The sequence below is a fragment of the Alkalimonas cellulosilytica genome (assembly GCF_036325985.1).
In the GTDB taxonomy this organism is placed as follows: Bacteria; Pseudomonadota; Gammaproteobacteria; order Enterobacterales; family Alteromonadaceae; genus Alkalimonas; species Alkalimonas cellulosilytica.
Map to the genome: position 1 here is coordinate 115,344 of NZ_JAUHLI010000005.1, position 56,525 is coordinate 171,868.

Consider the following 56,525-nt stretch of genomic DNA (forward strand, 5'->3'; position numbering starts at 1 on the left):
CTGCTCTGGACGGAAGGTCCGCAGTACCCAAATAAAGAAGGCGATGATGATGAAAGCACTTGGCGCCAACAACAACATACCCATTGGCTGGTACCAGCCTCCTTCGCTTACCAGTGGCAGGATTTCAACACCAAATACGGAACCCGCACCACCCAGCTCACGGATAAAGGCAACGACCAACAAGACCAGGCTATAACCCATCGCATTGCCCAAGCCATCCAGGAAACTCATCCCTGGTGTACTTTTCATCGCATAAGCTTCTGCGCGACCCATTACGATGCAGTTGGTAATAATCAGGCCAACAAACACCGACAGCTCTTTGGATACTTCATAGGCAAAGGCTTTCAGGATTTGGTCAACGATAATTACCAAGGATGCAATGATGGTCATCTGCACAATGATCCGCACACTGGAAGGAATGTGATTGCGAATAATGGAGATAAACAAGTTCGACAACGTTAGTACAAAGGTCAGTGCGAAGCACATAACCAGGGCTGTTGCCATTTGCGTGGTAACCGCCAGTGCAGAACACACACCCAGTACTTGCAAAGCAATGGGGTTGTTTGCAAAGACCGGCCCAAAGAGTACGGTTTTAATTTCTTTTGCACTAGCCATTGTTCAGGACTCCTTGATGAACCTTGCTCAGGAAAGGCCCAAAGCCTTTATCACCCATCCAGAAGGTAAAGGTATTCTGCACACCATTTGCCGTCAGGGTTGCACCGGATAAACCATCAATTTCATGATTCGGATCAGAAGCATTACCAGGACGCACGATGCTTAAAGCCAGATTGCCCTGATCATCGAACAGCTTTTTGCCTTCAAACTGACCGATCCAACGCGGATTCTCGATTTCACCACCCAAACCAGGAGTTTCGCCCTGCTCGTAGTAGTTCATACCAATGATGGTGTTACCATCGGTTTCCAGTGCGATAAAGGCATGCATGGTGGACCAAAGACCATAACCATGGATTGGCAACACAATGGATTTCAGCTCACCAGCCTCATCACGCACCAGGTAAACCGGAGCATAGTGAGGGGCCCGACGAATCGAAGCCACATCCTGCTGCTTGCTGAGCTGAGTGCTGAGCTCAGGATCGCGCCAGGAAGCACGGTAATCGAACTGCATTGGATCTTTATCGGTAAATTCACCTGTGGTCAGGTTAATAATGCGCTCTTCGACAAATTGCTCGAACAACTCACGCACCTTAGCCGCCGGTGCGGCACCATCCAGCACACGGGCGCTGCGCAGAATATTGGTCTGCGCATCCAGCAACATATTGGCTTGCTGCAACGGGCGCAGCTGTACGGCCGCTGTGGAAACCACAAAGGCACACACCAGACACAGGGAAATGACAACGATCAGCGTTTTACTGATGGTATCGTTTTTACTAGACATTGCGTGCCAGCCTCCGTTTGATATTGGCCTGAGCCACGAAGAAATCAAATAATGGCGCGAACAGGTTCGCAAACAGGATTGCCAGCATCATGCCTTCCGGATAAGCCGGGTTCACCACACGAATCATCACCACCATAAAGCCAATCAGAATACCGTAAGCCCATTTGCCTTCATTGGTGAATGAGGCTGAAACCGGATCTGTTGCCATAAAGAACATGCCAATCGCAAAACCACCGATCACCAGGTGCCAATGCCAAGGCATAGCAAACAAGTGATTGGTCTCTGAACCAATGGCATTGAATAACAGCGCAGTTAACACCATACCGACCATCACACCCAACACAATGCGCCAGGAAGCAATACGGAAATAAATCAGTGCTAAACCACCAATCAACAACGCCAGGGTTGAGGTTTCACCGACAGAGCCTGGAATAAAGCCAAGGAAGGAGTCCCACCACAGCTGCATATCGCTGTAATCCAGAGTCGCATTTTGCCCCTGGCTCAGCAAGGTTGCACCTGAATAACCATCGGCTACTGTCCAGACTGCATCGCCGGAAATTTCTGCCGGGTAAGCAAAGAACAGGAAAGCACGGCCCGCCAGTGCAGGGTTTAAGAAGTTACGCCCTGTACCACCAAACACTTCTTTGGCAACCACCACACCAAAGGTAATACCCAGGGCAGCTTGCCACAGCGGAATGGTCGCGGGCAGGATCAGCGCAAACAAGATAGAAGTAACGAAGAAGCCTTCGTTGACTTCGTGCTTACGGACCGAAGCAAACAGCACTTCCCAGAAGCCACCCACCACAAAGACAGTGGCGTAAATCGGCAGGAACCAGCAAGCACCATAGAGCATTTTCATGCCCCAGCCAGAGCTTTCTGTCAGACTACCGCCAAGCAAATGGAAGAGACCGACCTGCCAGGTATCTGGCGTACCAAAACCTTCCGCCAGGGCCGCAACAGCCTGGTGACCGACATTAAACATGCCGAAGAACAAAGCCGGAAACAAAGCCAACCATACAAAGATCATAATTCGCTTCAAATCAATACTATCGCGAACATGGGTCTTGTTCTTAGTGACGTAGCCTGGCGTATAAAGGACAGTGGCGATGGCTTCGTACAGCGCGTACCACTTTTCATACTTACCGCCTTTCTCAAACTGCGGTTCAATGCGTTCTAAATAATGCTTTAAACTCATGATTAGCCTTCCTTCTGGATCGTCGTCAGGCAGCTACGCAGAATGGAGCCATAATCGTACTTGCCTGGGCACACGAAGGTACACAAGGCCAAGTCTTCTTCGTCCAGTTCAAGGCAGCCGAGCGCCTGGGCACTGTCGGTATCACCGGAGCACAGATCACGCAACAACAAAGTGGGCAGAATATCCAGGGGCATGACCCGCTCGTAATTTCCGATCGGTACCATGGCACGGGCCGAGCCGTTGGTAGTGGTAGTCAAGTTAAACAGCTTTTTAGGGCTCAGATGTCCCAAATAAGCACGGGTAACGGAAAACTTCTCGCTACCAGGGGCAATCCAACCCAAAAAGTGTTTCTCGCTGCCATCAGCTAATACCGACAGCTGATTATGGAAACGACCTAAATAACCATGCACGCCATGCGCTGTGGTTCCAGCCAGTACCGATCCCGAAATAATACGGTGCTCGCCATCGGCAAGTTCACCAGCGGTCAGTTCTTCGACGGAAGCACCCAACACAGTTTTCAACAAACGTGGTGATTTCACTACAGGACCGGCCAAAGACACCACACGTTCCACCGGCAATTCACCACTGGTGAATAACTGGCCAATCGCAATGACGTCCTGATAACCGATGTGCCATACCACTTTTTGGATGGAAGCACCTTCCAGGAAGTGAATATGGGTACCTGGTAAGCCAGCCGGATGCGGCCCGGCAAACTCAGCAACCTCTACCCCGGTGACCGACGGCACATCAGCTCCGGCCTTTTTACTCAGGTAGACTTTGCCATCGGTCAAATGCCGCAGCACGGTCAGGCCATGCTGAAAGGCGCTGGCCTGAGCCTTGATCACCACAGCCGGGTCTGCAGCCAGCGGATGGGTATCCATCGCGGTCACAAAAATAGCTTTGGCGGTACTGTCAATGGCTGGCGTCTGGCTAAATGGCCGGGTACGAAATGCCACCCATAAACCTGACTCGACCAGGTTTTTGCGAACCTGCTCTGAGCTGAGGCTAAGCAGTTGCTCTGCAGTGTACTTATCGAATTGCACAGCATCACTGCCCTGCACTTCAATCACGACAGACTGCAATACCCGCTTAGCACCACGGTTGATTTCAACCACCTTGCCAGCTGCTGGCGCAGTAAAAATAACACCAGGGGTTTTCTTGTCTTCAAACAAGCCCTGGCCTTTTTTTACTGTATCGCCAACTTCGACCAACATGGTCGGACGCATACCATGAAACTCTTCGCCGAGTACGGCGACGCGCTTGATAGCAGGCCCGTCGGTTATCTCTTGTTTAGGACTGCCCGCGAGGGGAATGTCCAAGCCTTTTTTGAGTTTTATCATACGTACTTGCACTACTAGTTTGGGAAGAAACAGGTCCAGTTTTTCAGCTGCTAACCTCGCAGCGCACCCGATGACGATGGAACTTTCACCTACTTTGCGGTTCCAAAATCGGATACACGTATTAAAGGCGCGGATTTTACCATCAAACGCGGCCGCTATCCATGCGATCATGAAAATTTATCACGGTCGCACCGGTTGCATTTTAGTCTAGCCAATTTGCGCAAATTTTCAGCAAATTGTGCTATTTTACTTGCTGTTGCCAGTAGCCGCCATGCCAACTTTGGTAGTACTCACCCTGCGCTGGGTTCAATCCGGCACGAAAAAGCCACCCGCGGGTGGCTTGTACAAACGCTTAATCCAGCAGTTGCTGCAAAGGAACTTCGGGGTTAACATCGGCCTCGTAGTCAACACCCTCGATACCAAAACCAAACAGCTGCAGAAAATCCTGATGGTAACCGGCATAGTCGGTCAGCGTATCAATGTTATCGGTTTCAACCTGCTGCCACAGAGCTTTCACTTCTGCCTGCACATGCTCAGCCAGCTCCTTACCATCCTGACGCAAGCGGCCTGCTTCATCAAGCTGTGGGGCTGAAGCATATAGCCCTTCACGGAACAAACCATCGATTTGCTCAATGCAGCCTTCATGGCTGCCTTCGGCTTTCATCACCCGGTACAACAAAGAGATATAGAGTGGCATAATCGGAATGGCGGAACTGGCCTGAGTGACCACCGCTTTTAACGAAGCCACATAGGCTTTGCCTTTTTTATCCGCTAGCTTGCTGGTTAAAGCCGCTGCGGCCCTGTCCAGATCTTCTTTGGCTTTACCAATGGTGGCTTTGCCATAAATGGGCCAGGTTAACTCTTTACCGATGTAGGTATAAGCCACTGTCTGGCAGTTCTCAGCCAGCACACCGGCTGCATGCAATTGATCCAGCCAGCGCTCCCAGTCTTCACCACCCATGACTTTCACCGTATTGAAGATTTCCTCATCATTGGCCGGCTCCACGCTGACTTCTTCAATCACCCGCTTGCTGGTGTTTAAATTTTTCTCGGTATAAGCCTTACCAATAGGTTTGAGCACGGAGCTGTAAATTTCGCCAGACTCCGGATCTTTGCGCCGTGGTGCTGCCAGACTATAGACCACCAAGTCAATTTTTCCCATCTCCTGTTGAATCACTTCGATGGTTTTGGCTTTTAGTTCATCGGTGAAAGCATCACCATTGATGTGCTTACACCAAAGACCGGCTTTACTGGCCTCCTGCTCAAACGCAGCGGTGTTGTACCAACCTGCCGAAGCAGTTTTACTGGCCATTGGTTCCTTTTCAAAGAAAATTCCCAGCGTCTTTGCGCCAGAACCAAAGGCTGCGGCAATCCGCGAAGCCAGGCCATAGCCCGTTGATGCCCCTATCACCAGTACATTTTTAGGGCCATTGCTGATAGCACCGCGCTGTTGTACATAGTCAATTTGTTGCTTTACATGGGCAGCACAACCTGTTGGATGGGCATTGGTACAGATAAAACCACGGATTTTTGGTTGAATTACCATCATTCAGTCCTGTTCTTCAGTGAGGAAATTGCGACTAGTGTAAGACTTTAGCAGCCAAAGCTGGTCGGATCAGGGGATTTTAGCAGGCTTACAGCAGGGTAGCGAGTAAAGCATGGCCGCATCCGCTGCCTTTGAGCCAGATGTACTCACCTCTCAGCGATGCGGCCACAATGCTGCCAGGGTAAGGATAGATACTCAGACAAGGGCTTTTTTTTCACTGCCCAGTTTGTCACCGCCCAGGCATTTCGGTGATGCAGGAGGCTTTTCGGCATAGTACTCGTACCATTCGCCTGGGGTGTAGGTGTGTAAAGCCAGGGCATGAATATCTTGCGCCAACTCTTCAGCGACAATCGCATTGACCGCTCTGTGACGCTGCAATAAGCGCATGCCTTCAAACTGTGGGGTCACAATTACCACTTTAAAGTGCGACTCCGATCCAGCAGGAACATTGTGCATGTGGCTTTCATTGATTACTTCCAACACTACAGGATCAAATGCATCCAGTAATTTCTGCTCAATACGCGTGTGGATTAACATAGACTTCATCCTTTTTTTGGTCCCTCTGCTTTACTCTAGTTAACTCTACCGGACTTGCCAGTGGCTTAGTGCTGTCAAGTGTTTTGTTCGCAGCTAACCGGCTGGTGGCTCGTGAAAAAATAAATTGGTCTAAACAGCAGGCACAATATAACGAAACGTCAGATTGAGCCGTCCGGCCGTCAAGCGGCTCTGTTTAGGAACCCGATGCAACCAATGCTGCTGCGTAGTGCCCGACATCAGCAACAGATCGCCTGGCCCAAGCTCCAGCTGCAGTTGCCACGGCTGCTGACGATGCTTTAAATCAAAGCGCCTGGCCTGACCCAGGCTAAGCGAGGCAATACCAGGCTCCACCCCAAGCTCAGGTTCATTATCGGCATGCCAGCCCATGTGATCCAAACCGGAACGATACCAGTTCAGTAGCACTGAATTAAAAGGCTTTTCAAGCTGCTGCGATAATTGTTGCCGCCAACGGTCGACCAATGGGTGCCAGGGTTCAGGTGCAAACAGAGTGCCTGAATAACGGTAATGAGCATTCGTGTCTCCCATCCAAACCTGTCGCCTGGGGATCGGATGTTCTTTGCCAAACAAACGGATACTGGGTTGCTGCCATGTCAGCTGCTGCTGCAATTGCTGATAGCCGGCATCTGCTTCATTAACAGGCAACCATCCACGCCAAAGCTGTAAGTCAGCACCGGGTAACTGCCAGCACTCTGGCTTGAGCTGCCGATCCACACGTGTCAAAATAGCCGCCATTCTTATTAAACTGAATTTGCATGAATACGCATTTTACGTTGGCAGGGATCCATCTGCAATTAAAGCGCTGGCCAGCCAGGACAGACTTTGTCAATCTGCAGGCCTGGGATCTGGTGGATGAGTTGCTACTGACTGAGGCTTTTCGTCAGTTGGACGCTTTACCGGTTGATGAACGAAACGCTTTACCCGTGTTGTTGCTCAACGATCAGTTTGGCGCTTTGAGCTGCGCGCTTCTTGCCCGCTACCCCGAGCTAGCTTTAGTCCATAGCAGCGACTCTTACGTCAGCCAACTTGCCTGTCAGGCCAACATGCAGCTAAACCAACTGCCAGCAACACAGCTAACGTTTATGAATAGCCTGAGTCCACTGCCAGCTGCCGCCTTGATAGTGCTTAAGGTGCCACGGGATCATGGCTTTCTTGGTTATCAACTGCAGAAACTGGCACCACTTATGACCAGCAGCCAGCAATTCATTGTCGCGGCACGGGCACGGGATATCCACAAAAACCTGCTGCAACTGTTCAATCAGACTGTTGGGCCCACTACCGCTTCCTTAACCATCCGCAAGTGCCGTTACCTGCACTGTCAGCCAGCACCAGGCAGCACAAAGTTGGCGCTTTCGTGGCCAAAGATCTGGTCGCTGCCAGACAGCCACCTGCAGTTGGTGAATCATGCCAATGTTTTTAGTGGCGAGAAGCTTGATATAGGCGCTCGCTTTTTCTTACAGCACCTGCCTGCCACCAAAGCCGGTGAAACTTTGGTAGATTTAGGCTGTGGCAACGGTGTACTCGGCTTGTCTGCGCTGGCAGCAAACCCCGAACTCAAAGTCACCTTTACTGATGAGTCGGCTATGGCGGTCGCTTCCGCCCAACAAAGTGTGCAACTAAGCCTGCCACAGTCACTTGCTGATTGCACTTTTTTGCAGGACGATGGTCTGAGCCAGCTAGCGACTGGCAGTACCGACTGGGTCCTTTGCAACCCGCCATTCCACCAACAGGATACCATCACAACGCATCTGGCACGGCAAATGTTTCGCGATGCCTGGCGGGTGTTAAAGCCCGGTGGAAAATTACGCATCGTTGCTAACCGTCACCTGCCCTATGCACAGGAGCTTACCCGGCAGTTTGGCGGAGTAAGCTGCCTTGCCAGTCAGCAGAAATTTGTCATTTTGGAATCGGAGCGAAAAAGATGAAGTTGTCACTGCTGTGCCTGTTAACTGTGATACTCCTTTCAGGCTGTGCCAGCCCGCACAGGCCATTATTTGTGAATCCTGCCGTAGCTACTGAGCCGCAGTTACAGCTTAACAATACACGATTTAAGTGGCAGTTACAGGATAAACGAGCCAAGCCTGTCATGCTAAGCATTCAGACTGGTGATCAGTCGGTCAATTTACAAAATAAGCCCGATTGGCGCAGCAAACTGCAGGCCCAGCTGCAACAGCGATTTCAGCAAGCAGGCGCCCGGCTTGATCCTACGGCTACCACCAACGTACAGTTTAATGTTCTGACGCTCATCGCCAGAGCCAGACAACACCCGCTGGATCACGAAGTTCATTCTGAAGTCGTGATTGAAGTTGCGATTCACTCTACAGCCGGGCACTATCGCAAACGCTTTGCCGGCAACAGCAGCTATACAGCGCCCTTTAAAGTCGATCCTGCTTCGGTTGAGCGCGAGCTCAATCAGCTCGCTGAGCGGGTGCTGCACGATATTTTAAGCGATCAGCAATGGCAACAGTATTTGAGGAGACAAGCATGAAGCTTCTTATCACCGCAGCAGCCAGCATTTTACTCTGGTTCAGCTCAGCGCTCATGGCTGGCGAAAGTCTGCAGCCGGATAATCTCTTTCCGAAAGTGATCTTACACACCTCCTTGGGTGACATCACGGTAGAGCTGGATCGCAGCAGGGCTCCTATCACCGTCAATAATTTCTTAAGTTACGTCAAAACCCAGCGCTACAACGAGACTGTTTTCCACCGACTGATTAGCGACTTTGTGCTGCAAGGCGGTGGTTACAAGCAAGACTATGAGGCCATTACGACACTAGATGCCATTTTTAATGAGTCTGGTAATGGTTTGCGTAACGAAATTGGTACCATTGCCATGGCACGCACCAGCAATCCGCATAGCGCCACCAGTCAGTTCTACTTCAACTTGTCCGACAATGATAGCCTGAACCCGGGAGCCCGCTGGGGGTATACCGTTTTTGGCCGGGTGATGGAAGGCATGGATATTTTGCAACAAGTGAACGACTGGGAAACGGCTCAACATAAAGTCACAGGGTGGCCAGATGTCCCGGTTGAGCCCATAGTGCTGCATCGTGTCAGCTTGGTACCAGAGGGCTAAACACCAAAACTATTTTTCCAGCAACCATCCGCTGGCCGGCTATACTTGCAAGAACAGCAGCACATTTTGCTGGCATCACAAGTACAGAGGTCGGTGTATGCTGGAACAATTCATTGAACTTAAAACGCAGCAATTAATTTACTACGCCTCCCGCTATTTTCGCGGCAGGCTGCCTCACCGCGAGTTGCATCTCTTTATTTGGGACACGTTGGAAGAGTGGGCGCAATTTGGGATTCAGCTGAAAACCCCGCGCAATGAACAAGAACAGGTGTTCTGGCATCTGCTGCATCAGCTGGAGTGTTGGCCGGAGCAGCAACTGAAAAGTGATCCTATCTTGCAGCACAATATCCAAAGTTGTCTGAGCTATTTGCGGGGTAATGGTACCATTCCACTGGACTGTGTTGGGATCCGCCCTTAACGTATTTCCATGTAGATTATTTAGCGCCAACTATTTCCGAATCCCTCAGGCTTTGTTATGGTCTGAGCCATGCAGTTTCGAGAATGACCCATGTTATTTAAAGCCGAGAGCAAAGTGCAAAGCTGGCGACAAGCGATCGACAGCTATTCCGATATTCGTCTGTTGTATATTTTCCTGATGGGCTGCGCCTCAGGCTTTCCCTGGGTGTTGATTGGTTCCAATATGAGTGGCTGGTTGCAAGATGCTGGCCTATCTCGTGCCGCAATTGGTTATTTTGGTTCTATCTTTATTGTCTATGCATTGAATTTTCTCTGGGCCCCTTTGCTGGATCGGGTGCAATTACCGCTGCTTTACCGTTGGTTAGGCCAACGACGCAGTTGGATCCTGTTGATGCAAAGTCTGATCCTGACGGCTACCCTAACCATCGCGTTTACCAACCCAGGTTACAGCCTGCTTTGGACATCCTTACTCGCACTGTCCATCGCTGTTGCTTCAGCCACCCAGGATGTTGCCATAGATGCGTACCGTATCGATATCATCGCAGGCGAAAAGCTAAGGCTGCCACCAGCAGCAGCCATGGCGGTGATCGGTTGGTGGACCGGCTATTCATTACCAGGTGCCCTGGCGTTTTTTAATGCCGATACCTTTGGTTGGCCTGCTGTCTATCTGGGCATGGCCGGGGTACAACTTCTGCTCATGCTGGCGACACTTTATATACGTGAGCCAGGGAAAGAACGCGAACAGTTGCAACAAGATGCCAGCCTGCGTTACCAGCAACAACTTGGCAAAGGAGGGATCCGGGGTTATTTGGTCTGGCTCAGTGTGACCGTCATCGAGCCTTTCGCTGAGTTTTTCCGTCGCAATGGCTGGGGATTAGCACTGGCCATTTTACTTTTTGTATTCTTGTTTAAAATCGGTGAAGCCTTTCTTGGACGGATGTCGATTCCGTTTTATCGCGAAGTTGGGTTTAGCAATGAGCAAATCGCCGAATACTCTAAACTGATCGGCTGGGTTGCCATGATACTTTTCACCCTACTTGGCAGCGCCATCAATATTCGCTTTGGGATCTTGCGCGGCTTGTTTATTGGTGGTGTTGCTATGGCTGCCAGTAACCTGATGTTCTCTTGGATTGCCATGGTTGGCCCCAATACCAACTTATTCCTGGCCACCATTTTAGTCGATAATTTTACCAGTGCTTTTTCAACCGTCGCTTTCGTTTCCTTTTTGACCTTCCTGACCGGACGGGCATTTTCTGCAACGCAGTATGCCTTGTTAGCATCTCTTGGCAATCTTGGCAGGACTACCCTGGCATCCTTTAGTGGTGAGCTGGTCGATTTCCTGGATGGAAACTGGGCCTTGTTTTTCACCATTACCGCGTTGATGGTGATTCCATCGCTCTGCCTGCTGCTGTGGATTGGCAAGCGTTTCCGGCAACAAATGGCAGCGACAGCAAACCAGACTGATAGCTCCGCTTAATTAGAGAGCAATGCTACTGGAACAATAAAAAGCCAAATAAAAAGGGATACCAGCCAGGTATCCCTTTTTAACAGCAAGCGCTCTGTCAATTCAGAGCTTGCCTTAAACCTTCAGCCGGATCCACTTCCAGTGCCTGGCAGTAGCGAATAAATTCCACTACATCCAGCCGGCGCTCCTGATTCTCTACTTTGCCAATAAAGGAATGTGGCGTACCCAGTAGTTCCGATAAACTACGCATGGTATGCCCTTTTTCCTGACGCTGGCGTTTCAGCCAAATGCAAAGTCGTTTATTTTCCTCGGAGATAACACTTTTACCACCTTTCATTTATGATGTACTCCCAGCGTTTAAGACGCTTTTATTATGGAATTAACATTTTTTTGCCCACCTTCATAGCACTGGTAAGCCAGAGCGCTATGAAAACCCCTCCATTAAAACATAGGATGCGACAGGCGTACAGTTACAAGCGTTAAAAAACGGGTTATCTATTGACAGGTCGGACAGGAATGAACTATGTCTCAAAGTTAGGGACTTTACCGCATTGAATGGCAAAAGCTGGCTGAATGAATTCGTCAGCAACTATATTTTCTTCTATAATGACAGCAACTTAACTAACTAAGGGTAGACAGTTATGATCCGATTGATTTTTTTACTGCCCTTGTTGATGTTTGCTGCCTGGTTCTGGTTTTTGCAAAGTCAGGGGCTTAGCTTACAACAGGGTAAGAAAGGATTTATTTATATCGGTGTTTTTAATCTGGCGATCGGGGCTTTGTTAGCAGCTATCATCTGGCTAACGCAGCGGTAACCTGAACTCGTTACCGCTACGGATTTTTTTTGCGTTTTAAACCGAAAACGAGGAGCCACAACCACAGGTTGTTGTTGCATTGGGGTTGCTGACAATAAAGCGACTGCCTTGCAAACCTTCGGTGTAATCCACGGTACCGCCCATCAGGTACTGCAAGCTCATGGGATCCACCACCATGCTGACCCCCTGCTTTTCCAGGACAAAATCACCTTCGTTGACTTTTTCATCAAAGGTAAAGCCATACTGAAAGCCGGAGCAGCCGCCACCTGTGATGTACACGCGCAATTTCAGTGCCGGGTTTTCCTCTTCGGTCACCAGTGCCAGTACTTTATTCGCGGCAGCATCGGTAAATTCCAGTGGGACCTGAATCTCTGACATACATACTCCGAAGGTTAAATGCTAGCGTGAATTATCTAATACCTGACTGTTTTATTCAAGTATTGTCCTGCCCATCAACAGCAGGAAAAAATTTATGCTTTGACACCAGTCTGTTACACTATAAAAACTTTACATCGTTAGTAGGGCGCCATGAAATTCTGGTCTAAGGGCTGGCAATTGTTGCAACAATCGCTGCCTGGTCTGCGTAAGCAGTTGGCTTTTCCGCAAACCTCACTGCAGCTTTGTCTGCTCGGTGCTCTGGGCGGTTTACTGGCTGCCATCCTGATCATTCTGTTTCGACTCGCCATTATTGCGCTGCAAAGCTTTTATCTGGATAAATTCGATGACTTTTCCACCGCACCGCAGGAGATCCGCTGGTTGCTGCCTTTTGCCGGTGCTTTTTGTGTTGGGTTAATTGCCCTGCTCACCGGTTACAAGCACTACCGACTGGGCATTCCATTTGTTATTCACCGCATGAAAACTATGTACGGCCTGATGCCTTTTCGTAATACTTTCAATCAATTCTTTGGTGGTGTCGCCGCTCTGGCGAGCGGTTTCTCGGTAGGACGTGAAGGCCCATCGGTGCACCTTGGCGCTTATGGAGCCAGCTATGTCGGCAAGAAACTCAAATTACCTTTTAACAGCATCCGTACCCTGGTTGGCTGTGGCATCGCTGCCGGCATTGCCGCTTCTTTTAACACGCCGTTGGCGGCCGTGATCTTTGTGATGGAAGTCGTGCTACGCGAATACCGCATCCATATTTTTATTCCGGTGATGCTGTCCGCAGTGGTTGGCGCCCTGGTGACCCGGCTGGTATTCGGCATGGAGCGGGAGCTGGCCATTTTGCAAATCAGCACTCTGCCTGGCTGGCATTTCCCTTACCTGATTCTATGTGGTGTGCTGATTGGTATGGTCGCTTTTGTATTTAATACCAATATGATGCGTATTATCCGCTGGTTTAAAAACTGGCCGTTACCATTACGCTTACTGCTGGCAGCGGCCATCACCGCAGCTGTTGGCATGCTGATCCCACAAGCTATGGGGGCTGAAACCGGTGCCATTCAATACGCTGTGGAAGCCCCGACCGATGTGCAACTGTTACTGGCGCTCTTTGTCGGTAAAATGATTTTAACCATTTTTGCCCTTGGTCTTGGCGTTCCTGGCGGCGTAGTTGGTCCAATCTTCGGGATCGGTATCGTCTTCGGCACTTTGCTGGCGCTGCTTCCCGGCCTACTGCATGGCCACAGTGATCATGCTGGTACCTATGCAGTGCTTGGGATGGCTGGTTTGATGGCGGCCTGCCTGCATGCCCCACTGGCAGCTTTGGTGGCTGTGATGGAGCTGGCTTCCAATCCGGATATTATCTTGCCTGCCATGCTGGTGATTGCGACTGCTTATGTCACCGGGGTGCAGTTCTGTCATACCAAATCGCTGTTTTTGATGCAGTTGGATTTCCTGCAATTGCCTTATAAAGTAGCTCCTGCAGCCGATCTGTTGCAAAAAGTGGGGGTGCTTGCGCAACTGGATCACCGTTACCACCTGATGACTGAGGTCGATGAAACGAGTATTCGTCAACAACTGGATCGCTTAGCCGCCGATGAGTTGCTTTTACTCAAAACCACTGACGATGACGAACCGCAGTATCAATTGGCCAGTTACGATGTCAGTTTGTCACTGACAGGGCAGGATGCTATCCACTATCTGCCGGTACCGGTGGTTAGCCAGCAAGCGACCATGGCCGAAGTGCACCACTTGCTGGAAACAAGCCGTGAAGGGGCGGTTTGTGTTATCGATGATACCCAGCAGCAACCAGAGCCGATAGGCTTGGTGCGCTGGGATCAAGTTCAGAGCTTACTGGTAAAACAGAATAACCTACTATGACATTACTATTGATCTACAAAGCACTGCATCTGATTTTTATGGTGGCCTGGTTTGCCGGTATCTTTTACCTGCCGCGGCTTTTTGTCTACCATGCCGAAACCAACAACCCGGATATTCAGGCGCAATTCAAAGTGATGGAGCGTCGCTTACTGTTTTTTGTGACGCCCTTTGCCATCCTGACACTGTTGTTTGGCCTCTTACTGATACAGGCTTACGGCATGGACTGGTTTCGTGCCAGCCGCTGGCTGCATTACAAGTTGCTGCTGGTAGCCATACTCTATGGCTACCATGGCTATTGCTTTAAATTGCTGGCCGATTTTAAAGCCGATAAAAATAGCCGCAGCGGTCGTTTTTACCGCTGGTTTAATGAAATGCCGGTGCTAATTTTGTTTGCCACCATCTTACTGGCGGTGCTTAAGCCTTAAATCAGGGCTTTGTTGTGTACACGCTCTGTTCAGCTCAGTAACCATAGCAGCAGCACCACAGCCAGCAAGGTGCTGCTGCCAAGCGGTAACAACGCCTGTTGGCTGAGCCAGCGATTGACTCGACGCTCTTGCCGCCGCCACTTGGGCAGCTGCCACTCCCGCTGGCGACTACTTAGTGTTAGATAGCGGGACTTTAACCATAAGGACCAGCCCAGTGCCGGGCTGAGTGGATCCTGCCAACCTGTTGGAAGCGGCCGGCCTTGTTTTAGCCAGTACCCGTACAACAAAGCTGCCAATACGACTGGCCAAAGCGCAGCGAACAAAGCGCCAGGCTGTAGCGCCTGCCACCAGAGCGGCTGCAGCAGTGACAGCCACCAGGGCATGCTCAGCGAAGCCAGCGCCAGTACCAGCCAGCCAAGGCTGGCAGTTACCGGCAGTCTGGGGTTCGCTGACTGATGCTGCTGACGCAACAACGCCAATAAATGCCAGGCCAGTAAAGCCGTGCTGAGCGCCCCTAAGGTCAGTACGGCAGGCAGCAGCGGCCAATCCGCAAAACTGCTCTGCCCGAGCCCTTCCTTTAAACCATACTTGACCGCAGCACCGGAGCTCAGTGGTAACGCAGTCAGGCTGACTAACGGCCATAGCAGCGCCAGCCAGTGCCAGCCCTGCAACCGGTAGCTACTCACAGCCCCTGCAGCCAGGAATAACGCCGACTTGAGCAAAGCATGATGACAGGCATACCACACCAGCAACCAGACAGCCTGAGTCTGGTAATCGGCCGGGCTACTCCAGTACAACACCAATGCTAATAGCAAATAACCCATCTGACTGACCGAAGAATAGGCCAGTACTACCTTGGGTTTGCAATGCAGCAATGCCAGCCAGGCACCAAGCAGTGCCGAGCTAAAACACAGCAGCAGCAACCAGGGCAACCAGTGCATTAACAGCACATCACCAGCCGGAATAAACTGCCACAGCCCAAACAAACCGGCTTTGATCATGGCACCGGATAACACCGCACTGGCTGGTGCCGGTGCAGCTGGGTGCGCTTGCGGTAACCAGATATGCAGCGGGAAAAACCCGGCTTTCAAACCAAAACCCAGCAACAGCAGCGACAGAGCGAGCGGTGTTAATGCAGCGGAGCTTAAGTCCGCTATCGCCAAGGCCCCCCCGGCAGCATCCACTCGTAGCAACAAAGCTGCAAACAGCAACAACTCACCCAAGATAGCCAGCTGCAGGTACAGACGTCCGGCGCGCCTGGCTGCACTTTGACCACTGTGGATCACCAGGCCATAAGCCGACAGACTCATCAGGGCAAAGCCCAGGTAGAAACCCAACACATCCTGCGCCAGTAACAGCAGCAAGTTGCCCACCATGGCCAGACTAAAGCTGCTCCAGTACAGGGTTTTGCGCTTGCTGATGGTACTCAGGCTATACAGACCGGCACAGAGCCAAAGCAGCAAGGTAAAACCAAACCAGAGTGCAACAGGACCCTGTGGCACCGAAAAGTCGGCTCCCGGCCATAGCAAGGCTTGCAGTTCAGTCATAACTAAACTCCCGCTCCACAATCAATTTGCTCCAGCTGAGTGGGCTAATCTCAGTACCAGCAAGCAATCCCATCAGCACAATCAACAGTGCCGTGACCACAGGTGGCAACAGCAGCATCCAGTGCGTTTCAAAACGCTTTGACAGCTGCTTCGGAGCGGGAAAATTGCCGGCAGGAAGACACCAGATGCGATAAATCAGCGGCAGAAAATACATCGCATTGAGTGCACTGGAGGTCAGCAGCACCAACAGTACCAGCGGATAGCCCGCCTCCAGTGCCCCGCTGGCCAAATACCATTTGCTGATCATGCCGGCTGTAGCCGGCAGCCCTATCATACCGCAGGCCCCCAGCGTAAAAGCCATGCTGCTAAGCGGCATACGCCGTCCTACGCCGTTTAGCTCACGAATTTTATGAATGCCCAAAGTTTCGGCAAAGTTACCGGCACAGAAAAACAGCGTGATTTTCATCACGCCCTGATGCACCAAATGCACCAGCCCCCCCACAGCCGCCACCGGCCCGAGCATCGCCACCCCCAAAGTGACATAAGACACCTGACTGACGGTCGAGTAGGCCAACCGGCGTTTTAGGTCCTGCTGCTGCAAAGCGCGCCAGGAGCCATACAAAATGGTAGCAGAGGCCAGCAACACCAGTGGCCAGGTCAGATCCAGCTGCTGCATCACCTCGACGCCAAAGACATCGTACACCACCCGCACAATGCCAAAAGCACCGGCTTTGACCACAGCCACCGCATGCAATAACGCACTGACCGGTGCAGGTGCCACCATGGCCTCAGGCAGCCAGCCATGCAGTGGCAACAAGGCTGCTTTCACTCCAAGCCCGGTGATCAGCAACACAAAGGCCAGCATCAACAAGCCACTGTGCTCAGCCAGTAAAGGGCTTAAATAGCCCCCCGGCATAAACACCGGGCTGCCAGTCAGGCTATGCAATAATGCAGCGCCTAACATCAGCACCACGCCCCCACTGATGGTGTACGCCAGATAGCGCCTGCCAGCTCGAAGCGACTCTACCGTACCGCGATGCACCACCAACGGGAAGGTGGCCAACGTCAGTAGTTCGTAAAACAGCACAAAACTGATCAGATTGCCCGACAACGCCAATCCCACGGTAGCACTGACGCACAAACTAAAGTAACCAAAGAAACGCGAACGCAGTGGTGAGCCTTCCAGGTAACCAATGGCATACAAGGTCGTCACCAGCCAGAGCACCGAGGACAAGAGCACAAACTGCAGCGATAACGCATCGCCATGCAGGATAAAAGGGCCACCGGGTAAAAACGGTAATTCAAAGTAATAGTCTTCGCCGGCTTTGACCCCTTGCCACATCCAGGCCACTAGCAGCAGCTTCAGCAGGACACCGCCAAGGTTCAGCGCGGTGCGCAGTGCAAAGCGATGCTCCGCCAGGCTAAAAATCAACAAACCTGGCAACAACGAGCTCAGCACAATAAAAACAGGCAACCAGCTATTCCAGTCCATCTCAGCCTCCCAGCCAGCTCAGCAGTGTTCCACTGGCAAAAGCCAGCATCCAGACCAGCAAGGCAGGCAACAGTGCCAACCACTGCGGCAACAAGGCAGGGGCAAAATCAGGACTTACCGGCCTGGCGCGGTTAAAGGCCAGCACCACCAAACGAAAGATATAAGCTGCAGAAAGTAAGGTACCGGCCAGGATCACCGGCAACAGCCACCACAATTGGCTGTGGTGCCATAACGGCAGCAGCAAGTGCCATTTCGCCACAAAGCCACCACTTGGTGGCAGGCCAATCAGGCTACCGCCCGCCACCGCCACGGCAAACATGGCCAACGGCATGGTCTGGCTGGCACCGCGGAAGGTGCTGAGCCGTTTTCCACCCAGCCGCAGCTGCATTTCCCCCACAGCCAAGAAGGTGGATGTTTTGGCCAGGGCATGCGCCAGTACAAAGAGAAAGAGTGCCTGGGTAAAGGCCGGATCGTTAAGCTGCAGTATCAAGCCAAGTGCCAGCAAACCATAGCCCAACTGGGCCACGGTCGAATAAGCCACCATCACCTTGGCGTAAGGGGTCCGAAGCGCCGACCAACCACCTGCCAACAGCGCCATACTGCCAGTAAGCAAGAACAACCAGCTGCCAGTGACAGCCAGCTCAGGGCCGGCCAACTGACTCCAGATCATATAGAGCATAAAGAGCGGCCCTTTTACCACCAGCGCCGACAACAAAGCACTGACCGGAGCCGGTGCAGCCGCATGGGCAGCGGGCAGCCAGATATGCAGGGGCCACAGCGCTGCTTTGAGCATCAGGCCTGCCGTGAGCAACCAGAGCGCCAGCCGGTGATCGACCGGCTGCTCGCTGACAGCAACGGCAAGTTGCGGTACATCCAGCCAGCCATAGTGACCATAGAGCAGTGCGACACCCAGCAAATAGCACAAGGAGGCAGCCAGCGACAACATCAGATAGCGCATGGCGGCTTGCAACGCCTTTTTGCCACTGAGTAACACCAGAGCCACAGCTGCCAGACCAAGCAACTCCAGTGTGACATACCAGTTAAACAAATCAACCGACAAGAACAAGGACGATAACGCCGCCTGCAACAAGGCCGATAACGGCCAGAAATCTGACGATAAGCCAGCATCGCGCCACTGGCTCAAACTGTAACTGGTGACCAGGCTATGGATCAGCGCCGTCATCAGCAGCAACAAAGCGGAGAGCTCGTTGAGTTGCCAGCGAATGGCAAGGCCAGTCTGCCAGCCTCCCAACTGCATAGTAGCGGGCCCAGCAGTCACCACCTGCCACAAAGCCGCCAACGCCAGCAGCAGGCTGAACAAAGTACTCAGCCATACCAGCCAGGCGGCCTGACGGCGCCAGCACAAGGCCAGTACAGCAGCGAACAGTGGCACCAATACTGCCGCCAGAGCATAATTCATGCCGACTCCGACAACGTTCGGGCCACCAGGGCCAAAGCAAAAGCAGTGGCACTTACAGCCACCACCAGGCCAGTCAGAACCAGTGCATGCAAGACGCCATCGGCTGGTTCGGTGCGGGCAGCCAGCGTCACCATCACTAAGAAAACGGCTGCGCCCATCAGGTTCAGCGCAATGACCCGCCGTATCAGTTCAGGACCCAGGATCAGACCGTAGCAACCAATGCCCCATAAAGCCGCGGCTATCAGCAAATACCAATGCACCAGACTCATGCACTCAACTCCTTCCGTTCACCGACCACCAACAAGGTCAGAGTCAGGCCGATTGCCAGGGTGGCACAAAGCTCGATCAACAGAATCAGTCCTTTGGCGAGTGGCAGTGGCCAGCGCAGCCACTGCAATGCTTGCTCCGGCTGCCAATTCAGCCACACACTGAGCAAGCCAGCCAGCAAAAACGCCAGTACACCAGCTAAAATCAAGGCCCGCACCCACCACATATCGAAACGAAGCGCCGGCAGTTGACCATTCAGCCGCAGCACTACCAACGCAGCTGCCAGTAAAGCACCGGCCTGAAAAGCGCCACCCGGCGCCGTGGCGCCACGCCAGAGTACAAAAAAAGCCACCAGCACCAACACCGGCAACAGGCGTATACTCCACTGTCTGGCCAAAGGCCAGTGCTGTAAAGCGGCCGGCTCTGGCGCTGCCACCAAACGGGTGCCAAGCAATGCCAACAGCAACACCAGCAACTCCAGTAAGGTATCCCAGGCCCGAAAGTTCAGCAGCACCGCCGTAACCAGATGTTCGGTACCACTGCTACCCAACTGCTCCAACGCTGCCGGCAACTGACTGTGCGCTGGTTGCAGCGGCAGTTGCCACAGGGTCCAGCCAAGTACTGTGCTCATCGCTATGCACAGCATCAAAGCAGGGAGTCGTTCTACCCTACTAGCGCGTACCGGCGGTGTGATTGCTTTTGGCTGCCTCGCTAAGGCTGAAAACAACAAAGCACCGGTCAGGCCGGCCCCTATGGCCGCTTCTGCCAGCGCCAAATCGGCGGCTCCCAATCGGGCCCAGGCCAGAGCCAGCATCAAACCAAACACCACATAAAGCATTACCGCAGCGGCCACCTGCCGGGCCTGTATCGTTGCCAGCGCCAACACCAGCAGCAACACACCAAGCAAAGCATCGAACCAGAAGTCACCGCTCATTCTGCCGACTCCTCTTGGTCCGCTTGCTGGTCACGGCCATACTGGCCAAGCAACTGACAGGAAATGGTGCCCGATAGCATCACCAGCCCCCAGATCAGCAGCATCAGTATAAATCGTTGCCAATCTGGCTGCAGCACACCAAGACCCAGCACGATAAAACCAAGCCCCAGCGTGTCGGCCTTCGTCACCGCATGCAGCCGGCTGAATACGTCCGGGAAACGCAGTACCCCAAGGCTACCAGCTAAAAAAAACAGCAGGCCCAGGATCAGCAGCACACCACCCAGCCAGGCCATCATTTGCGCTGCTCCTGCTTTAACCGCTGCACAAAAGCTGCAGGCACCACAGCAGCCAGTAACGCAATGATCAAAGCTACCTCCAGCAAGGCAGGCTGTGCCAACGCCTGAGATAACAACAGTAAAATGGCCACCCCACCGCTACCCAGCAACTGAATGGCCAGCAGACGATTGACCAGATCCGGTCCACGCCAGACCCGCCACAGTCCCAGTAGCACTGTCAGTAAGATCGCAGCGGCCATTGCCATCAACATAGTGGTCGCTCCGCAGCCAGCAACTGGCTTAACCGTTGTTCCAACCTGGCGACACTCTTTTGCCAGTCGCTGCTGTCCGTTAACAGATGCAGTTCCAGCCAGGCAGCCTCAACGCCCGGCTCATCGGACAAACAACTGCGGCAGACGGTGGTTCCGGGCAATAAACTAATTAGGCATGCCAGCATCCGCTGGGAACTTGTTTGTTGCAGCCGGACAGGGTAACGCTGCCAGTTTGGTGCAATCGCAGGGACAGGTTGCAGCGCACGCCAGGCGACATCAAAGCCTCCCCGCCACATTTCCACCAGAAAATAGCCGATAAAAGCTGGCAGGTGACGCCAGCCTAACCGGAGTAAAGGGGCGGGCCAGCGCTCCGATAACCAGAGCAGCAATGGAAGTATCATGGCAAAAAACCACCAGCCTTCACCGCTGCTGAGCAGTCCCCACAGCAAGCCATAGAGTACGGCACGGCACAACAGGCGTTGCAGGCGACTGACTGACGGAGAAGAGATAGGTTGCATTGCTGTCCTTAAAGCCAAAGGTTACGCTTTACTGTTTGAAATAAAAAACAAATCACAATTTATACTATGGGCAAACTCAGTAAAACTCAAACCCGGTATGCGAAAGCCGTATTAACTCAATTCGCCTTTCACCCATGCTATGACGTATAATCTGCAGCCAGCAGCAGACTGTCCGGCTAACCTGCATCGCCGCAGTCACCCGTCAACCCGTCAAGTCACAGGCAACAGCATATGAGCTTCAAAGGCCAGCATATTCTTTCCGTCAGTCAGTTTGACCGCGATCGCATTCAACAGGTGTTTCAGGTAGCCCGCAGCATGGAGCCCTATGCCAGCCGGCAAAAGCGTACCAAGGTGCTGGACGGTGCTATTTTGGGCAATTTATTTTTTGAACCCAGCACCCGGACCCGGGTCAGTTTTGGCTGTGCTTTTAATTTGCTGGGGGGCGAAGTGCGTGAAACCACCGGCATGGAAAGCTCAGCGCTGGCCAAAGGCGAGTCACTGTATGATACCGCCCGGGTGCTCAGCAGCTACAGTGATGTGATTGCGATGCGTCACCCTCAGTCTGGCTCAGTGGCTGAATTTGCCGAAGGCAGCCGGGTGCCGGTGTTAAATGGTGGCGATGGCGCCAATGAGCACCCAACCCAGGCACTGCTCGACCTCTTTACCATTGAAAAAGAACTGGCCGCCAGCGGCCAAAGTATCGATGGCATGCACATTGCGATGGTAGGTGATCTCAAATTTGGCCGCACGGTGCACTCACTGGCCAAACTATTATGCCTGTACAAAAACATTCGTTTTACCCTGATTTCCCCGACCGAGCTGGCGATGCCTGATAGCGTGGTCAGTGCCATCGAAAACGCCGGTCACAGCATTGAGTTCAGCGATGCACTGGAAGGCAAGCTAGCCGCCGATATTGTCTACCAGACCCGGGTACAGGAAGAACGCTTTGCCAGCAAAGACGAAGCCAACCTTTATCGCGGCAAGTTCCGGCTCAATCAGGATATTTACACCAAACATTGCAAATCCAACACCGTCATTATGCATCCGCTGCCACGCGACTCTCGGCTGGATGCCAATGAGCTTGATAACGATCTGAACCTGAATCCGAATCTGGCCATTTTCCGCCAGGCCGATAATGGCGTGGTGATCCGGATGGCGCTTTTTGCCTTAACGCTTGGGGTTGAACATCTGGTGACCAGGTACGAGTGCGATGTGCCCTGGTACAGCAACAAATCATCCCTTTCTCCGCTTTAATCTGTAAGGACCCAGCATGAACACATCGAAACAACTGTTTGAACGCGCCCAACACACCATTCCCGGCGGTGTGAACTCACCGGTACGGGCTTTTAAAAGTGTGGGCGGCACCCCGGTATTTATTGAAAAAGCCGATGGTCCTTATATTTTTGATGTCGATGGCAAGCGCTACATCGATTACATTGGCTCCTGGGGCCCGATGTTGCTGGGCCACAATCATCCGGCTATTCGCCAGGCGGTGCAGCAGGCTGCAGAACATGGTTTAAGCTTTGGCGCACCCTGCCCGGCAGAAGTCGAAATGGCCGAGCTGGTCAGTCAGTTAGTGCCCAGCATGGAGATGGTCCGCTTTGTCAGCTCTGGTACCGAAGCCACCATGAGCGCCATCCGGCTGGCACGCGGCTACACCGGCCGCGATACTATTTTAAAGTTTGAAGGCTGCTACCACGGCCATGCCGACTCCTTGCTGGTCAAAGCCGGCTCTGGCGCCCTGACGCTGGGGGTACCCAACTCACCGGGCGTACCGGCCGACTTTGCCAAATACACCCTCACCGCTGAGTTTAATAATTTACAGCAGCTTGAAGCCATTTTTGCCGAGCGTGGACAAGACATCGCCTGCATCATCGTCGAACCGGTGGCTGGCAATATGAACTGCATTCCACCAGCACCTGGCTTTTTAGAAGGCTTAAGAGCGCTGTGCGATCAATACGGCAGTGTGCTGATTTTTGATGAAGTCATGACGGGCTTCCGGGTTGCTTTAGGCGGAGCCCAGGCGGTGTATGACGTGCAACCGGATTTAACTACTTTAGGTAAAATCATCGGTGGCGGCATGCCGGTAGGTGCCTTTGGCGGCAAGCGCGCCATTATGCAACACATCGCGCCAACCGGGCCGGTGTATCAGGCAGGTACTTTATCGGGTAACCCGCTCGCCATGGCTGCCGGTTTGGCTGCCCTTAACGCCATCCGCCAGCCTGGAGTGTATGAAGCGTTGACGGAGAAAACCAGCCAGTTGATCGAGGGTATCAAGGCCGCCGCCGACAAGCATGGCGTGCCCTTGGCGACCACCCAGGTCGGCGGTATGTTTGGCCTGTTTTTTACCAAAGAGCAAGCCATCAGCAATTTCGCGCAGGCCACCCAGTGCGATATCGAAGCGTTCAAGCAGTTCTTTCATCTGATGCTGAACGAAGGTGTTTACCTGGCACCATCTGCCTATGAGGCAGGCTTTTTGTCACTGGCGCACAGCGAGGCCGATCTGGCCGCGACCATAGCCGCAGCCGATCGCAGTTTTGCTAAACTGGCAGCGAGCTAAGGCGCTCGCTCTGGCAGCAAGCGGACAATATCGCTGTCTTGCTGCCGGTTTAATTGCAACAACCAATGCTGGCCACTGCGATCACTGTAGATAGCCACCGGTGTATGGCCAGCAGGTAGTGCTATCTGCTGTAGTTCTCCCTGCCAGCTTCGTACCATTAAAGAAGCACTGGGCAGATCCAGCCAGGCAATGCCTCTATCGTTGCTAAGCCACAAACTCTGCTGGCTGAGGGTCGGTAGAGAGTCGCTGATGCTAAGCTCCGTCATAGCCCCCTGTGGATACCATAGTTGCAATTGGCTGGACTGCTCACGCCTGAGCAGCAATCCCTCAGGAGCGCAGCGAACATCCAGCACATCATCCAGTAATAGCTCCACACTGTTGGCAGCCATGCGAAACAAGCGCCAGCCAGCAGCCTGGTCAAATGCCGTCCAATACAATTGTTGGCGGCATACTTCCACCCGGCTGATGGCGCTGCCCTGTGGCAACAAAGAGTGCAGCTGCCCCGTACCCAGATCAACCTGAAACAACTCACTGTTCAGTAACACCAACAGTTGCTGCCGGTACCAAAGCAATTGCTGGATTTGCTGCTCAGCGTTCAAGTTTGTCAACTGGCGCAGTTGATCGCGCCAGGCCAGCCAGATTTGACCATGTCCAGAGCGATTTGAGACAAAAGCGATCTGCTGCTCTGTCAGTGCCGCCAACCGCTCACTGCGATTGGACGCAAACCAGCGCTGCCAGAATGGTTCAGTGTCAGACAGCTGCAGCGACCACAGGTCGCTGATTGGCTCGGCCCCGGCCACAGCAAGGATCTGCTGATCAGCAACCATTAAATCGGTCAGATCAGCAGATAAGGGCCCCAGCGAGTCCCGTGTTTTACCCGCTGCAGTTAAGCGCTTATGCGCTTGCTGTGGCTGGCCTAACCAAAGCAGCCCATGCAACTCAGCCAGCTCTGTCAGCTGCTGTGGGAAGCGCCGTACCACTTGCCAGCTGCCATCTTCCGGCTGAATTCGAATTAACTGAGTCTGGCTAAAACTAACCTGGGCCAGCAGGTACAATGCCTGGTCATGCACCAGTAACCGGTGAATGTCCAATGCCGGTATTGGTGTCGTTAGCAACGGCTCGGGAACAAAATCTGTTTCCGGGTGCTTGCTGCGCCATAACTGAAAGCGGGCCTGCTGACCTGGCAGCTGATCCAACCAATACAGCTGATGGTTGAACTGAACCAGACCAGCCCGGAGCCACTTCTCACAACCGGCAAGCCGTTCCGGCGTTGAAAAAACTGGCACCACGGTTTGTTGATAGACACCACAACCCTGCTGATCAACGGCATTGAAATAAATAGCCGCTCCGAGCCATGCCGGCTTGCCAAGTGCTTGAAACATGCTGGGTGCATAGATTGCTGTTGTTTGCTGTTCCGATTGAAGCACCCATTGCCAGCCACTCTGACCGCTGGCCTGATGCTGATACAACAAGCTTCGCAGTGTTGGATCCCAAACCGGTAATTGTTCGCGGCCATTCAGTGCACTGACGGGTTCAATGCGGGTAAGAGCAGGTTGATGGCTACCGAGCGTCAGATGGGTTAAGCCATACGCGAGAATGCCGCAGCTAAGCAGCAAAGAAATCACTGCCAACAGAATAAACTGACGATTGGACTGCCTGGCCACAGCTTGCCCTAAAGGTTCGCTTTTAGCAGGCAGCGGATGTTGCTGGGTCAAGACCTCTGCTTTAGGGCTGGTGAGCGGCACCAGTTCGGCCAACCAGCAATAGCCTTTTTTTGGAATGGTAGCAATAAAAACAGGTGCTTGCGTGTTGTCCTGCAAGAGTTTACGCAAGGCGCCGACAGCACGCATCACCGCGCCATCTGTACCCTCGCCTGCCGGCCACACATCTTCGATCAGCTGATTTTTGGACAGCAGCTGATTGGAGTGCAGCAGAAAATAGTTCAATAGCTTCTGCAGCCGGGGTTCCAGCGTAGTGGCAGTGGATTCATTCGCAACTGCTAACCAGAGCTTGCCAACCGATGCGCGATAGCACCAGGGGCCAAATTGAACCAGGGGTTCCAGCTTAGACAAAGCAATCCGTCCTTACACGAGGCATGGACGGATTATAACGGAAAACAGCGAAATTTCAGGTATGTAATTGTTACAGAGTTATGCAACAGCGGCTTCGCTCTGCTCGTCGCTACTCAGGAATGGCATATCCGGGTCTCGGCAAATAGGGAACCAATGACATGCATATGCTTCTTTCAACTCAAACCCATCTTTGGATTGCAATGCGTCATCCAGTGAATCGTGATTTTCGTTCTTAAAGTCAGGATCTCTACAGATAGGGAACCAATGGCAGGCTAATAACTGTTCAGCTCCGTGATTTAGCTCTGTTGAGTTGGTATTAACTCCACCCCAACCTAAAGTTAGAGTAACAGCTGCAGCGGCTAAAGTAATAGTCAAAATTTTCATCGGTTGATCCTTACCTTTCGCAGGTATTGTGTGTTGTTGAAAAAAACTTACACACTAAAAACTAAAATAACTCGATGAAAATCATATAAAAAAATTATAAATTTTGTTGTTGTAAAGAAATTTCGGCAATATCCATGTCTCCACGGCCCATAGAAGGTAGAAAAAAGTAGTTGCGGTCTGAGCTAAGACTAAAATGGCTTGAGGATACCGAGTCTAAGTCGGTTGCAACACGCACCTTTTGATTGCTGAAGTCAAAATAATACAGCTGGTAATGGTTGTCTCTCTGATAAGCCGAGTAATAGAGTCCCGTTGTTGCCAGCTCAAAATGCAAAGGAATTTTGGGCAACATGATCTGTTCTTTGATCAAGCTACCGTCAGCCTCCAACCTCTCCAAGTAGTACCAACGATCAAAACTATTTCGCCAGAAACGATAGCGACCATCTGGACTTTCCAGATAAAACTCCATTTGTGCATTAAACAAGTGTACCTCAGATGGTGCGTCCACAGCGACAGACATAACCTGCCAGCTGCCCTGATTAACCTTGGCATAATAGATGGTCGAGCCATCAGAACTCCAGCTGGGGTTTGCAATGTTCTGCCGGCTTGCTGCACCAACAATCCTCTGCGGTTTAACACCCTCTTCAAACAACCAGAGCTCCTGGCTTACTAAAGCCAAGAGGCGGCGCCCATCAGGGGAAAAAACCAAACGGCTTACCCGTTCGTTTTCCTGAAAGTCAGTCAGTTGCTGTTGTTTACCATTGGGGTAGAACAACCAAACTTGTGGCAAGCCAGAGCGCCGGGATACAACAGCAATAGGACCATTAGGCACCGGGCTAGCCACTGCGAAGGCCTCATTCCTGTTTGAACTAAAGACCTGCTGACCACGCTCACTGCTGCTATTTTCTATAGCATTTGGGATTTGCAAAATATTGAGCTGAGAAAAAGCACCAACAGACGCCAGAATTCGCCCGCTTGGACTTATCTGGATTTCACTGGCATTAAGATCCGTATAAGCGACCAGTCTCTGTTCATTGGTAAAAACATTCACTGCAGCCAACCGGGACCGTCCAGCAGGGTAAAGGATCTCTGAACTGTCTAAACTCCAGTCAATATTGCCAGGGGATGTATCACTTAATTGCCTCAGCATCCGAGATGAACGGTTGTTTAAGTCCATCAACCAGATCTGTACCGTGCTGGCACTGTCACGCAAAAATGCCAAGTTATTACCATCCCGAGAAAAGCGCACCGCATAATCACCAAACCCTGTAGCAGGTGGCGCCGTGAGCATCTGGGGTTGACCTCCGGCTAACGGATACAACATCAAGGCCATCTGGCTTTGACCTTCTTCTCTGGAAGGGTAAACCAAGAATCGCCCGTCCGGTGACCAGCTAAGGCGGGCCGAGATTGACAGAGCACCACAGTTGGTTAACAGCTCATCAGAAATTACCTGATCCCTTGCTGCATTCAAGGTAAGTATGCGAATTTCACACAAGCTTCCAGAGATAGTCCGCTGATAAGCCAACTGAGTAGCATCAGGACTCCAGGCTGCACCAAAGCTGCTGTAGGGTGCATCGGTTAATGCCACCACCTGATGTGTTCTCAGGTTTTGCAGCTTAAGCCGAACCACCGAATCGCTGGGGCTACTGGCATAACTAAATACCAACAATTCTTCATCCGGTGAAATGCTGTGATAAAACTCAATACCATCCAAAAAAGTGACCGGCTCATAGCGCCACAGTGGTATTGCGCTGAAATCATCCTCGACCGAGTTGGTTGCCAGCCAAAAATAACCAGCCAGCACTATGGGCATCAGTACCAGTAACGATAACAGAGTACGGCGTTGCCAGTGACCTGCAGGTTTGCTTGTCGCAACCGTCACATCATGGCTGGTTTCTTCGACTTGCTCTGATTCTGTGCTGACACCGGTTACATCACTCCGCTCTACCGGAGCAATCAGCCGATAACCACGTTTAGGTACGGTTTCAATATAAATCGGGGTTCTGCTATCGTCGCCAAGGGCCACTCTAAGCACCCGGATCACCCGGGTAATGCGACCGTCGGATACCGCCCGGATCCCCCAGACTTTTTCCAGCAAGTCATCCTTACTGACCAACTCGCCGGCATGCACCATCAGAAAATTCATCACATTCTGGCACAGATTATCCAGCTCGGCAGTTTCCAATAGCTGACCATTGGCATCAAACTTCACCAGCTTATCGCGCTCAGGTAAATATTCCCAAGCGCCAACTTTTAAACGATGTTCTGGTTTTATCGCCATAGCCTGTTACAAATCATCCGCGGTTGTCGACAATTTTCATTCACCATTATCAACTTAAAACTCGAAGAATAACAAGTACCTTGCGCAATCAGTTTATCTGGCTGCTTAACAAAGCCTCATCATGATGCGTCACTAAGGCCTGACAGCACTGTGAATCCGGTAAAAATGCCGCGTGAGCTGCAAAGCACCGGAACTACCGGTCAGGCCGGTGGAGACATTATCATCCCTCCCTTGCCACACTGTCATCACTTTGCTTTCATCCATGACCACAAACCAACTATCGCGGTAATCACTGGAGGTGCCGGTTTTCCCTGCCAGTTGTGGAAACTGTTGCCCCAGCGAACGGGCAGTCCCCCGTTGCACGCTTTGCTGCATCGCATCGTACAGTAAAGACGTCGCTTCTGCACTGTAGCGTCTGATCGGTGCTGGCTGGTGTTGATACAACACAGTGCCTTGCTGGTCGGTCACCACCGCAATACTGGCCAACGTTTGATGCACGCCGTGATTGGCCAGTGTTTGATAAAGTTGTGTGACTTCCAGCGGCGATAACTCAATGGCACCAAGTAAGGCTGCCGGATGCAAGGTAATACGCCGCTGCAAGCCCAAACGGCTGAGCGCCGCCGCTACCTGCGGCATGCCAAGTTGTAACCCCAACCGCACCATTGGTACGTTGTAGGAGTACACCAAAGTATCCAGCAAGGTCACTTCACCGCGAAACGTCTGATCGAAATTCTGTGGCTGCCAATCCTGTTGATTACTCCTGAGCTGAATGGGCGCATCCAACAACGTAGTTTGCAAATCAAAACGCTCTGGCTGTGCTAGCGCCTCAATCGCGATCACCGGTTTAATCAAACTGCCGATTTGCCGCCTGGCATCCATGGCTCGGTTATAGCCGGCATAGCGCGGGTCCCGGCCACCAACCATGGCGGTCAGGCTGCCCTGTCGATGGTCAGCAAGGACCACTGCGGTTTCAATGGCAGCATCCAGGCCTCGCATACTGCTGGCAACCGCATGTTCGGCCTGCTGCTGCAGTACAGGATCAAAGTAGGTGAAGATCCGCAAGCCACTTTGTTGCAGGGTTTTATCCTGCAGCTGGCTACGTAGCTCCTGGCGCACCCGCGCTAAATAAGCAGGATAGCGATCCGACTGATGCTGACCGCGGGCTACTAAAGCTATCGGCTCTTCCAAAGCCTCGCGATAGGCTTGCTGATCCAGCATATGCTGCTCGAACATCAACCGCAGCACCAGATCGCGCCTCCGCTGTGCCCGCTCCGGATTGCGCCTGGGATCGTAAAAAGACGGCCCTTTAATCAAACCAACCAGGAGTGCGGTTTCGGCCGCTGTTAGTTCATTCAGCGGTTTGGCAAAATAAAAGCGACTGCCCAGACCAAAGCCATGCACCGGATGGGCAAAGTTCTGCCCGATGTACACTTCGTTGATGTAGGCTTCTAAGATCTCGTCTTTACTGAAACGCAGCTCCAGAATCAGTGCCATCAGGGCTTCATTGATTTTACGCCACAAGGTTCTGTCCTGGGTCAGGTACATGTTCTTTGCCAGCTGCTGGGTTAAGGTGGAGCCACCCTGCACCGTACGCCCAGCCGACAGATTCACCAAAAAAGCCCGCAGAATCGCCAGTGGCGCCACACCGTGATGGCGGTAAAAATCACGATCCTCCACCAGCAGCAGCGTATCACGCAACAAAGGTGAGACTTGCTCCAGCCGCAGTAGCTCACGGTCTTCCTGCTGTGCTGAAATCAGGTGCTCAATCAATGGGGCTTCCAACCGGGCTATGCCAGGCGCTGCTGTATTTTCCGGGCTCGACCACTGAATACGCTCGATGCGCTGCTGGCGAAACTGCACCACAAAGCGCTCGGCTGGTGCATAGCCATCGGCGAAATAAAATTCACGCCGGTAAATATCTACCGCTTGATTGGCCAGGCGGAACTGGCCCGGGCCAGTGATTTCTGACACCCGACGGTACTGCAGTAGCTCCAGCTCCTGTACCAGAGCACCCAGGGTCAGTGGCTGTCCTTGCTGCAGTTGCAGGCTGCGGCCAAATACCTGGGCCGGTACCTGCCACTTCTGGCCCTGGAAACTTTGGGTTACTTTGCTGTCCAGATACAGCAAGTAAATAGCTGCTACGGCCAGCAGGGCCAGGCCCAGCTTTAACAAGGTCCAGCCCAGATACCGCAGCATTTCAGCAGTTGGTGGTAACTTATGCTTTGCGGCATTCATTTTTTGGTTGCTGGCTTTTTGGGTGCTAGATTTTTTTGGACTTGGCCGCGTCATAAACTCATCGCTTTGGTGGTTCTGGTGGTGGGCATCGCTTGCGCCGGATCCTCCGGCCAGTAGTGTTTTGGATAGCGCCCTTTCATTTCTTTACGTACTTCCCGATACGCATTTTGCCAAAAGCTGGCCAAATCAGCCGTACGCTGCAATGGCCGGCGCGCTGGGGATAATAACTCCAGTGTCAGTGGCAGCTTGCCATTGGCCAGTACCGGCGTTTGCAACTGACCAAAGACCTCCTGCATGCGCACAGCAACCAAAGGTCCACCATCGGCCAGATAATCAATCGCCAGGCGACTGCCGGTCGGTGCCTGCCAATGGGTTGGCAACAAACTGGCCAATTGCTGTTGTGCTGAGTAATCCAACCGGCTTTGCAGTGCTTGCAGCAGTGGCAACTGCTTAAGCTGCTGCAGGCTCTGACAATCTTGCAGCCAGGGCCCCAGCCAATCATCCAGGCTTGCCAGCAACTCATCCGGTTGCCAGCCCGGCGCGCCATGCTCGGGGGCCAGTTGCTGCCAAAGACGAAGCCGAGCCAGCCATTGCTCACTGGCAGCACTCCAGGGCAAAACCGCTAAACCACGCTGTTTGATGTAATCCAGCCAGGCCTCACGTCGCTGCTCGCTGCTCAGTGCCTGCGGCGCTGGTTTGCGCTCTAAAATGCAGGCACCAAAACGTCGTTGCTGCTCGCTGATAAAGCGACCACTTTGCGCATCAAAGGCACTGTGCAACTGCCAGCTTAACTCATCAGCAAAGTACTGCTGCAATGTCTGCAGAGACAAGCGCTCTGCCTGGCGAATAAGCAGGCCCTGGCTGGTAAGCTGCAGACTGGCCACCAGCAGCAAAGGCTCTGTGGCCAATGCATGCTCAGGCGGCAGCACCGCCCCGGCGCCATTGGCCAGCAAATAGCCTTTACCGCGCTTGACCGCCACCCGATCCGGATAGGCAAAGCACAACAACGGCACCAGTAAGTCCTGGGGCAGAGCGCCGCCAGGCTGACCTTTAAGCTGGCGGCACCACTGCTCTGCCTGCTGATAAGTCACTGAGTTCTTTAGCTGTTGCAACTGCTGCAACTGCCCCCATAGCGGGCTATCGTCCCGGCTTTGCTCCAGCAACACCGCGAGTAGCGCCGCCAGCCAGAGTGCGCCCTGCTCACCTTGTTGCTCCAGTTCTTCGGCCCGGCACAACATGGCCGCCAGCCGTGGCTCGGTGCCGAGGCTAAGCATACGCTGTCCCAGTGGCGTGATTTTAAGAGCGGCTGATAAAGCGCCCAGTTGCTGCAATAAGGCCTCAGCCACTGCCAGATGCGCCTTAGGCGGCGGGTCCAGCCAAAATAACTCATCGGCTTGGACGCCCCAACCGGCCAGCTCCAGCCGCAATGCTGTCAACTCGGCTTCCAGTATATCCGGCGGGGTAAAACTGGCGCGGCGCTGCCACTGGCTCTCGCTATCCAGCCGCACGCAAAGGCCAGGCGATAATCGCCCGGCCCGCCCGGCCCGCTGAATGGCCGAGGCTTTGCTGATGGCTGCGGTTTCCAGTTTCATCACCCCATGTTTCGGATAAAAGCGCACTTTGCGGTACAGGCCACTGTCCACCACCAAGCGAATGCCATCGATGGTTAAACTGGTTTCCGCGACATTGGTGGCCAGCACCACTTTGCGCTGACCTTGCGGGCAAGCGGCAATAGCCGCCTGCTGCTGTTGCAGCGTTAAACTGCCAAGCAATGGGTGAACCTGCACTGAATCTGGTAGGCCTTGCTGCAGCAACCAGTCATGCGCTAACCGGATCTCGGCTTGGCCTGGTAAAAATGCCAACAAGTTTCCTTCCTCCTGCTGCAGCAATTGAAAGCAAAGCCGGGCCAGTTGCTGCCAGATAGGCTGGCGATCCGGGGTCTGGTAGCGGATGCTGACCGGATAACTGCGGCCGTCACTTTGTAGCACGGGCGCATTCAGTGCTTTGGCCAACTGCCCGGTATCCAGCGTGGCTGACATGATTAACAGCTTTAGATCCTCACGCAGTTGCTGCGCTTCCAGGCTGAGCGCCAGCGCCAGATCGGCCTGCAAGGAGCGTTCATGAAATTCATCAAAAATGACCAAATCCCAGGCGGTTAGCTCAGGATCCTGTTGAATAAAGCGGGTCAGCAGACCTTCGGTCACGATCAATAAGCGGGTGGCGGCACTGCTTTTGCGCTCCAACCGAACCTGATAACCGACGGTTTGGCCAACGGCTTCGCCCAGTTGCGATGCCATGTAACTGGCAATACTTTTCGCAGCCAGCCGCCGTGGCTCCAGCAACAAAATGTGCTTACCGCTAAACTCAGGCTGCTGCAACAGATAAAGCGGTAACCAGGTAGACTTGCCGGCCCCCGGCGGCGCCGACAGGATCACCCGCTGCTGCTGACGCAGTGCAGTCACAAGTTCACCGGCTATGGCAGCAACAGGGAGTTCCATCGCAGTTCGGATCTCATCGGGGTTAGGGTCCCTGCCACTCGCTGTGACAGGGACATGTTTAAGTGCTGGCTGACAGCACTCAGGCTTTACCGGCTTCCTGGCGTAGGGTTTCTGCAATGGCGCGGATCCCCATGCCGGTGGCACCGGCAGCCCACAGGCCGGTATTGCTGCTGTTAAAGGCAGCGGCTAAATCAAAGTGCAACCAGCCTTTGCCCCCTTCGGGTACAAAACGGCTTAAAAAGCCGGCAGCATTGCTGGCACCACCAGTGCCACCGCCTTTCACCGGCCGGCTGTTGGCAGTATCGGCATAAGGCGACGGGCACTGCCCCTGATGCCAGGGAGCCAGTGGCAAAGGCCAGGTAGGCTCTTGCACCTGTTCCGCATAACCAAGCGCTCGCTGCTGCAGAGCAGTATCGAGGGCAAAAAGTGCATTGTAGTCATTGCCGAGCGCCACCATAGCGGCTCCGGTCAAGGTAGCGGCATCAATAATCAAAGGAGCACCGGTCTCAGAGGCATACAAGAGGCCATCGGCCAGCACCAGACGACCTTCGGCATCGGTGTTCAGAATTTCCACCGTGGTGCCATTTTTATAGGTCAGAATATCGCCCAGTTTGTAAGCATGGCCGCTGATCAGATTTTCCGCGCAGCACAGCACCAGCTGCACCCGGCGCGACAAGCCCTTTTGAATCGCCAGGCCGAGCGCCGCCGCGACCGTGGCCGCCCCGCCCATATCGCACTTCATATAAGACATCGACTCACTGGGTTTGATGGAATAACCACCACTGTCAAAGGTAATGCCTTTGCCGACCAGCACAGCATCAACAGGTGCATCGACCTTGCCGGTCGGATTGTAATCCAGTACCAGCATCACCGGCGGTCGCTCACTGCCACGGCCAACGCCATGGATACCAACCCAGCCTTCAGCCAGCAACTCATCGCCGCGAATAATGCGATGGCTGATGGCATCCGGAGCCAACGGCGTTAAAAATGCAATGGCTTCATTGGCCAGGGCTTCGGGCGATAATTGCTCCGGTGTTTGATTGGTGACCTGACGAGCCCAGCCAAAACAACTGGCCAGTTGCTGCAATTGAGTGGCGTCTTCCCCCAGCCATTGCACGCCGGCCAATTTTTTTGCCGAGGTAAACCCCAGATAAAAGGCCCACTGCAGCTCCAGTGTCCAGCCCTCACCGCTTAGCTCTACCTGTTCAATGCCCAGGCTATCGAGCTGGCGGGCGGCTTTTTGAATGCTTCGGGCCGGGAATTTGGCATCCAGATGAATTTGAAAACCTTCAGCCGTTGGCGTCAGGCTAACTTTTTTGCCCCACTTTTCTGCAGCGGCATCGGGTTGCAACGAAACACGAATCATATCCGTCATAAAAACTATCCTGTATCAGCTGAATGGATAAAGTAAGCAGGATTGTACCATGCTGCGACCAAAAGTCAGATCCCTCAACATCGGTCCAGTTTAGCCGACGAAAACAGATGACGGGCGGATGTTCACTCTGTATACTTCTGCGTCTTTAATTTGCGATGTGCCTGATATTCTGTTATGAATATCCGCCATTTTTGCTTGGCTGTATTGTACAGGAGATGACTATGCCAGAGGGCAAAGCAAACAAACCGTTGGGGCTGCTCGCCTTAGCCGGAGTGGAGCCTTATCAGGAGGCTGTGGGCGAAGAGTACATGAACTCCAAGCAACGGGAGCATTTTCGGAAAATTCTGGATGCCTGGCGTCAGCAGTTGCGCGAAGAAGTGGATCGTACCAAGACCCACATGGCCGACGAAGCCGCTAACTTTCCGGATCCGGTCGACCGTGCTGCTCAGGAAGAAGAGTTCAGTCTGGAGCTGCGCGCCCGGGATCGTGAGCGGAAGCTGCTGAAGAAGATTGAAAAAACACTGCAAAAAATCGAAGACGACGATTTTGGCTACTGCGACACTTGCGGTATCGAAATCGGTATCAAACGGCTGGAAGCGCGCCCAACCGCTGATATGTGCATCGATTGCAAAACCTTAGCAGAAATCAAGGAAAAGCAACTCGGCGGCTAAGATGCCAACGCTTGCCTCTCCCCCTGTGGGCCGGTTTGCTCCATCCCCGTCCGGCCCACTGCATTTCGGTTCACTGGTGGCAGCCCTTGCCAGCTACCTGCAGGTTAAATCCAGCCAGGGTCGGTGGTTGGTTCGGATTGAAGATATTGATGAGCCCCGCAGCCAGGCTGGTGCCGCTGACAGCATTTTGCGCAGTCTGGAGCAATTTGGTTTGCTGTGGGATGGCACTATCTGGTACCAAAGCCAGCGCAAAGCCCGTTATCAGGCCATTTTCGACCAGCTGTACCAGCAGGGTTTGCTCTATGGCTGTGATTGTCCACGCAAGGCCATTGCTGCCATGGGTGGCCTCTACAATGGCCATTGCCGCCAGCGCCAACTCAGCCCCAAGCATCCGAAACCACTGGCCTGGCGCTTGTGCGGCTCCTCTGTCGCGACTGAGTTTGACGATCTGATACTGGGTAAGCAGCAACTGGAACCGGATTTTTGCCAGGAAGACTACATCATCAAACGCCGTGATAGCATCTTTGCCTATCAGTTGGTGGTGGTGGTCGATGATATGGATCAGGGCGTGACGGAAGTGATCCGTGGTGCTGATTTACTCAACATGACCACGCGCCAGCAACAGTTGTTTGCCCAGCTTGGCGCAGCAGCGCCCGTTTATGGCCATATTCCACTGGCTAGTAGCAGCCCTGGCCAGAAACTCAGTAAGCAAAATCATGCGCCGGCACTGGATGCCAGCCAGGCGGTGCCCTTATTGCTGCAGGCCCTGCAGTACCTGGGGCAGGCGACACCCACTGAACTGCAATCGGCTTCCGTCTCTGAGCTGATTGCCTTTGCCGTCAGTCACTGGTGCCTGGAACAGGTGCCCAAACAGACAGAAATCCTGCTCAATTGATGGGGTTGGTGCGTTTTTATTGCACGGTTTGGAAAAAAATGCGGTAAAATAACAGCCTAAATGACCCTATTGCTGCCAAGACAGCCTTTAACACGACTCAGGAGCTTGCCATTATTTCCCGTGTGCTCGATTTCTGCCGACGCAACCTGCGCAAAGGCACAAAAGCTGAAAAACAAGCCGCTTTGGTCACCCATAGCGCCTTACCTCCGCTTAAGCGGCTTAGCCGCGACCAACACCCGATTTCCCGCAAGCAAATCAGCCCCAACGCGCTGAAAGTATTGTACCGCTTAAAAGATGCCGGCTTTGAAGCCTATTTGGTCGGTGGTTGCATTCGCGACTTGATGCTGGGGCTGGAACCCAAAGATTTTGATGTAGCCACCAATGCCAAACCGGAAGAAGTCCGGCAGGTGTTTCGTAATTGTCGCTTAATTGGCCGGCGTTTCCGACTGGCGCATGTCTTGTTTGGCCGCGAGGTGATTGAAGTTGCGACCTTCCGTGGCCATCACAGTCAACCGGATGAAAATGAAGAAGGCCAGCACCAGCTGTCCAAAGCCAGCGAAGAAGGTTTGATCCTGCGTGATAACGTGTACGGCACCATCGAAGAAGATGCCGAGCGCCGCGATTTCACCATCAATGCGCTGTACTACTCGATCAACCACTTTGAAGTGCTGGATTTCGCCAATGGCATTGAGGCCATTGCCGAACGGAAAATTGAGCTGATTGGTGACCCTGAAACCCGTTACCGGGAAGATCCGGTACGGATCCTGCGCGCCATCCGTTTTGCCACCAAGCTGAATATGCAGATAGCGCCAGCGACTGCCGCGCCTATCCCCCAGCTGGCATCCTTGCTCAAAAGCATACCTCCGGCCCGCTTGTTTGAAGAGTTCCTGAAGCTGTTTATGGCCGGCAAAGCCTTCGACAACTTTATGCTGATGAAGCAATACGGCATCATCAAGCAGCTGTTGCCATCCTTGCACAAAGCCATTGCCCAGGAGCCAGAAGGCAAAGTCTTCCAGTTGGTTAGCCAGGCGCTGCAGGATACCGATCAACGGGTGGCCGATGATAAACCGGTGACCCCGGCGTTCTTATTTGCCGCCTTCTTGTGGTATCCGGTCGAGATCCGCAGTCAAACCTTGCAACTGGAAAGCGGCCTGCCGCCGGTGGATGCACTTAATATTGCCATGGCGGAGATCTTAAGTGACTTGCAGCAACGCATTGCGCTGCCTAAACGCTTTAGCCTGGTGACCCGGGATATCTGGTCGCTACAAAGCCGCTTGGCCCGCAGTCGCGGCAAGCGGGCACTGACTTTATTGCAATTGCCAAAATTCCGTGCCGGTTACGATTTCCTGCTGCTGCGGGCCAAGGCCGAAGGCGGCGACCTGCAACAACATGCCGACTGGTGGCAACGCTTTCAGCAGGAGAACGAAAGCGGCCAGCAGCAGATGCTGCAACAAGCCGGTCCCGCTTCTGGCGAGAGTAAACCGCGGCGCCGTCGCAATTACAAACGCAAGCGCAGCAGTCAGCCAAAGCCATGAACGCTTTGAGCAAGCAGCGCTGCTTTATTGGTCTGGGTGCTAATCTTAACAACCCCATGGGTCAGTTGCGTGCGGCCATCAGCGCGCTGGCTGGCGTGCCGGGCAGTACCCTTGGCCGGGTATCCTCGCTCTATGGTTCCAAACCGATGGGGCCGCAGGATCAGCCCGATTATGTCAATGCGGTGGCTGAACTCTATACGGAGCTGCCCCCACTGCAACTGCTGGATGCCTTGCAGCAGATTGAACAGCAGCAAGGCCGGGTGCGCAAAGACGAGCGCTGGGGGCCCCGCACGCTGGACCTGGATCTGTTACTCTATGGCAATGAACAATTGCAATGCGAACGTCTGACGGTACCCCATTACGGCCTGGCCGAACGCGAGTTTGTGCTCTACCCTTTGCAGGAGATAGCCGCCGACTTGCAGTTACCGGATGGCCGCAGCATTCACGGCTTGTGCCAGCAGGTACCGCGCTGTGGCTTAACGGTGGTGGCCCAGGCACCCTGTTAAAACAAACTTGCAGCGCACCCCGCTTTATGACAAGGTGCGCAGCGAATTGATTGAAAGAGGTCTGAGCAGATAAATGGCTAAAATTACCACCGCCGTGCTGCAAAAAATGAAACAGCAGGGCGATAAAATCACTTCTTTAACCGCCTACGATGCCAGCTTTGCCAAGCTGTTTGCCGATGAAGGCGTTGAGGTATTGCTGATTGGTGACTCACTGGGCATGGTGTTGCAAGGCCATGGCGATACCCTGCCTGTGACCGTGCAGGACATCGCTTACCACACCCGCTGCGTACGCGCTGGTGCGCCCGATGCCTTTGTGATTGCCGATCTGCCTTTTATGAGTTACGCCAGCACCGAACAGGCCTTTGCCTCTGTCACCCCGCTGATGCAGGCCGGTGCCAATATGGTCAAACTCGAAGGCGGTGACTTCTTACTGCCTACCGTCAAAGCATTGACCGAGCGCGGTGTACCGGTCTGTGGCCATTTGGGTTTAACCCCACAATCGGTGCACTTATTCGGTGGCTACAAGGTGCAAGGCCGCAGCAACGAGCAAGCCGATGCCATGCTGCGCCAGGCCAAAGCACTGCAAGACGCCGGAGCTCAGTTGCTGGTCCTTGAATGCATCCCGGTCGAGCTGGCCAATCGCATTACCGCAGCGCTCAGTATTCCGGTGATTGGCATTGGTGCAGGCTCCGGTACCGATGGTCAGGTGCTGGTGATGCACGACTTACTTGGTATCAGCAGTGGCTATATTCCAAAATTTTCGAAAAATTTTTTGCAGCAAACCGGTGAAATCCGCTCGGCCATCCGCCAGTACGTGGCCGATGTGAAAAGCCAGAGCTTCCCGGCTGCCGAGCATACTTTTCAATAAACTATGAAGATCCTAACCACCATCGACAGCCTGCGGGCTGAGATTGCCAGCTGGCGTAAGGCTGGCGAGCGCATCGCCTTTGTCCCCACCATGGGCAACCTCCATCAGGGCCATTTGCGCCTGGTCGAAGTGGCGAAACAGCATGCTGAGCGGGTCATCGTGAGTATTTTCGTCAATCCGATGCAGTTTGGTGCCAATGAAGATCTGGACAGCTACCCGCGTACGCTGGACGACGACTGCCAGGCACTGCAACAGCTGCAGACCGATGCAGTCTTTACCCCGACGCCGGAGCTTATTTACCCGCGCGGTTTAAGCGAGCAAACCTTTGTTGAAGTCCCCAAACTGGGCGATCACCACTGCGGTGCCAGCCGGCCCGGCCATTTTCGCGGCGTATCCACTGTGGTCTGCAAGCTGTTTAATCTGGTACAACCGGATATCGCCTGCTTTGGGCAAAAAGATTACCAGCAACTGGCGATTATACGTCAGATGGTTGAAGATTTGTCCTTTCCTATCAAGATTATTGGTGTACCGACCGAACGCGCAGCCGATGGTTTGGCACTGAGCTCGCGCAATGGCTATCTAAGCGCAGAGCAGCGCGCCAAGGCACCAAGGTTGCAACAGGTGCTGCAGCAGGTGGCAACTCAAATCAAAACGACCGATGCGGATTTTCGCAGCATTGAAGCTGCTGCCAAAGCCCAGCTCGAAGCCACCGGTTTTAAACCGGACTACCTGACCATCAGCGATCGCAGCAGCTTATTACCAGCTGAGCACCGGCAGCAACCCCTGGTGATCCTAGCCGCCGCCTGGCTTGGCAAAACCAAACTGCTGGACAATCTGGAGGTGTAAGTGGCTGAGTTCTGCCTGGTGATGACCACCTGCCCCAATCAGCTGGAAGCCGATCAAATCACCGCAGCACTGCTGCAGCAACGGCTTGCTGCCTGCATTCAGCAGCAAGCCGTCAGCAGTCACTATGTCTGGCAAGGCAAGCTGGAGCAAAGCAGCGAAATCCTGTTGCTGATCAAAACCACTGCCCACTGCTACCCGGCGCTGGAAGCCGAAATCCGTAAGCTGCACAGCTACGACACTCCGGAGATTATCCAGCTGCCAATCGAAGCTGGCTTTGCCGATTACCTGCAGTGGGTAAAAGATAGCTGCCGCTAAGTTTCCAATTGCACCCTGCTCCAAATCTACTTATGCTGAGCCATTGACAAAATTGTTACCACTGGATGGTTGTCGATGGAATTGTTGTTGGTGCTGTTATCCTTGGGGCTGTTGGCGGGCTCGGTCTTTGGCTGGGTGGCTTTTATTCAGTTGCAAACGGTTCGCCGGCAGCTGCAGCAGTTAATACAGCAACTCAGAAACCAGCCAGCCAGCGGGCAAGCTCCATCCGCTACTCCAGCTGCAGCACCATCGTCCCAACCTGAGCCAAGTGCTCACAGCACCTCCATCCAACAAGCTTCGTCAGCAGCCGAAGCTGCTGCTACCCAAGCTGCGATCAGCACAACGGTCAACCCCACAATCACAAAAGCTGCCAGCGCTACGCCAACGTCAGGCAATACCCCATGGCTGGCGAATGGTTTGAACTGGCTGGAGCAGCAATTGATTCAGCGCGGTATGGTCTGGCTGGGTGGTATTGCCATGGCGCTGGGTGGTGTTTTTCTGGTGCGCCATTCGCTCGATGCCGGCTGGTTTACCGCAGAACTGCGTTTAATTGCCGCGGCCTTGCTTGGCTTTGCCCTGATTGCATTCAGTGAATGGCTGCACCAGCAAGACCAGAGGCGTTCCAGTCTGCAGCACTATGCGCCGGCCGCGTTGGCTGGTGCTGGTTTTATTACGTTGTACGCCAGCATTTTAACGGCGGCGCAGTATTATCACTTACTGCCGCTGTGGCTGGCGTTTGTCCTGCTGGCCGGGGTGGCGCTGGCTGCCAGCTGGTTTGCGCTGCGCCAGGGACCAGTGTTGGCAGTACTTGGCATTGTCGGTGCCTACGCAGTACCCGCTCTGGTCGCACAGGACTCCGGCAATACCATTGCCCTGCTGCTCTACATTGCCCTGGTCACCGTTTCATCCGTGCTGGTAGAACAGCGGGTAAAGCGCCCCTGGCTCTGGTATTTGCCGATGGCAGGGCATGGCTTTTGGCTGGCGGTTAGCTTTGTTGCGGCCACCAGCAGTACCCTCTGGTTCAGCTGGCTGGTACTGGGGCTCAGCTTTGCACTGCTGGTATGGTGGCCGCAACTGGGGTATCGCACTCGCACCCTGCAACTGGCTCACCTGCCTTTAGCGCAGTGGCTGCCACTGCGCCGTGAAGATGTGTTGGGCGGCCTTTTACTGCTGTTGGCACTGTTGGTGCTGTTATTGACCCCGGCAGCGGTGAATTTCAGTGCCATGTTGCTACTGATGCTGCTGTTGTCTGCCGCCGCCTTTAGCCATAGCCGGACGGACTTTTGGCTGTGGAGTACACTGCTGCTGGCATCAGGCTATCTGCTGCGCCAGCCGGTGCATGCGCTGATGGATACCACCCTGCCGCTGCTGCTAAGCCCGGAGCTGCTGCCAGCACAGATCTTAGTGGTGTGGTTTAGCATCATCCCCTTGCTGGGTGGCAGCCTGTGCGCAGATCGTCTGCACTGGCACAGTGTGCTGGCCGTGGCGCCCGTGCTGATGCTGGGTATCAGTTATGCTGTTGCTGCCCCTGAGGTACAGGCTCAGCTGCAACCGCTGTGGCTGGGGTATGCAGCTTTGCTGAGCATTGTGCAAACTGTGCTTAGCCGTCGCAGCAACCTGCCGCTGCGGGCTTTTATCCACAGCGCCGGTGCCAACTTTGCGCTGACCTTCTGTTTGGTGTTGCTGCTCAGCACAGCCGCGCTCACCATCGCCATCGCAGTGCAGCTGGTGCTGATCACTCTGCTCAGTCGCAAGCAGCAATTGCCATTACCGCTTTGGCTGATCAAACTGCTGGTTGGTCTGCTGCTGCTGCGACTGACCGGCGCCGCCGTGCTCGATAGCTATCAGCAACTGACCCTGCTGGGATTGCACTGGTCCTTTGTGCTTTACCCGGTGGTGCTGATGTGCTTTGTTGTAGCGCGCATACTCTGGCAAAACAACGAATTGGCACCCTGGCTGGAAGGGGCCTGCCTGCATGTACTGGTGCTCTTTGTGACGGTGCAAACCCAGTACTGGCTGGCTGCAGGCTCACCGCTTTATGTGTTGTTCGAACCTGATAAGCTATCCCCCCTGACTTTGGCGGTGCATGCCTGCAACTGGTTGCTGTTGGCCAATCTTTATTTGTGGCGCAGTGCTCTGGCTGGTTCCTTGCAACAGCTGTACAAAGTGGCCGCCATCGTGTTATTGGCCGCTGCCGCCCTGCTGCATGGTTATCTGAGTTTCGACGCCAACCCCTTTGCCACCAATGCTGCTTTAGGTGACTGGCCGCTATGGAATCAGTTGTTGCCGCTGTGGGGCATACCAGCGCTGCTGTACTTCCATGGTGCCCACCTTGTTCCAGCCGAGCTGCGAAAGCTGATGCTGGTGGTGGCCACCAGCTTTGCACTGCTGTTTATCAGCGCCAGCATCCGGCATTTCTGGCAAGACGGCAGCATTGGCATTGAGCTGACGACCTCGATGGCCGAGCATTTTAGCTATTCTCTGGTGTATTTGCTGCTGGCCATTGCCATGGTGCTTAGCGCCCAGCGCCAGCACTGGCATCAGATCCGCAAAGCAGGCTTTGTGCTGCTCAGTCTGGTGACGCTGAAGGTATTCCTGTTCGATCTGGCGGGTTTGTCCGGTGTGCTGCGCGCCCTGTCCTTTATTGGTCTTGGCTTTAGTCTGGTGCTGCTTAGCTGGTGGTTTCAGCGCAGCAGCGCCGCGCTTGGCGAAAGCGAGGCTAAACCCTAACGGGAATGGGATGGATTTAATCTTTGCTGTATTTGCCTGCCGATTCACGCACTTTGCTGGCAACCACATCGATTAGACCACCGGAGACATACTTATGAAGTACGCTGGCGACCAGGGTCTGATAAGGCATGCCTTCTTGCAACGCCCTGCGTTGAATCGCTTCTAAATCCCGGGCAGAAATACGGATATTGATACGCTTATCTTTTCGAACCGTACGCTCTGCCGCAGCAGACAATTCCGCTCACCGTTCGGGCGTCAAAACCGACTTGAAGTCGTCACTTTCAAGGTCGTGCAACAGCTCGGCGTCGTCTTGATCCAGTTTTAGGTGGCTCATTTGGCCCTCCTTACAAGGGCTGCGATACTTCCGCAGCCGTACTCTACCTTTGCAACAGTTGCTCCAGCACATGCTGCAGAATGCCGCCGCTGCGGAAGTACTGCAGCTCGTTGTCGGTGTCGATGCGGCATTTAACCTGAAAGCGTTTTACTTTGCCATCGGCCCGTTTGGCTTCGACTGTGAGCAACTGGCCAACCGTCAGATCGTCGCCCAGCTCTGGCAGGCTGAAACGCTCTTCGCCAGTCAGTTGCAACACCTCTACATTTTCGCCGTCGCTAAACTGTAGCGGCAGTACGCCCATGCCCACCAGATTGGAGCGGTGAATGCGCTCAAAACTTTCGGCGATGACGGCTTTTACCCCGAGCAAACGGGTACCTTTGGCCGCCCAGTCGCGGCTGGAGCCGGTGCCGTATTCTTTGCCGGCAAGAACAATCAACGGTTGTTTGTCCTGTTGGTAGCGCATGGCGGCATCGTAAATTGCCAGCTGCTCGCCGGATGGAAAATGTTTGGTCTCGCCGCCTTCCACACCCGGCAGCAACTGATTGCGGATGCGGATATTGGCAAAGGTGCCGCGCATCATCACCTCATGGTTGCCGCGGCGCGAGCCGTAGGAATTAAAATCCGCCTCAGCCACCCCCTGCTCGCTCAGATAACGGCCGGCCGGTGAACTGGCTTTGATAGCACCGGCCGGGGAAATGTGATCGGTGGTGATGGAGTCGCCAAAGAGCGCCAGCACGTAAGCATCGGTGATCGGCTCTATCTGCACCTTTTCACCAAAATCAGCAAAAAAAGGCGGCTGCTGGATGTAAGTTGAACGGTTATCCCAGTGATAGGTGCGATCCTCGGTCACCGGCAATTCTTTCCAATGAGTATCTCCGCTAAACACATCGGCGTATTGTTTGCGGAACATAGCGCCATCCACCAGTGCCACAGCGGCGGCGATTTCTTTTTGGCTCGGCCAGATGTCTTTTAAATAAACCGGGCCATTTTTACCCTGCCCAATCGGATCTTCCGCCAAATCAATCAGCATGGTGCCAGCCAGCGCATAGGCCACCACCAAAGGCGGTGAACCCAGCCAGTTGGCTTTGACCTGCGGGTGAATACGGCCTTCAAAGTTGCGGTTGCCGGACAGCACCGAGGCCACCGTCAGATTGCCCTGATCGACGGCATCGCTGATGGCATCCGGCAAGGGGCCGGAATTGCCGATGCAGGTGGTGCAGCCGTAGCCGACCAGATGAAAGCCCAACTGCTCCAGCGACTTGGTTAAACCAGCCTTATCGAGATAATCGGTCACCACCTTGGAGCCCGGCGCTAAGGATGTTTTCACCCAGGGTTTTACCTTTAACCCCTGCTCAATGGCTTTTTTGGCAACCAAACCAGCGGCCATCATCACACTGGGGTTGGAGGTATTGGTGCAGGAGGTGATGGCTGCAATCACCAGATCACCGTGCTTCAGCGCATGCTCCATGCCGTCTATGGCAACCGCAGCCTGCTTGTTCTTCAGTTGCTCGATTTCCAGTTGCATCACCCCTTTGATATCAGGCAAGGCAACTTTATCCTGCGGCCGCTTCGGCCCGGCCAGCGCAGGTTTTACCGTGGTCAGGTCCAGCTCCAGCACCGCACTGAATACCGGCTCCTTGCTGGCATCGTGCCACAAGCCCTGCGCCTGGCAGTAGGCTTTTACCAGATCAATCTGCTGTTCGGAGCGGCCGGACAGCTCCAGATATTTCAGCGTTTCTTCATCCACCGGGAAAAACCCGCAGGTGGCACCAAACTCCGGAGACATATTGGCGATGGTGGCGCGATCGGCCAGCGGCAAGTGCGCCAAGCCCTCGCCATAGAATTCGACAAACTTCCCCACCACGCCCTTGGCCCGCAGCATCTGGGTAACGGTGAGCACCAGATCGGTGGCAGTGCTGCCTTCCGGCATCTTGCCAGTGAGTTTAAAACCAACCACTTCCGGCAGCAGCATCGACACCGGCTGACCCAGCATGGCCGCTTCGGCTTCAATGCCGCCCACGCCCCAGCCCAGCACGCCCAGGCCATTGATCATGGTGGTGTGGGAGTCGGTACCCACCAGCGTATCCGGGTAGACCCAGGTGTCGCCGTCTTTATCTTCGGTCCAGGCCACTTTGGCCAGGTATTCCAGATTGACCTGGTGGCAAATGCCGGTGCCAGGCGGCACCACCCGGAAATTGCGAAAGGCTTTCTGGCCCCAGCGTAAAAAGGCATAGCGCTCGCGGTTGCGCTCGACCTCCAGCGCCACGTTATCGGCAAAGGCGTTCGCATTGGCGAACTTGTCCACCATCACCGAGTGATCAATCACCAGGTCCACCACCGATAATGGATTGATCAGCTCCGGATCGCCGCCAGCTTTGGCCACCGCATCGCGCATTGAAGCCAAATCCACCACCGCTGGCACCCCGGTGAAATCCTGCATCAATACCCGGGCTGGCCGGTACTGAATTTCCCGGCTGGAGCTTTTATCCTGTAGCCAGGCCGGCATCGCCGTCAGATCCTCGTACTGCACCGTCACCCCATCCTGATGGCGCAGCAGGTTTTCCAGCAGAACTTTCAACGATAAAGGCAACCGGCTGATATCCCCCAGGGTTTCAGCGGCTTTAGCCAGTGAGCAGTAACGGTATTCTTTGCCTGCGACGGTAAGACGGGCATCGCAGTGGATTTTCTTTGAAGTCATCATGGTGCTCCTGCATCGTTGTTGTCATCAGCTTAGCGGACAGACGGCCAGGCAGCCAGCTTGGCTCCGCTGCATACAGAATTCTCACTGCAGTAGGAAAGCATGGGGTCAGTTCCAGTATTGTTCAACCGTAATATGACCTGGCGTACGGCGCAGATTTTTGCGCAGGCCCAAGATTTCCAGCTCGGCCCGTACTGCTTTAATCATCTCCGGATTACCGCACAGCATCACCTGGCTGGTTAAATCAAATTGCGCGGCAGCAGCCTGTTGCAACTGCCGGTTTTGAATCAACTGCGGTAAGCGCGCTTGCAGCGCACCGGGGTGTGATTCCCGGGTGACCACCGGCTGATAATGAAATTGGTCGGAGTAGTGCTGCTGCCAACTGGCGATACGATCGCGGTACACCAGGTCTTGCACCTGCCGTACACCATGCACCAAAACGATGCGTCCAAAGCGCTGCCAGGGCTCGTTGGTGGCCAGCATGGACAAATAAGGCCCGATGCCGGTGCCGGTAGCAATCAGCCAGAGCGTATCACCTGCAGGCACCTCATCCAGGGTAAAAAAGCCGGTCGCAGGCTGACTGACCCATAGCCGGTCACCAGCTTGCAGTGCATGCAGCCGTGGCGATACCTTGCCATCGGCTACTGGTGTCAGTAGAAAGTCCAGCTGAGTATCGCCAGGGGCATTCACCAGCGAATATGCACGTTGCAGCCGGCCTTCTGGCGTTTCCACCGCCAGCCGGACAAACTGGCCCGCGATGAAATCAAACCCCGGCACTTGCACCCGTAAGCTGCATAAGCCTGGATGCCAGGCGTAATTTTCTGTGACTTCAGCCTCTAACCACTGTGCCATCAATGCCTCCTGTACGTTCTGGTATCAGCCTAAAATACCTGACTAAAATAGTCAACTATTAAGCGATTTCCATCTCCAGGGATTTTATCCGCCGAAGCTTGGGCTGGATCAAGAGCCGTCAAGATCCCTTGCTATACTCTAGCAGAATCATTCAGGAGGGATCTGTGCTTAAAATTTTGTTTGGTGTTGCCCGTTTACCGTTTTTAACCCTGACCGTCCTTTGCATCGCACTGGCTGCGGCTGGCAGCTGGTATCAGCAGGGCAGCCTATCCATTGGCTTGCTGCTGTTGGTGCTGCTTATGGCACTGGCAGCGCATATCAGCGTGAATGCCTTTAATGAATACTTTGATTTCCGCTCCGGGCTGGATTTTCTGACCAGGCGTACACCTTTTAGTGGCGGCAGCGGTACTCTGGTAGCCGCACCACAGCAAGCGCAACTCGCGCTCTGGCTGGCGATTGGCAGCTTGCTGCTGGTCAGTGCCATTGGCCTTATGCTAAGTGCGCTGATCGACTGGCGCTTATTGCTGTTAGGTCTGCCTGGGGTTTTGCTTATCTACAGCTACACCGAGTACATCAACAAATCACCACTGCTCTGTCTGCTGGCACCCGGAATTGGCTTTGGTGCTCTGATGACGCTCGGCGCTTACTGGGTGCTGACCGGCAAGCCTGATGCGCTGGCCTTAAGTTTATCAGCCTTGCTGGCACTGCTGATTAGCAACTTGTTATTGCTAAATCAATTTCCGGATATCGAAGCCGATCGCCAGGTTGGCCGCCGTCATCTGCCCATTGTGCTGGGACCGGCTAAAGCAGCCTGGGTGTTCAGTGCTTTACTGCTGGCCTGTTATCTGCTGCTGGGTGCTGCCGTCTGGCAAGACTGGCTGCCAGCTGCCGCTTTACTTGGCCTGCTATCGCTGCCATTGGCAGTACGTGTTATCCGATCGCTGCAGCATGCGATCAATGCAAGCAGCCGCAACCAGAGCAAGGGCCAAGACCAACTGGCAGCCGCGCTCGGACACAATGTGCTGTTAACCCATGCCCTGCCCGCTCTGGTGTTGCTGGGACTGGTGCTGGCGAAACTGCAAGGGGTAGCCTGATGCCTGAAATTGTCAAAACACTCAGCACCGATGTGCTGGTCGTCGGTGGCGGTGGTGCTGGCCTGCGCAGTGCTATAGCTGCCAGCGAAGCCAACCCCAAGCTGTCGGTGACCCTGCTGTCCAAGGTGTACCCGATGCGCTCGCATACCGTAGCCGCCGAAGGTGGTGCTGCCGCGGTAACGCTGGGCCACGACAGCCTGCAAGCACACTTTGACGATACCGTGGCTGGCAGCGACTGGCTGGCCGAGCAAGGGGTGGTGGATTATTTTGTCAAACACGCCTTTGGAGAGCTGGTGCAGCTGGAGCACTGGGGTTGCCCCTGGAGCCGGCAACAAAGCGGTGAGGTGCAGGTGCGGCGCTTTGGCGGCATGAAAACCGAGCGCACCTGGTTTGCCGCCGATAAAACCGGCTTTCATATCCTGCACACCCTGTTTCAAACCTCGCTGAAGTACCCACAAATTAACCGGCTGGATGAGTACTTTCTGCTGGATTTGTTGGTGCATGAACAGCGCTGCTATGGCGTGCTGGCGATTGAGATTGCCAGCGGCGAGCTTGTGCAAATTAAAGCTGCCAGCGTGATCCTGGCCACCGGCGGTGCCGGCAGGGTCTATCAGTTTAATACCAATGGCGGCATCGTTACCGGCGATGGCATGGCGCTGGCCTACCGCCATGGTGTGGCACTGCGCGATATGGAGTTTGTGCAGTACCACCCAACCGGCTTGCCGGGCTCCGGCATTTTAATCACTGAAGCCTGCCGCGGCGAAGGCGGAATTCTGCTGAATAAAGACGGCTACCGCTATCTGCAGGATTATGGCCTGGGGCCGGAAACGCCACTAGGCAAGCCACAGAATAAAACCATGGAACTGGGGCCGCGCGATAAATTATCTCAGGCCTTCTGGCACGAGCAACAACAAGGCCGCACCATCACGCACTCGCAAGGCGAAGTGGTGCATTTGGATCTGCGTCATCTTGGCCAGCGCTACCTGCTGGAACGGCTACCCTTTATCTGCGAGCTGGCCAAAGCCTATGTCAATGTCGATCCGGTTAAAAGCCCTATTCCGATCCGCCCGGCGGTGCATTACACCATGGGCGGTATTTTAACCGATGCGAATTGCGCTACCAGCATTGCAGGTCTTTATGCAGTTGGCGAATGCGCCTCAGTCGGGCTGCATGGCGCCAACCGGCTGGGCTCCAACTCTTTGACCGAACTGCTGGTGTTTGGCAAGGTAGCAGGGCGTGAAGCCGCCCGTGTTGCCAGTGAGTCGCATCCAGAAGCTACAGACGCCTTAATCAGCAACCTGACTGAACAGGCTGTTAGCCCCTTGAAAAGACTGCACAGCGGCAACGGCACCGAACGCTGGCACGAACTGCGCCAGCAACTGGCTGAAAGCATGGAGCAAGGCTGCGGCATCTATCGCAGCGAAGCTGGCTTGCAACAAACGCTCGCCACCTTAGGCCAACTAAAACACCGCTACCAGCAATTGCGCCTTGGCGATACCGGCAAAGCCTTTAATACCGAGCTGCTGCATGCACTTGAGCTTGGTTTTGGGCTGGATGTGGCCGAAGCTATGTGTCAGGCAGCTCTTGAGCGCAAAGAGTCGCGTGGTGCCCATCAGCGTCAGGAGCCAGGCCTTACCAACCGCAACGATCAGGACTTTCTGCGCCACAGTCTGGCCTTTTATCAAGCTGGCTCCGGAGCCAGCATCGAATGGCAGGCAGTGGATACCAGTTTATCGCCACCGGCTGAGCGCCGCTATGGCGGTCAACAACAAACTGACAAGCCACCCAAGGAGAGCTGCTAATGCCAACCCTAGCGATCCGGTTGCAACGCTACCAGCCAGAGCAGGACAGCGCCCCCCACTGGCAAGATTTTCGTGTCGAGTACGACGACAGTACCTCGGTGCTGGATGCACTGGAGCAAATCAAAGCCGGCCAGGACAGCAGCTTAAGCTACCGCTGGTCGTGCCGGATGGCGATTTGTGGCTCCTGCGGTGTGATGGTCAATGGCGTACCCAAGCTTGGCTGCAAAACCTTTTTGCGCGATTACCCCAAAGGCCTGCAACTGGCTCCACTGGGTAATTTCCCGGTGGAAAAAGATCTGATCGTGGACATGTCGCGCTTTTTGGAACATTTAACCGCCATAAAGCCCTACCTGATTGCCGAGGCAGCGCCACAAGGCCAACCCCACCGGCAAACACCGGCCCAGCTGGCGCGCTATAAGCAGTTTTCCAACTGCATCAACTGTGGCCTTTGCTATGCTGCCTGCCCGCAGTTTGGCTTAAAACCGGATTTTTTGGGCCCGGCCGCCATTGCGCTGGCGCATCGCTACAATCTGGACAGTCGCGATAGCGGCCAGGCTGAGCGCATGGCCCAGCTAAACAGCGACAACGGCGTCTGGGGCTGTACTTTTGTTGGTTACTGCTCGACCGTTTGCCCTAAGGGCGTAGATCCTGCTGCGGCCGTGAATCAGGGCAAGATCGCCTCGACGCTGGACGGGGTGATTCAGTGGTTCAAGCCGGCTAAGGAGCCACGCAACAAGGAGCAAAGCCAATGAGCCGAAAACCCTATCAGCCACCGATGCCTGCCAGCTGGTGGTTAAAGCATCCGGCCTACCGCTTTTACATGCTGCGCGAAGCCACCGTGCTGCCACTGCTGTTTTTTGTCGCCAGCCTGCTGTATGGCCTCTATGCACTGGGGCAAGGTGAAAGCAGCTGGCTGCAGTACCTTAGCTGGTTGCAACAGCCCTGGGTCATTGCACTGAATAGCCTGGCGCTTGTGGCCAGCTTGTTTCATGCCTGGACTTTCTTTGTGCTCTTTCCACAAGTGATGCCGCTGCGCCTTGGCAGCCGCACCCTGCCCGCCTGGCTGATGGTAAGTGCCCAGTGGGCCGGGGTGTTGCTGGTTTTCCTGGCGCTGTGGTGGCTGTTAGGAGGTTTGGATGCGCACCAATAATCAAGACACCCCTCAAACAACCCCACGCCGCTCGGATGAGCCTATCTGGTGGTCGCTGTTCAGTGCCGGCGGTGTTTGCGTGGCGGTGCTGGTCCCGGCCATCGCCTTGCTGGTGCTGCTTGGCGTCCCGCTTGGGCTGGTCAGTACCGAGCAGCTCAACTATCAGCGGTTGCATGCGCTGGTGTTTCATCCGCTGGGGCTGGGGGTGGTGCTGGGTGCCTTGGTGCTACCACTGTTTCATGCCATGCACCGCATTCACCATGGCCTGCACGATCTGAAGCTGGCCCATGGCCGCCTGACTAAATGGCTGTGTTATGGCAGTGCTGTACTGCTGAGTGCTGTGGCCCTATGGCTTTGGCTAACCGCCAGCTAAGCTGCTGCTAGCTGGCTGTAGCCAATCAGCGACAATATAACCAGTTGATTGTACTGGATTTAGCGTATATGAACTGGCTACTGTCGCTAAAGTGCAACACTGCGACCTCACTTCGCATTGAAAAGGAAAAGATAATTAACTCAACCAATTGATTTCTAACTTATTTTCCAGGATGGCATAAAGCCTGCTATCAGTTCGCTGTCGTCAGCAGCGAGGAAAGTCAAATGAAGAAGGAATGGATCGCCATAGCAGTAATCTTGGTTGCAAACCTGAGCCTTGCCAACTCCGTGTTCTGTGGCCCCAGCGGCACCGAAACCGTCACGACTCAAACAACCCACCAAGATGATATGGCCGAACTCACTGACCTGTTCGCAGAAGTCACTCAGCCGGGCCATGACTGGTTCGACACGAACTAAACCGCACCAGACGAACTGTGCAGACAGCGGCACTTTCGCTAATGGCACTGCTCTATCTGTTTTAATACATCGAACCACTCTGCAATGGCAGTTGGCATTTCAATATCAATGCGCTCAGTTTGCCCCAACTGAGTACGATGAAAGCGCCACTCAGTTTGTAACTCGGCCAGTTGCTCCTGCACTTGTTGCAATTCATCTGCTGTGAATTCAATGGCATCCAGGCCAAGAGGCGAACCACTGCGCACCTTGCTCAGCACCGGTGTCACCCAGAGATCAAACTCGGCAAGGGCCCGGATCGTGATCAGCAACTGCCTTTTTTCGCTGTAATACGGCTCCGGTAAAATGCCGCCTTCGTCCCGATTACGCTCTAGTACAGACAATTCGTCCTGGTAAGTAAAGGCTTGAAACGCAAACATCATCGGCACATTATGCAGCGCTGCCTGATAAAGCCAAAAGCGGGCTTTGGCGAATTCCGGTGCCGGTATATCCGCACTATCGTGCCCGGCAAACTCTGGCCGCAACATTGGGGCTGCATAATAAATGGCTAAAGCCCGCATCGCCAATGCATTGCCAGCCTGAGCTTCCAAGACTATCGCGGCCTCTTCCTGATGCAGATAATGCTCTTCTGCCCAGTTATAAAATAGCAACTCATTGCGCAGCCAATCTTCCACCAGGTGTTTGGCTGGATGCTCTTCAAGCAACGAAAACGGGGGACACTCCGCCGAGGTGGCAGCAACAGATAACGGCTCAGATGAACTCTGTGTAATCTGGAGTTGGCTGACTGCAACAACCTCAGCCTGATGGGTATCCAGAGTAGCAAAGCCGTTCGGCTCTGCTTCCGTCTCAGTAAAAGTGAAGGGCTCTGTCAATGGGGATTCGGCAGACAACTCTGATAATTCAAGCCAGACAGGGCTTGGCTCTGGCTGCCGTACCCACCAGGCCAGCAACACCAACACCACAGCCATCAGCGATACGAGCCATTTCATTCAGGCCTCCTAGCCAGTTCCCATCCGTGTTGTTTCAGGCCGCTAGCTCTTTCACCCACTGCATCAGCTTGGGGTATACCTGCCGGCTTTGGCGGGCAATCTCGGTTTGCTCCTGCAAAATATCGTGCAGAATATCCTGGGTGGTCAGCGGGTTGGCCAGCACCACCCGGAATACGATCATTTCCTGACGCTGGTACTGCTCCGGTGTTAAACGGGTCCGGGAGACGAAAGACTTGCCCTGCTCGCGTTGCCGTTTCTGGATAAATTTGGTCAGGCTGTTCAACAGCTCGTTGATTTTCTCACGCTGCTCCGGGCTGGCTTTGTGCAAAGCGACTTGTACTTCGGCCGGCACATAACGATACGTCAGCAAGCAGAGTTCTGGCTCGGTGATCAGTTCAAAGTCGCCATGTGCTTTAATCAGTTCGGCAAAGTAGCGGGCTTTTTCCAGGCTGCGGTTGATCAGAATTTCATAGCCATCCCGGCCAATCACCTGCAAACAGGCATGCACCAGCATCGCCATGCCGGGACGGGAGCCTTCCAACGTTTGGCTACCCAAATCTTTGGAGCCTTTACGCAAAATGTATTCGGCGTGGTGCTCAATCGCATGAGCACTGGATGGGTCTTTAAACACCACCATACCGGCGCCCATCGGCACATACATCTGTTTATGGGCATCGATGGTAACCGAGTCGGCCCGTTCAATGCCGCTTAGCAGGTGGCGGTATTTTTCCGACAACAAGGTTGCCCCACCCCAGGCAGCATCGACATGGAAACAACACTGCAATTCTTCGGCTAAGTCGGCCAACTGATGCAAAGGGTCAATGTTACCGGTTTCGGTAGTACCAGCCACGCCAATCACCGCCAGCACCCGGATATTTTTTGCTTGTAGCTCGGCGCAAATGCGGCGCATCTCGGCCATATCGACCTTGTTGTTGCCATCGGTTTTAACCGCAATCAAATCATCACGGCCAAGACCCAGCACATCGGTCGCCTTGCCAAGCGAATAGTGGCCACGCTCAGAGACCAGCACGGCCAGGCCATCGTAACCATAGTGCTTCATGGCGCGGAACAAGCCTTCACGGGCGATGCCTCTAAAGTCACCATCTGGTCCCAATAAGCGGTTGCGGGCAATCCACAAAGCGCTGATGTTGGCAATGGTGCCACCCGAGCAAAAAGCCCCCAGCGCATGATTGGCGCTGTGCATCCACTTGGTGTAAAAACCGGCGTCCTGCTGATACACCAGATGGTGCATCATACCCAGCACCTGGCGCTCCAACGGTGTAAAGGCTTTGGAGGTTTCAATTTTGACCAGGTTCTGATTCAGCCCCACCATCATTTTCGACAGTGGCAGCACAAAATACGGCAAGGCCGAAGTCATATGGCCAATAAAACTGGGCGAAGCAGTGTGCACCGAATGCGCCACCAGCTTTTCCATCATGGCATCGGCATAATCAGAAACAAATTGTGGCGCCAACGGGATCTGAAAATCCTGAAAGTCACGCTCGATTTGCCACAGCGGTTTTTCCACCGCCACAATGCTTTCGCGCAGGAATCCGGCCAGATTCTGCGATATATTCTGCTCAATTTTGCTGAGCGTGGAATCCGGCGCTTCCGGCACGGTAAAAATCCGCCAGAGTGCTTCTTCCGATGCTGTCGCCTGCCGTTTACTCACATCTATCCTGCTCGTTGGCCCCGGCTCTTTGGCCGGTGTGGGTGCTACAAAAAAGGGCATTCACTTTACTGCATGCCATGCAAAAAGTCTGCAAAAAACTAGCTTCGTAAACCAATGCCTTTGTTAATTAAGTACATCGCATAACTAAACAGTAGCACAATCAACAGCAGCAAGAGACCAAAGGCCAGCCACAGACTGATATCGCTGATGCCTAAAAAACCAAAGCGAAAAGCATTGACCATATAGACCACTGGGTTCAGTGCTGCAACCTGCTGCCAGAAGCCTGGCAGCAATTGAAGCGAATAAAACACTCCGCCCAGATAGGTCAATGGCGTCAGCACAAAGGTTGGGATGATGCTGATATCATCAAAGGTCTTGGCATAGACTGCATTGATCAGGCCTCCCAGGGCAAACACCATCGAAGTCAGCAGCACCGTCAGCACAATGATACCGATGTTGTGCAGCTGCACACTGACAAACAGCAAAGACACCAGGGTGACAATCAACCCCACCAGAATACCGCGCGCCATGCCGCCACCGACATAGCCCAGCACAATGATGTAATTGGGCACCGGCGCTACCAGCAGTTCTTCAACATTGCGCTGAAACTTGGCGCTAAAAAACGAGGAAGCGACGTTGGCGTAAGAGCTGGTGATCACCGACATCATAATCAGGCCAGGGACAATAAACTCCATGTAGCTAAAGCCGCCCATCTCACCGATGCGTGAACCAATCAGGCTGCCAAAAATGACAAAATACAACGTCATGGTGATGGCTGGTGGTACCAGGGTTTGCACCCAAATCCGAAGAAAACGGTTGGTTTCTTTATTTAAAATACTTTTTAGTGCTACCAGGTAGTTGGCTTTAGAAAAAGTCTGCTGACTCATGCGCTGTGCTCTCCCCGCCCCTGCTCGACCAATGTCACAAACAGTTCCTCCAGCCGGTTGGCTTTGTTGCGCATCGACAGTACCTTGACCTTTTGTTCGGTTAAGCGGCTAAAGATATCGTTTAAGCCGGCTGATTTTTCCACATCCACTTCCAGACTGTGATCATCCAGCAGCCGGTAATGAAAACCATCCAGCTTAAGTTCAGCCGGGTTGGTGTCGACATCCAGCACAAAGGTTTCCTGGCTTAGCTTGCTGAGCAAGGCTTTGATGCTGGTGTTTTCAATGATCTGGCCCTGATCGATGATGGCGATGTTACGGCACAGCATCTCGGCCTCTTCCAGATAATGAGTGGTCAGAATAATGGTGACGCCCTGCTGGTTGATGCGGCGCAAAAAGTCCCACATCGAGCGGCGCAGCTCAATATCCACACCGGCGGTCGGTTCATCCAGGATCAGCAGTTTGGGTTCGTGCATCAGGGCGCGGGCTATCATTAACCGGCGCTTCATGCCACCGGATAACTCCCGGGCCCGGCTGTCGCGCTTATCCCAAAGGCCCAGCTGGCTCAGGTATTTCTCGGCGCGGACTAAGGCCAGCTTTTTTGGCACCCCATAGTAACCGGCCTGATTCACCACAATTTGCAGTACGGTTTCAAACTGGTTGAAGTTAAACTCCTGCGGCACTAAGCCCAGCTGGCTTTTCGCCAGCTCTAACTGCTGGTCGATATTGTGGCCAAATACCTCGACAGTGCCACCGCTCTTATTTACCAGCGAGCTGATCACGCCAATGGTGGTACTTTTACCGGCGCCATTGGGACCGAGAAGCGCAAAGAAATCCCCTTGCTTTACTTCCAAATCAATGCCTTTTAGCGCCTCTACCTTGTTTTTGTAGGTCTTGCTTAGTTGCTTAATATTCAGTGCCAGTGTCAATGCGCTTCTCCCTGATAACCCCAGCGGGCCAACAGTTGTTGTTCCAGCCCCAAATGGTCCAGCATTCTGGCCACCATAAAGTCCACCAGATCGTCAATCGAGGTCGGGTTGTGATAAAAGCCAGGTGCGGCCGGCATAATGGTTACGCCGAGCCGGGCCAGCTTGAGCATATGCTCCAGATGAATGGCATTGAGCGGGCTTTCCCGTGGTACCAGAATCAGCTGACCACGTTCTTTCAGCACCACATCGGCAGCACGCTCAATCAGATTTTCGCTGGCACCATTGGCAATGGCAGCCAGGGTGCCGGTTGAACAGGGGCACACCACCATCTGCTTAGGCGCCGCCGAACCAGAG

General features: G+C 53.9%; 55 protein-coding genes and 1 pseudogene (2 of these 56 cut by a window edge). 25 read left to right on the forward strand and 31 right to left on the reverse strand.

Features of this window, described 5'->3' with window-relative positions; translation table 11 throughout:
• From QWY20_RS06350 to QWY20_RS06380, 7 genes are all read right to left on the reverse strand, one after another.
• A protein-coding gene (locus QWY20_RS06350) for an NADH:ubiquinone reductase (Na(+)-transporting) subunit D (protein ID WP_330128192.1) crosses the window boundary here: on the reverse strand, positions 1-615 show its 5' portion. Its footprint begins 15 nt before the window's first position; only the first 615 of its 630 coding nucleotides appear in the window; its start codon is at positions 613-615; its stop codon lies beyond the left edge, outside the window.
• Positions 608-1,396, reverse strand: a complete 789-nt coding sequence (locus QWY20_RS06355) for a Na(+)-translocating NADH-quinone reductase subunit C (protein WP_330128193.1) — start codon at positions 1,394-1,396, stop codon at positions 608-610. Before QWY20_RS06355 ends, QWY20_RS06350 begins: the two co-directional genes overlap by 8 nt.
• Positions 1,389-2,591: an NADH:ubiquinone reductase (Na(+)-transporting) subunit B gene (locus tag QWY20_RS06360; RefSeq protein WP_330128194.1), complete on the reverse strand. Its 1,203-nt coding sequence runs from the start codon at positions 2,589-2,591 to the stop codon at positions 1,389-1,391. Before QWY20_RS06360 ends, QWY20_RS06355 begins: the two co-directional genes overlap by 8 nt.
• Positions 2,592-2,593: 2 nt before the next feature.
• Positions 2,594-3,931, reverse strand: a complete 1,338-nt coding sequence (locus tag QWY20_RS06365; protein WP_330128195.1) for a Na(+)-translocating NADH-quinone reductase subunit A — start codon at positions 3,929-3,931, stop codon at positions 2,594-2,596.
• Positions 3,932-4,283: 352 nt separating this feature from the next.
• Positions 4,284-5,477, reverse strand: a complete 1,194-nt coding sequence (gene fabV / locus QWY20_RS06370; RefSeq protein WP_330128307.1) for an enoyl-ACP reductase FabV — start codon at positions 5,475-5,477, stop codon at positions 4,284-4,286.
• A 195-nt stretch (positions 5,478-5,672) separates the two neighbouring features.
• Entirely contained in the window at positions 5,673-6,014 is a 342-nt protein-coding gene (locus QWY20_RS06375; RefSeq protein WP_330128196.1) for a BolA family protein, read from the reverse strand.
• A gap of 129 nt (positions 6,015-6,143) precedes the next feature.
• Positions 6,144-6,767, reverse strand: a complete 624-nt coding sequence (locus tag QWY20_RS06380; protein WP_407935405.1) for an alpha-ketoglutarate-dependent dioxygenase AlkB family protein — start codon at positions 6,765-6,767, stop codon at positions 6,144-6,146.
• Positions 6,768-6,787: 20 nt separating this feature from the next.
• Here QWY20_RS06380 and QWY20_RS06385 point away from each other — a divergent pair, with 20 nt between their 5' ends.
• The 5 genes from QWY20_RS06385 to QWY20_RS06405 all read left to right on the forward strand — a co-directional run bounded on the left by QWY20_RS06385 (position 6,788) and on the right by QWY20_RS06405 (position 11,001).
• Entirely contained in the window at positions 6,788-7,957 is a 1,170-nt protein-coding gene (locus tag QWY20_RS06385) for a methyltransferase (protein ID WP_330128198.1), read from the forward strand.
• Positions 7,954-8,520 carry a YajG family lipoprotein gene (locus QWY20_RS06390; RefSeq protein ID WP_330128199.1) on the forward strand — a complete coding sequence of 189 codons (567 nt, stop codon included), beginning with the start codon at positions 7,954-7,956 and terminating at the stop codon, positions 8,518-8,520. Before QWY20_RS06385 ends, QWY20_RS06390 begins: the two co-directional genes overlap by 4 nt.
• Positions 8,517-9,107 (forward strand): peptidylprolyl isomerase, encoded by a 591-nt coding sequence (locus QWY20_RS06395; RefSeq protein ID WP_330128200.1) that lies wholly within the window; start codon positions 8,517-8,519, stop codon positions 9,105-9,107. Before QWY20_RS06390 ends, QWY20_RS06395 begins: the two co-directional genes overlap by 4 nt.
• Before the next feature lie 97 nt (positions 9,108-9,204).
• On the forward strand, positions 9,205-9,525 hold the full coding sequence (locus tag QWY20_RS06400) for a hypothetical protein (RefSeq protein WP_330128201.1): 321 nt from the start codon (positions 9,205-9,207) through the stop codon (positions 9,523-9,525).
• A gap of 90 nt (positions 9,526-9,615) precedes the next feature.
• Positions 9,616-11,001, forward strand: coding sequence for an AmpG family muropeptide MFS transporter (locus QWY20_RS06405; RefSeq protein WP_330128202.1), 1,386 nt, complete (start codon positions 9,616-9,618; stop codon positions 10,999-11,001).
• 85 nt (positions 11,002-11,086) lie between these two features.
• Here the strand turns inward: QWY20_RS06405 and QWY20_RS06410 are convergent, their stop codons facing one another.
• Complete coding sequence (locus tag QWY20_RS06410; protein WP_330128203.1) at positions 11,087-11,326, reverse strand: helix-turn-helix domain-containing protein; 240 nt, start codon at positions 11,324-11,326, stop codon at positions 11,087-11,089.
• Positions 11,327-11,630: 304 nt separating this feature from the next.
• Here QWY20_RS06410 and QWY20_RS06415 point away from each other — a divergent pair, with 304 nt between their 5' ends.
• Positions 11,631-11,804: a hypothetical protein gene (locus QWY20_RS06415; RefSeq protein WP_330128204.1), complete on the forward strand. Its 174-nt coding sequence runs from the start codon at positions 11,631-11,633 to the stop codon at positions 11,802-11,804.
• A 36-nt stretch (positions 11,805-11,840) separates the two neighbouring features.
• Here QWY20_RS06415 and erpA read toward each other — a convergent pair whose 3' ends face one another.
• Positions 11,841-12,182: an iron-sulfur cluster insertion protein ErpA gene (gene erpA, locus QWY20_RS06420; RefSeq protein ID WP_330128205.1), complete on the reverse strand. Its 342-nt coding sequence runs from the start codon at positions 12,180-12,182 to the stop codon at positions 11,841-11,843.
• A 150-nt stretch (positions 12,183-12,332) separates the two neighbouring features.
• On the opposite strand from erpA, the gene QWY20_RS06425 reads away from it, so the two are divergent.
• Positions 12,333-14,063: a chloride channel protein gene (locus QWY20_RS06425; RefSeq protein WP_330128206.1), complete on the forward strand. Its 1,731-nt coding sequence runs from the start codon at positions 12,333-12,335 to the stop codon at positions 14,061-14,063.
• Positions 14,060-14,488, forward strand: a complete 429-nt coding sequence (locus tag QWY20_RS06430) for a CopD family protein (protein WP_330128207.1) — start codon at positions 14,060-14,062, stop codon at positions 14,486-14,488. The genes QWY20_RS06425 and QWY20_RS06430 overlap by 4 nt, the downstream gene beginning before the upstream one ends.
• A 29-nt stretch (positions 14,489-14,517) precedes the next feature.
• On the opposite strand, the gene QWY20_RS06435 is transcribed toward QWY20_RS06430, so the two are convergent.
• Genes QWY20_RS06435 through QWY20_RS06470 form a run of 8 tightly spaced genes read right to left on the reverse strand, consistent with a single transcriptional unit; the run spans position 14,518 to position 21,213 of the window.
• A complete protein-coding gene (locus QWY20_RS06435) occupies positions 14,518-16,035 on the reverse strand; it encodes a proton-conducting transporter transmembrane domain-containing protein (RefSeq protein WP_330128208.1) in 1,518 nt (505 codons plus the stop codon).
• Entirely contained in the window at positions 16,028-17,527 is a 1,500-nt protein-coding gene (locus tag QWY20_RS06440; protein ID WP_330128209.1) for a complex I subunit 5 family protein, read from the reverse strand. The genes QWY20_RS06435 and QWY20_RS06440 overlap by 8 nt, the downstream gene beginning before the upstream one ends.
• 1 nt (position 17,528) lies before the next feature.
• Positions 17,529-18,947 carry a complex I subunit 5 family protein gene (locus QWY20_RS06445; protein WP_330128210.1) on the reverse strand — a complete coding sequence of 473 codons (1,419 nt, stop codon included), beginning with the start codon at positions 18,945-18,947 and terminating at the stop codon, positions 17,529-17,531.
• Complete coding sequence (locus QWY20_RS06450; protein ID WP_330128211.1) at positions 18,944-19,216, reverse strand: NADH-quinone oxidoreductase subunit K; 273 nt, start codon at positions 19,214-19,216, stop codon at positions 18,944-18,946. The genes QWY20_RS06445 and QWY20_RS06450 overlap by 4 nt, the downstream gene beginning before the upstream one ends.
• Positions 19,213-20,148 carry a hydrogenase subunit MbhD domain-containing protein gene (locus tag QWY20_RS06455; protein WP_330128212.1) on the reverse strand — a complete coding sequence of 312 codons (936 nt, stop codon included), beginning with the start codon at positions 20,146-20,148 and terminating at the stop codon, positions 19,213-19,215. Before QWY20_RS06455 ends, QWY20_RS06450 begins: the two co-directional genes overlap by 4 nt.
• Positions 20,145-20,444 (reverse strand): monovalent cation/H(+) antiporter subunit G, encoded by a 300-nt coding sequence (gene mnhG, locus QWY20_RS06460; RefSeq protein ID WP_330128213.1) that lies wholly within the window; start codon positions 20,442-20,444, stop codon positions 20,145-20,147. The genes QWY20_RS06455 and mnhG overlap by 4 nt, the downstream gene beginning before the upstream one ends.
• On the reverse strand, positions 20,441-20,695 hold the full coding sequence (locus QWY20_RS06465; protein WP_330086697.1) for a monovalent cation/H+ antiporter complex subunit F: 255 nt from the start codon (positions 20,693-20,695) through the stop codon (positions 20,441-20,443). The genes mnhG and QWY20_RS06465 overlap by 4 nt, the downstream gene beginning before the upstream one ends.
• Positions 20,689-21,213: a Na+/H+ antiporter subunit E gene (locus QWY20_RS06470; protein WP_330128214.1), complete on the reverse strand. Its 525-nt coding sequence runs from the start codon at positions 21,211-21,213 to the stop codon at positions 20,689-20,691. Before QWY20_RS06470 ends, QWY20_RS06465 begins: the two co-directional genes overlap by 7 nt.
• 231 nt (positions 21,214-21,444) lie before the next feature.
• Here QWY20_RS06470 and QWY20_RS06475 point away from each other — a divergent pair, with 231 nt between their 5' ends.
• Positions 21,445-22,467, forward strand: coding sequence for an aspartate carbamoyltransferase (locus QWY20_RS06475; protein WP_330128215.1), 1,023 nt, complete (start codon positions 21,445-21,447; stop codon positions 22,465-22,467).
• A 16-nt stretch (positions 22,468-22,483) separates the two neighbouring features.
• The gene (gene hemL / locus QWY20_RS06480) at positions 22,484-23,773 is read left to right on the forward strand and encodes a glutamate-1-semialdehyde 2,1-aminomutase (protein ID WP_330128216.1); all 1,290 of its coding nucleotides are present in this window, start codon (positions 22,484-22,486) and stop codon (positions 23,771-23,773) included.
• Here hemL and QWY20_RS06485 read toward each other — a convergent pair.
• From QWY20_RS06485 to pepB, 6 genes are all read right to left on the reverse strand, one after another.
• Positions 23,770-25,845 (reverse strand): winged helix-turn-helix domain-containing protein, encoded by a 2,076-nt coding sequence (locus QWY20_RS06485; protein ID WP_330128217.1) that lies wholly within the window; start codon positions 25,843-25,845, stop codon positions 23,770-23,772. The two genes, hemL and QWY20_RS06485, sit on opposite strands and share 4 nt — an antisense overlap.
• 78 nt (positions 25,846-25,923) lie before the next feature.
• On the reverse strand, positions 25,924-26,229 hold the full coding sequence (locus QWY20_RS06490; protein ID WP_330128218.1) for a hypothetical protein: 306 nt from the start codon (positions 26,227-26,229) through the stop codon (positions 25,924-25,926).
• 94 nt (positions 26,230-26,323) lie between these two features.
• Positions 26,324-28,507, reverse strand: coding sequence for a winged helix-turn-helix domain-containing protein (locus QWY20_RS06495; protein ID WP_330128219.1), 2,184 nt, complete (start codon positions 28,505-28,507; stop codon positions 26,324-26,326).
• Between the two features lie 132 nt (positions 28,508-28,639).
• A complete protein-coding gene (gene mrcB, locus QWY20_RS06500; protein WP_330128220.1) occupies positions 28,640-30,742 on the reverse strand; it encodes a penicillin-binding protein 1B in 2,103 nt (700 codons plus the stop codon).
• Positions 30,743-30,792: 50 nt separating this feature from the next.
• Entirely contained in the window at positions 30,793-33,240 is a 2,448-nt protein-coding gene (gene hrpB, locus QWY20_RS06505; protein WP_330128221.1) for an ATP-dependent helicase HrpB, read from the reverse strand.
• 79 nt (positions 33,241-33,319) lie between these two features.
• Positions 33,320-34,615 carry an aminopeptidase PepB gene (pepB, locus tag QWY20_RS06510; RefSeq protein ID WP_330128222.1) on the reverse strand — a complete coding sequence of 432 codons (1,296 nt, stop codon included), beginning with the start codon at positions 34,613-34,615 and terminating at the stop codon, positions 33,320-33,322.
• A gap of 221 nt (positions 34,616-34,836) precedes the next feature.
• On the opposite strand from pepB, the gene dksA reads away from it, so the two are divergent.
• The 8 genes from dksA to QWY20_RS06550 all read left to right on the forward strand — a co-directional run bounded on the left by dksA (position 34,837) and on the right by QWY20_RS06550 (position 42,981).
• The gene (dksA, locus tag QWY20_RS06515) at positions 34,837-35,286 is read left to right on the forward strand and encodes an RNA polymerase-binding protein DksA (RefSeq protein WP_330086687.1); all 450 of its coding nucleotides are present in this window, start codon (positions 34,837-34,839) and stop codon (positions 35,284-35,286) included.
• 1 nt (position 35,287) lies between these two features.
• The gene (gene gluQRS, locus QWY20_RS06520; RefSeq protein WP_330128223.1) at positions 35,288-36,181 is read left to right on the forward strand and encodes a tRNA glutamyl-Q(34) synthetase GluQRS; all 894 of its coding nucleotides are present in this window, start codon (positions 35,288-35,290) and stop codon (positions 36,179-36,181) included.
• Positions 36,182-36,303: 122 nt separating this feature from the next.
• Positions 36,304-37,716, forward strand: coding sequence for a polynucleotide adenylyltransferase PcnB (pcnB, locus tag QWY20_RS06525; protein ID WP_330128224.1), 1,413 nt, complete (start codon positions 36,304-36,306; stop codon positions 37,714-37,716).
• Positions 37,713-38,222 (forward strand): 2-amino-4-hydroxy-6-hydroxymethyldihydropteridine diphosphokinase, encoded by a 510-nt coding sequence (gene folK, locus QWY20_RS06530; protein WP_330128225.1) that lies wholly within the window; start codon positions 37,713-37,715, stop codon positions 38,220-38,222. The genes pcnB and folK overlap by 4 nt, the downstream gene beginning before the upstream one ends.
• Before the next feature lie 73 nt (positions 38,223-38,295).
• On the forward strand, positions 38,296-39,090 hold the full coding sequence (gene panB / locus QWY20_RS06535) for a 3-methyl-2-oxobutanoate hydroxymethyltransferase (RefSeq protein WP_330128226.1): 795 nt from the start codon (positions 38,296-38,298) through the stop codon (positions 39,088-39,090).
• 3 nt (positions 39,091-39,093) lie between these two features.
• On the forward strand, positions 39,094-39,936 hold the full coding sequence (panC, locus tag QWY20_RS06540) for a pantoate--beta-alanine ligase (protein ID WP_330128227.1): 843 nt from the start codon (positions 39,094-39,096) through the stop codon (positions 39,934-39,936).
• Entirely contained in the window at positions 39,937-40,251 is a 315-nt protein-coding gene (gene cutA / locus QWY20_RS06545; RefSeq protein WP_330128228.1) for a divalent-cation tolerance protein CutA, read from the forward strand.
• Between the two features lie 75 nt (positions 40,252-40,326).
• Complete coding sequence (locus QWY20_RS06550) at positions 40,327-42,981, forward strand: DUF2339 domain-containing protein (RefSeq protein ID WP_330128229.1); 2,655 nt, start codon at positions 40,327-40,329, stop codon at positions 42,979-42,981.
• Positions 42,982-42,997: 16 nt separating this feature from the next.
• Here QWY20_RS06550 and QWY20_RS06555 read toward each other — a convergent pair.
• From QWY20_RS06555 to QWY20_RS06565, 3 genes and pseudogenes are all read right to left on the reverse strand, one after another.
• A pseudogene (locus QWY20_RS06555) lies at positions 42,998-43,315 on the reverse strand (CopG family antitoxin).
• A 43-nt stretch (positions 43,316-43,358) separates the two neighbouring features.
• The gene (acnA, locus tag QWY20_RS06560; protein ID WP_330128230.1) at positions 43,359-46,016 is read right to left on the reverse strand and encodes an aconitate hydratase AcnA; all 2,658 of its coding nucleotides are present in this window, start codon (positions 46,014-46,016) and stop codon (positions 43,359-43,361) included.
• Positions 46,017-46,121: 105 nt separating this feature from the next.
• Entirely contained in the window at positions 46,122-46,865 is a 744-nt protein-coding gene (locus QWY20_RS06565) for a ferredoxin--NADP reductase (RefSeq protein WP_330128231.1), read from the reverse strand.
• On the opposite strand from QWY20_RS06565, the gene QWY20_RS18655 reads away from it, so the two are divergent.
• The 7 genes from QWY20_RS18655 (at position 46,837) to QWY20_RS06595 (ending at position 51,700) form a co-directional block, all read left to right on the forward strand.
• Positions 46,837-46,911 (forward strand): AgrD family cyclic lactone autoinducer peptide, encoded by a 75-nt coding sequence (locus QWY20_RS18655; protein ID WP_407935408.1) that lies wholly within the window; start codon positions 46,837-46,839, stop codon positions 46,909-46,911. The two genes, QWY20_RS06565 and QWY20_RS18655, sit on opposite strands and share 29 nt — an antisense overlap.
• 118 nt (positions 46,912-47,029) lie before the next feature.
• Complete coding sequence (locus tag QWY20_RS06570) at positions 47,030-47,959, forward strand: prenyltransferase (protein ID WP_330128232.1); 930 nt, start codon at positions 47,030-47,032, stop codon at positions 47,957-47,959.
• Positions 47,959-49,761: a fumarate reductase (quinol) flavoprotein subunit gene (gene frdA, locus QWY20_RS06575; RefSeq protein WP_330128233.1), complete on the forward strand. Its 1,803-nt coding sequence runs from the start codon at positions 47,959-47,961 to the stop codon at positions 49,759-49,761. Before QWY20_RS06570 ends, frdA begins: the two co-directional genes overlap by 1 nt.
• Positions 49,761-50,513 (forward strand): succinate dehydrogenase/fumarate reductase iron-sulfur subunit, encoded by a 753-nt coding sequence (locus QWY20_RS06580; RefSeq protein ID WP_330128234.1) that lies wholly within the window; start codon positions 49,761-49,763, stop codon positions 50,511-50,513. The genes frdA and QWY20_RS06580 overlap by 1 nt, the downstream gene beginning before the upstream one ends.
• Positions 50,510-50,911 (forward strand): fumarate reductase subunit C, encoded by a 402-nt coding sequence (locus QWY20_RS06585; RefSeq protein WP_330128235.1) that lies wholly within the window; start codon positions 50,510-50,512, stop codon positions 50,909-50,911. Before QWY20_RS06580 ends, QWY20_RS06585 begins: the two co-directional genes overlap by 4 nt.
• The gene (frdD, locus tag QWY20_RS06590; RefSeq protein ID WP_330128236.1) at positions 50,898-51,284 is read left to right on the forward strand and encodes a fumarate reductase subunit FrdD; all 387 of its coding nucleotides are present in this window, start codon (positions 50,898-50,900) and stop codon (positions 51,282-51,284) included. The genes QWY20_RS06585 and frdD overlap by 14 nt, the downstream gene beginning before the upstream one ends.
• 224 nt (positions 51,285-51,508) lie before the next feature.
• On the forward strand, positions 51,509-51,700 hold the full coding sequence (locus tag QWY20_RS06595) for a hypothetical protein (protein WP_330128237.1): 192 nt from the start codon (positions 51,509-51,511) through the stop codon (positions 51,698-51,700).
• Positions 51,701-51,738: 38 nt separating this feature from the next.
• Here the strand turns inward: QWY20_RS06595 and QWY20_RS06600 are convergent, their stop codons facing one another.
• The 5 genes in view from QWY20_RS06600 to QWY20_RS06620 are tightly spaced (at most 38 nt apart) and all read right to left on the reverse strand, a layout consistent with a single transcriptional unit that may run on beyond the window.
• Complete coding sequence (locus QWY20_RS06600) at positions 51,739-52,686, reverse strand: hypothetical protein (RefSeq protein ID WP_330128238.1); 948 nt, start codon at positions 52,684-52,686, stop codon at positions 51,739-51,741.
• Positions 52,687-52,720: 34 nt separating this feature from the next.
• Complete coding sequence (gene panP, locus QWY20_RS06605; protein ID WP_330128239.1) at positions 52,721-54,418, reverse strand: pyridoxal-dependent aspartate 1-decarboxylase PanP; 1,698 nt, start codon at positions 54,416-54,418, stop codon at positions 52,721-52,723.
• Positions 54,419-54,456: 38 nt separating this feature from the next.
• Positions 54,457-55,245 carry an ABC transporter permease gene (locus tag QWY20_RS06610; RefSeq protein WP_330128240.1) on the reverse strand — a complete coding sequence of 263 codons (789 nt, stop codon included), beginning with the start codon at positions 55,243-55,245 and terminating at the stop codon, positions 54,457-54,459.
• Entirely contained in the window at positions 55,242-56,171 is a 930-nt protein-coding gene (locus QWY20_RS06615; protein WP_330128241.1) for an ABC transporter ATP-binding protein, read from the reverse strand. Before QWY20_RS06615 ends, QWY20_RS06610 begins: the two co-directional genes overlap by 4 nt.
• A protein-coding gene (locus tag QWY20_RS06620) for a flavin prenyltransferase UbiX (RefSeq protein ID WP_330128242.1) crosses the window boundary here: on the reverse strand, positions 56,168-56,525 show its 3' portion. 272 nt of this gene lie beyond the right edge of the window; the window shows 358 of its 630 coding nt (coding positions 273-630); its start codon lies off the right edge, out of view; it ends in the stop codon at positions 56,168-56,170. The genes QWY20_RS06615 and QWY20_RS06620 overlap by 4 nt, the downstream gene beginning before the upstream one ends.

Excerpts from the sequence above, each read along its gene's own strand:
- mnhG (WP_330128213.1), bottom strand. The coding sequence starts at position 20,444 with ATGATGGCCTGGCTGGGTGGTGTGCTGCTGATCCTGGGCCTGCTGTTT.
- folK (WP_330128225.1), top strand. The coding sequence starts at position 37,713 with ATGAACGCTTTGAGCAAGCAGCGCTGCTTTATTGGTCTGGGTGCTAAT.
- QWY20_RS06410 (WP_330128203.1), bottom strand. The coding sequence starts at position 11,326 with ATGAAAGGTGGTAAAAGTGTTATCTCCGAGGAAAATAAACGACTTTGC.
- QWY20_RS06380 (WP_407935405.1), bottom strand. The coding sequence starts at position 6,767 with ATGGCGGCTATTTTGACACGTGTGGATCGGCAGCTCAAGCCAGAGTGC.
- QWY20_RS06360 (WP_330128194.1), bottom strand. The coding sequence starts at position 2,591 with ATGAGTTTAAAGCATTATTTAGAACGCATTGAACCGCAGTTTGAGAAA.
- panP (WP_330128239.1), bottom strand. The coding sequence starts at position 54,418 with ATGCCCTTTTTTGTAGCACCCACACCGGCCAAAGAGCCGGGGCCAACG.
- QWY20_RS06465 (WP_330086697.1), bottom strand. The coding sequence starts at position 20,695 with ATGTTGATGGCAATGGCCGCTGCGATCTTACTGACAGTGCTACTGGGA.
- hrpB (WP_330128221.1), bottom strand. The coding sequence starts at position 33,240 with ATGGAACTCCCTGTTGCTGCCATAGCCGGTGAACTTGTGACTGCACTG.
- QWY20_RS06385 (WP_330128198.1), top strand. The coding sequence starts at position 6,788 with ATGAATACGCATTTTACGTTGGCAGGGATCCATCTGCAATTAAAGCGC.
- fabV (WP_330128307.1), bottom strand. The coding sequence starts at position 5,477 with ATGGTAATTCAACCAAAAATCCGTGGTTTTATCTGTACCAATGCCCAT.
- QWY20_RS06565 (WP_330128231.1), bottom strand. The coding sequence starts at position 46,865 with ATGGCACAGTGGTTAGAGGCTGAAGTCACAGAAAATTACGCCTGGCAT.
- frdD (WP_330128236.1), top strand. The coding sequence starts at position 50,898 with ATGCGCACCAATAATCAAGACACCCCTCAAACAACCCCACGCCGCTCG.
- QWY20_RS06550 (WP_330128229.1), top strand. The coding sequence starts at position 40,327 with ATGGAATTGTTGTTGGTGCTGTTATCCTTGGGGCTGTTGGCGGGCTCG.
- QWY20_RS06365 (WP_330128195.1), bottom strand. The coding sequence starts at position 3,931 with ATGATAAAACTCAAAAAAGGCTTGGACATTCCCCTCGCGGGCAGTCCT.
- QWY20_RS06475 (WP_330128215.1), top strand. The coding sequence starts at position 21,445 with ATGAGCTTCAAAGGCCAGCATATTCTTTCCGTCAGTCAGTTTGACCGC.
- QWY20_RS06495 (WP_330128219.1), bottom strand. The coding sequence starts at position 28,507 with ATGGCGATAAAACCAGAACATCGTTTAAAAGTTGGCGCTTGGGAATAT.
- QWY20_RS06580 (WP_330128234.1), top strand. The coding sequence starts at position 49,761 with ATGCCAACCCTAGCGATCCGGTTGCAACGCTACCAGCCAGAGCAGGAC.
- QWY20_RS06390 (WP_330128199.1), top strand. The coding sequence starts at position 7,954 with ATGAAGTTGTCACTGCTGTGCCTGTTAACTGTGATACTCCTTTCAGGC.
- QWY20_RS06445 (WP_330128210.1), bottom strand. The coding sequence starts at position 18,947 with ATGAATTATGCTCTGGCGGCAGTATTGGTGCCACTGTTCGCTGCTGTA.
- QWY20_RS06430 (WP_330128207.1), top strand. The coding sequence starts at position 14,060 with ATGACATTACTATTGATCTACAAAGCACTGCATCTGATTTTTATGGTG.
- erpA (WP_330128205.1), bottom strand. The coding sequence starts at position 12,182 with ATGTCAGAGATTCAGGTCCCACTGGAATTTACCGATGCTGCCGCGAAT.
- QWY20_RS06375 (WP_330128196.1), bottom strand. The coding sequence starts at position 6,014 with ATGTTAATCCACACGCGTATTGAGCAGAAATTACTGGATGCATTTGAT.
- QWY20_RS06425 (WP_330128206.1), top strand. The coding sequence starts at position 12,333 with ATGAAATTCTGGTCTAAGGGCTGGCAATTGTTGCAACAATCGCTGCCT.
- QWY20_RS06405 (WP_330128202.1), top strand. The coding sequence starts at position 9,616 with ATGTTATTTAAAGCCGAGAGCAAAGTGCAAAGCTGGCGACAAGCGATC.
- QWY20_RS06435 (WP_330128208.1), bottom strand. The coding sequence starts at position 16,035 with ATGACTGAACTGCAAGCCTTGCTATGGCCGGGAGCCGACTTTTCGGTG.
- QWY20_RS06455 (WP_330128212.1), bottom strand. The coding sequence starts at position 20,148 with ATGAGCGGTGACTTCTGGTTCGATGCTTTGCTTGGTGTGTTGCTGCTG.
- QWY20_RS06585 (WP_330128235.1), top strand. The coding sequence starts at position 50,510 with ATGAGCCGAAAACCCTATCAGCCACCGATGCCTGCCAGCTGGTGGTTA.
- dksA (WP_330086687.1), top strand. The coding sequence starts at position 34,837 with ATGCCAGAGGGCAAAGCAAACAAACCGTTGGGGCTGCTCGCCTTAGCC.
- QWY20_RS06595 (WP_330128237.1), top strand. The coding sequence starts at position 51,509 with ATGAAGAAGGAATGGATCGCCATAGCAGTAATCTTGGTTGCAAACCTG.
- QWY20_RS06490 (WP_330128218.1), bottom strand. The coding sequence starts at position 26,229 with ATGAAAATTTTGACTATTACTTTAGCCGCTGCAGCTGTTACTCTAACT.
- frdA (WP_330128233.1), top strand. The coding sequence starts at position 47,959 with ATGCCTGAAATTGTCAAAACACTCAGCACCGATGTGCTGGTCGTCGGT.
- QWY20_RS06400 (WP_330128201.1), top strand. The coding sequence starts at position 9,205 with ATGCTGGAACAATTCATTGAACTTAAAACGCAGCAATTAATTTACTAC.
- panB (WP_330128226.1), top strand. The coding sequence starts at position 38,296 with ATGGCTAAAATTACCACCGCCGTGCTGCAAAAAATGAAACAGCAGGGC.
- gluQRS (WP_330128223.1), top strand. The coding sequence starts at position 35,288 with ATGCCAACGCTTGCCTCTCCCCCTGTGGGCCGGTTTGCTCCATCCCCG.
- acnA (WP_330128230.1), bottom strand. The coding sequence starts at position 46,016 with ATGATGACTTCAAAGAAAATCCACTGCGATGCCCGTCTTACCGTCGCA.
- QWY20_RS06450 (WP_330128211.1), bottom strand. The coding sequence starts at position 19,216 with ATGAGTCTGGTGCATTGGTATTTGCTGATAGCCGCGGCTTTATGGGGC.
- QWY20_RS06415 (WP_330128204.1), top strand. The coding sequence starts at position 11,631 with ATGATCCGATTGATTTTTTTACTGCCCTTGTTGATGTTTGCTGCCTGG.
- QWY20_RS06440 (WP_330128209.1), bottom strand. The coding sequence starts at position 17,527 with ATGGACTGGAATAGCTGGTTGCCTGTTTTTATTGTGCTGAGCTCGTTG.
- pepB (WP_330128222.1), bottom strand. The coding sequence starts at position 34,615 with ATGACGGATATGATTCGTGTTTCGTTGCAACCCGATGCCGCTGCAGAA.
- QWY20_RS06355 (WP_330128193.1), bottom strand. The coding sequence starts at position 1,396 with ATGTCTAGTAAAAACGATACCATCAGTAAAACGCTGATCGTTGTCATT.
- hemL (WP_330128216.1), top strand. The coding sequence starts at position 22,484 with ATGAACACATCGAAACAACTGTTTGAACGCGCCCAACACACCATTCCC.
- QWY20_RS06395 (WP_330128200.1), top strand. The coding sequence starts at position 8,517 with ATGAAGCTTCTTATCACCGCAGCAGCCAGCATTTTACTCTGGTTCAGC.
- mrcB (WP_330128220.1), bottom strand. The coding sequence starts at position 30,742 with ATGAATGCCGCAAAGCATAAGTTACCACCAACTGCTGAAATGCTGCGG.
- panC (WP_330128227.1), top strand. The coding sequence starts at position 39,094 with ATGAAGATCCTAACCACCATCGACAGCCTGCGGGCTGAGATTGCCAGC.
- QWY20_RS06470 (WP_330128214.1), bottom strand. The coding sequence starts at position 21,213 with ATGCAACCTATCTCTTCTCCGTCAGTCAGTCGCCTGCAACGCCTGTTG.
- QWY20_RS06610 (WP_330128240.1), bottom strand. The coding sequence starts at position 55,245 with ATGAGTCAGCAGACTTTTTCTAAAGCCAACTACCTGGTAGCACTAAAA.
- QWY20_RS06600 (WP_330128238.1), bottom strand. The coding sequence starts at position 52,686 with ATGAAATGGCTCGTATCGCTGATGGCTGTGGTGTTGGTGTTGCTGGCC.